The 57,044-nt window shown below is 59.5% G+C and carries 54 protein-coding genes and 2 tRNA genes (2 of these 56 only partly in view); 24 read left to right on the top strand and 32 right to left on the bottom strand.

Annotation, left to right across the window (positions count from 1 at the left end):
• On the bottom strand, positions 1-907 hold the 5' portion of the coding sequence (locus ACHZCU_RS18860) for a DUF1501 domain-containing protein (protein WP_319520074.1). It extends 263 nt beyond the left edge of the window; the window shows 907 of its 1,170 coding nt (coding positions 1-907); it begins with the start codon at positions 905-907; its stop codon lies beyond the left edge, outside the window.
• Positions 908-917: 10 nt separating this feature from the next.
• Positions 918-2,282, bottom strand: coding sequence for a DUF1800 domain-containing protein (locus ACHZCU_RS18865; protein ID WP_319520075.1), 1,365 nt, complete (start codon positions 2,280-2,282; stop codon positions 918-920).
• Between the two features lie 256 nt (positions 2,283-2,538).
• Between ACHZCU_RS18865 and uvrB the strand changes: the two genes are divergently transcribed.
• Together uvrB and ACHZCU_RS18875 are read left to right on the top strand one after the other, a co-directional pair.
• Positions 2,539-5,313 (top strand): excinuclease ABC subunit UvrB, encoded by a 2,775-nt coding sequence (gene uvrB, locus ACHZCU_RS18870; RefSeq protein ID WP_319520076.1) that lies wholly within the window; start codon positions 2,539-2,541, stop codon positions 5,311-5,313.
• A gap of 189 nt (positions 5,314-5,502) precedes the next feature.
• Positions 5,503-6,069: a 2OG-Fe(II) oxygenase gene (locus tag ACHZCU_RS18875; protein WP_394706138.1), complete on the top strand. Its 567-nt coding sequence runs from the start codon at positions 5,503-5,505 to the stop codon at positions 6,067-6,069.
• Here ACHZCU_RS18875 and ACHZCU_RS18880 read toward each other — a convergent pair whose 3' ends face one another.
• The 3 genes from ACHZCU_RS18880 to ACHZCU_RS18890 form a co-directional block, all read right to left on the bottom strand.
• A complete protein-coding gene (locus tag ACHZCU_RS18880) occupies positions 6,070-7,014 on the bottom strand; it encodes a mitochondrial fission ELM1 family protein (protein ID WP_319520078.1) in 945 nt (314 codons plus the stop codon). It lies immediately after the preceding gene.
• Between the two features lie 90 nt (positions 7,015-7,104).
• Complete coding sequence (locus tag ACHZCU_RS18885; protein WP_146132266.1) at positions 7,105-7,326, bottom strand: hypothetical protein; 222 nt, start codon at positions 7,324-7,326, stop codon at positions 7,105-7,107.
• A gap of 128 nt (positions 7,327-7,454) precedes the next feature.
• A complete protein-coding gene (locus ACHZCU_RS18890) occupies positions 7,455-7,784 on the bottom strand; it encodes a hypothetical protein (protein ID WP_319520079.1) in 330 nt (109 codons plus the stop codon).
• Positions 7,785-8,321: 537 nt separating this feature from the next.
• On the opposite strand from ACHZCU_RS18890, the gene ACHZCU_RS18895 reads away from it, so the two are divergent.
• Complete coding sequence (locus tag ACHZCU_RS18895) at positions 8,322-8,573, top strand: DUF4031 domain-containing protein (RefSeq protein ID WP_106306067.1); 252 nt, start codon at positions 8,322-8,324, stop codon at positions 8,571-8,573.
• Positions 8,574-8,585: 12 nt separating this feature from the next.
• Here ACHZCU_RS18895 and recJ read toward each other — a convergent pair whose 3' ends face one another.
• The 5 genes from recJ to ACHZCU_RS18920 all read right to left on the bottom strand — a co-directional run bounded on the left by recJ (position 8,586) and on the right by ACHZCU_RS18920 (position 13,926).
• Entirely contained in the window at positions 8,586-10,400 is a 1,815-nt protein-coding gene (gene recJ, locus ACHZCU_RS18900; RefSeq protein ID WP_319520080.1) for a single-stranded-DNA-specific exonuclease RecJ, read from the bottom strand.
• Positions 10,401-10,525: 125 nt separating this feature from the next.
• Complete coding sequence (locus ACHZCU_RS18905; RefSeq protein WP_319520081.1) at positions 10,526-10,702, bottom strand: hypothetical protein; 177 nt, start codon at positions 10,700-10,702, stop codon at positions 10,526-10,528.
• Positions 10,703-10,845: 143 nt separating this feature from the next.
• Positions 10,846-12,159 (bottom strand): homoserine dehydrogenase, encoded by a 1,314-nt coding sequence (locus ACHZCU_RS18910; protein WP_319520082.1) that lies wholly within the window; start codon positions 12,157-12,159, stop codon positions 10,846-10,848.
• A gap of 142 nt (positions 12,160-12,301) precedes the next feature.
• Positions 12,302-13,522 carry an LL-diaminopimelate aminotransferase gene (locus ACHZCU_RS18915; protein WP_319520083.1) on the bottom strand — a complete coding sequence of 407 codons (1,221 nt, stop codon included), beginning with the start codon at positions 13,520-13,522 and terminating at the stop codon, positions 12,302-12,304.
• Positions 13,523-13,728: 206 nt separating this feature from the next.
• Complete coding sequence (locus ACHZCU_RS18920) at positions 13,729-13,926, bottom strand: hypothetical protein (RefSeq protein ID WP_146132268.1); 198 nt, start codon at positions 13,924-13,926, stop codon at positions 13,729-13,731.
• A gap of 179 nt (positions 13,927-14,105) precedes the next feature.
• Here ACHZCU_RS18920 and sfsA point away from each other — a divergent pair, with 179 nt between their 5' ends.
• The 5 genes from sfsA to ACHZCU_RS18945 all read left to right on the top strand — a co-directional run bounded on the left by sfsA (position 14,106) and on the right by ACHZCU_RS18945 (position 19,017).
• A complete protein-coding gene (gene sfsA / locus ACHZCU_RS18925) occupies positions 14,106-14,810 on the top strand; it encodes a DNA/RNA nuclease SfsA (protein WP_319520084.1) in 705 nt (234 codons plus the stop codon).
• A 34-nt stretch (positions 14,811-14,844) separates the two neighbouring features.
• Complete coding sequence (map, locus tag ACHZCU_RS18930; protein ID WP_319520085.1) at positions 14,845-15,681, top strand: type I methionyl aminopeptidase; 837 nt, start codon at positions 14,845-14,847, stop codon at positions 15,679-15,681.
• Positions 15,682-15,691: 10 nt separating this feature from the next.
• Positions 15,692-16,513: a DNA repair protein RadC gene (gene radC / locus ACHZCU_RS18935; protein ID WP_319520086.1), complete on the top strand. Its 822-nt coding sequence runs from the start codon at positions 15,692-15,694 to the stop codon at positions 16,511-16,513.
• Between the two features lie 212 nt (positions 16,514-16,725).
• Positions 16,726-18,138, top strand: a complete 1,413-nt coding sequence (gene sthA, locus ACHZCU_RS18940) for a Si-specific NAD(P)(+) transhydrogenase (protein ID WP_106305494.1) — start codon at positions 16,726-16,728, stop codon at positions 18,136-18,138.
• The gene (locus ACHZCU_RS18945; protein WP_319520087.1) at positions 18,139-19,017 is read left to right on the top strand and encodes an aminoglycoside phosphotransferase family protein; all 879 of its coding nucleotides are present in this window, start codon (positions 18,139-18,141) and stop codon (positions 19,015-19,017) included. It abuts the gene before it with no gap.
• Positions 19,018-19,077: 60 nt separating this feature from the next.
• Here the strand turns inward: ACHZCU_RS18945 and tig are convergent, their stop codons facing one another.
• Both tig and ACHZCU_RS18955 read right to left on the bottom strand, forming a co-directional pair.
• Positions 19,078-20,667, bottom strand: a complete 1,590-nt coding sequence (gene tig, locus ACHZCU_RS18950) for a trigger factor (protein ID WP_106305500.1) — start codon at positions 20,665-20,667, stop codon at positions 19,078-19,080.
• 200 nt (positions 20,668-20,867) lie between these two features.
• Positions 20,868-20,943, bottom strand: a tRNA-Thr gene (locus ACHZCU_RS18955).
• Between the two features lie 173 nt (positions 20,944-21,116).
• On the opposite strand from ACHZCU_RS18955, the gene ACHZCU_RS18960 reads away from it, so the two are divergent.
• Positions 21,117-21,890, top strand: coding sequence for an NAD kinase (locus ACHZCU_RS18960; RefSeq protein WP_319520088.1), 774 nt, complete (start codon positions 21,117-21,119; stop codon positions 21,888-21,890).
• Here the strand turns inward: ACHZCU_RS18960 and ACHZCU_RS18965 are convergent.
• Positions 21,887-22,489 (bottom strand): NUDIX domain-containing protein, encoded by a 603-nt coding sequence (locus ACHZCU_RS18965; RefSeq protein WP_319520089.1) that lies wholly within the window; start codon positions 22,487-22,489, stop codon positions 21,887-21,889. The genes ACHZCU_RS18960 and ACHZCU_RS18965 overlap by 4 nt on opposite strands.
• A gap of 104 nt (positions 22,490-22,593) precedes the next feature.
• On the opposite strand from ACHZCU_RS18965, the gene ACHZCU_RS18970 reads away from it, so the two are divergent.
• Both ACHZCU_RS18970 and ACHZCU_RS18975 read left to right on the top strand, forming a co-directional pair.
• A complete protein-coding gene (locus ACHZCU_RS18970) occupies positions 22,594-23,457 on the top strand; it encodes a 23S rRNA (adenine(2030)-N(6))-methyltransferase RlmJ (protein WP_319520090.1) in 864 nt (287 codons plus the stop codon).
• 16 nt (positions 23,458-23,473) lie between these two features.
• Entirely contained in the window at positions 23,474-24,073 is a 600-nt protein-coding gene (locus ACHZCU_RS18975; RefSeq protein WP_319520091.1) for a glutathione S-transferase, read from the top strand.
• 88 nt (positions 24,074-24,161) lie between these two features.
• Here ACHZCU_RS18975 and ACHZCU_RS18980 read toward each other — a convergent pair whose 3' ends face one another.
• Positions 24,162-24,797: an outer membrane protein gene (locus ACHZCU_RS18980; RefSeq protein WP_319520092.1), complete on the bottom strand. Its 636-nt coding sequence runs from the start codon at positions 24,795-24,797 to the stop codon at positions 24,162-24,164.
• A 339-nt stretch (positions 24,798-25,136) separates the two neighbouring features.
• On the opposite strand from ACHZCU_RS18980, the gene ACHZCU_RS18985 reads away from it, so the two are divergent.
• The 6 genes from ACHZCU_RS18985 (at position 25,137) to ACHZCU_RS19010 (ending at position 30,205) form a co-directional block, all read left to right on the top strand.
• Positions 25,137-25,907 carry an SDR family oxidoreductase gene (locus tag ACHZCU_RS18985; protein WP_319520093.1) on the top strand — a complete coding sequence of 257 codons (771 nt, stop codon included), beginning with the start codon at positions 25,137-25,139 and terminating at the stop codon, positions 25,905-25,907.
• Positions 25,904-27,928 (top strand): excinuclease ABC subunit UvrC, encoded by a 2,025-nt coding sequence (uvrC, locus tag ACHZCU_RS18990; protein ID WP_319520094.1) that lies wholly within the window; start codon positions 25,904-25,906, stop codon positions 27,926-27,928. Before ACHZCU_RS18985 ends, uvrC begins: the two co-directional genes overlap by 4 nt.
• Positions 27,929-28,067: 139 nt before the next feature.
• Positions 28,068-28,664, top strand: coding sequence for a CDP-diacylglycerol--glycerol-3-phosphate 3-phosphatidyltransferase (gene pgsA / locus ACHZCU_RS18995; protein WP_106305523.1), 597 nt, complete (start codon positions 28,068-28,070; stop codon positions 28,662-28,664).
• Positions 28,661-28,915, top strand: a complete 255-nt coding sequence (gene moaD / locus ACHZCU_RS19000) for a molybdopterin converting factor subunit 1 (protein WP_319520095.1) — start codon at positions 28,661-28,663, stop codon at positions 28,913-28,915. The genes pgsA and moaD overlap by 4 nt, the downstream gene beginning before the upstream one ends.
• Before the next feature lie 4 nt (positions 28,916-28,919).
• On the top strand, positions 28,920-29,381 hold the full coding sequence (locus tag ACHZCU_RS19005) for a molybdenum cofactor biosynthesis protein MoaE (RefSeq protein ID WP_319520096.1): 462 nt from the start codon (positions 28,920-28,922) through the stop codon (positions 29,379-29,381).
• Positions 29,382-29,494: 113 nt separating this feature from the next.
• A complete protein-coding gene (locus tag ACHZCU_RS19010; RefSeq protein WP_106305532.1) occupies positions 29,495-30,205 on the top strand; it encodes a DJ-1/PfpI family protein in 711 nt (236 codons plus the stop codon).
• Positions 30,206-30,440: 235 nt separating this feature from the next.
• Here the strand turns inward: ACHZCU_RS19010 and ndk are convergent, their stop codons facing one another.
• Together ndk and ACHZCU_RS19020 are read right to left on the bottom strand one after the other, a co-directional pair.
• Positions 30,441-30,863 carry a nucleoside-diphosphate kinase gene (gene ndk, locus ACHZCU_RS19015; protein WP_024709581.1) on the bottom strand — a complete coding sequence of 141 codons (423 nt, stop codon included), beginning with the start codon at positions 30,861-30,863 and terminating at the stop codon, positions 30,441-30,443.
• 113 nt (positions 30,864-30,976) lie between these two features.
• Positions 30,977-31,645, bottom strand: coding sequence for a glutathione S-transferase family protein (locus tag ACHZCU_RS19020; RefSeq protein WP_319520097.1), 669 nt, complete (start codon positions 31,643-31,645; stop codon positions 30,977-30,979).
• 162 nt (positions 31,646-31,807) lie between these two features.
• On the opposite strand from ACHZCU_RS19020, the gene ACHZCU_RS19025 reads away from it, so the two are divergent.
• The 3 genes from ACHZCU_RS19025 to ACHZCU_RS19035 all read left to right on the top strand — a co-directional run bounded on the left by ACHZCU_RS19025 (position 31,808) and on the right by ACHZCU_RS19035 (position 33,422).
• The gene (locus ACHZCU_RS19025) at positions 31,808-32,377 is read left to right on the top strand and encodes a DJ-1/PfpI family protein (protein ID WP_319520098.1); all 570 of its coding nucleotides are present in this window, start codon (positions 31,808-31,810) and stop codon (positions 32,375-32,377) included.
• 78 nt (positions 32,378-32,455) lie between these two features.
• Entirely contained in the window at positions 32,456-32,809 is a 354-nt protein-coding gene (locus ACHZCU_RS19030) for a ribbon-helix-helix domain-containing protein (protein ID WP_319520099.1), read from the top strand.
• 100 nt (positions 32,810-32,909) lie between these two features.
• The gene (locus ACHZCU_RS19035; protein ID WP_319520100.1) at positions 32,910-33,422 is read left to right on the top strand and encodes a DinB family protein; all 513 of its coding nucleotides are present in this window, start codon (positions 32,910-32,912) and stop codon (positions 33,420-33,422) included.
• Between the two features lie 16 nt (positions 33,423-33,438).
• Here ACHZCU_RS19035 and ACHZCU_RS19040 read toward each other — a convergent pair whose 3' ends face one another.
• The gene (locus ACHZCU_RS19040) at positions 33,439-34,500 is read right to left on the bottom strand and encodes an MBL fold metallo-hydrolase (RefSeq protein WP_319520101.1); all 1,062 of its coding nucleotides are present in this window, start codon (positions 34,498-34,500) and stop codon (positions 33,439-33,441) included.
• 161 nt (positions 34,501-34,661) lie between these two features.
• Positions 34,662-35,414: an SDR family oxidoreductase gene (locus ACHZCU_RS19045; RefSeq protein ID WP_319520102.1), complete on the bottom strand. Its 753-nt coding sequence runs from the start codon at positions 35,412-35,414 to the stop codon at positions 34,662-34,664.
• A 249-nt stretch (positions 35,415-35,663) separates the two neighbouring features.
• Here ACHZCU_RS19045 and ACHZCU_RS19050 point away from each other — a divergent pair, with 249 nt between their 5' ends.
• Complete coding sequence (locus ACHZCU_RS19050; protein WP_319520103.1) at positions 35,664-37,550, top strand: ABC-F family ATP-binding cassette domain-containing protein; 1,887 nt, start codon at positions 35,664-35,666, stop codon at positions 37,548-37,550.
• 54 nt (positions 37,551-37,604) lie between these two features.
• Here ACHZCU_RS19050 and metF read toward each other — a convergent pair whose 3' ends face one another.
• From metF to pflB, 4 genes are all read right to left on the bottom strand, one after another.
• Entirely contained in the window at positions 37,605-38,525 is a 921-nt protein-coding gene (gene metF / locus ACHZCU_RS19055; protein ID WP_319520104.1) for a methylenetetrahydrofolate reductase [NAD(P)H], read from the bottom strand.
• A 3-nt stretch (positions 38,526-38,528) separates the two neighbouring features.
• Positions 38,529-39,533, bottom strand: a complete 1,005-nt coding sequence (locus ACHZCU_RS19060) for a metalloregulator ArsR/SmtB family transcription factor (RefSeq protein ID WP_319520105.1) — start codon at positions 39,531-39,533, stop codon at positions 38,529-38,531.
• A gap of 420 nt (positions 39,534-39,953) precedes the next feature.
• The gene (gene pflA / locus ACHZCU_RS19065) at positions 39,954-40,736 is read right to left on the bottom strand and encodes a pyruvate formate-lyase-activating protein (RefSeq protein ID WP_106305556.1); all 783 of its coding nucleotides are present in this window, start codon (positions 40,734-40,736) and stop codon (positions 39,954-39,956) included.
• A gap of 14 nt (positions 40,737-40,750) precedes the next feature.
• The gene (pflB, locus tag ACHZCU_RS19070; RefSeq protein ID WP_319520106.1) at positions 40,751-43,021 is read right to left on the bottom strand and encodes a formate C-acetyltransferase; all 2,271 of its coding nucleotides are present in this window, start codon (positions 43,019-43,021) and stop codon (positions 40,751-40,753) included.
• Between the two features lie 813 nt (positions 43,022-43,834).
• Between pflB and murB the strand changes: the two genes are divergently transcribed.
• On the top strand, positions 43,835-44,821 hold the full coding sequence (murB, locus tag ACHZCU_RS19075; protein WP_319520107.1) for a UDP-N-acetylmuramate dehydrogenase: 987 nt from the start codon (positions 43,835-43,837) through the stop codon (positions 44,819-44,821).
• Positions 44,822-45,078: 257 nt separating this feature from the next.
• The gene (locus ACHZCU_RS19080; RefSeq protein WP_319520108.1) at positions 45,079-48,378 is read left to right on the top strand and encodes a PAS domain-containing protein; all 3,300 of its coding nucleotides are present in this window, start codon (positions 45,079-45,081) and stop codon (positions 48,376-48,378) included.
• 230 nt (positions 48,379-48,608) lie between these two features.
• Here the strand turns inward: ACHZCU_RS19080 and ACHZCU_RS19085 are convergent, their stop codons facing one another.
• A complete protein-coding gene (locus ACHZCU_RS19085) occupies positions 48,609-49,910 on the bottom strand; it encodes a Gfo/Idh/MocA family oxidoreductase (RefSeq protein WP_319520109.1) in 1,302 nt (433 codons plus the stop codon).
• A gap of 468 nt (positions 49,911-50,378) precedes the next feature.
• On the opposite strand from ACHZCU_RS19085, the gene ACHZCU_RS19090 reads away from it, so the two are divergent.
• On the top strand, positions 50,379-51,110 hold the full coding sequence (locus tag ACHZCU_RS19090; protein ID WP_319520110.1) for a DUF4396 domain-containing protein: 732 nt from the start codon (positions 50,379-50,381) through the stop codon (positions 51,108-51,110).
• A gap of 181 nt (positions 51,111-51,291) precedes the next feature.
• Here the strand turns inward: ACHZCU_RS19090 and ACHZCU_RS19095 are convergent.
• The 9 genes from ACHZCU_RS19095 to ACHZCU_RS19135 all read right to left on the bottom strand — a co-directional run.
• Positions 51,292-51,365 (bottom strand) — tRNA-Cys (locus tag ACHZCU_RS19095).
• A gap of 908 nt (positions 51,366-52,273) precedes the next feature.
• A complete protein-coding gene (locus ACHZCU_RS19100; protein WP_319520111.1) occupies positions 52,274-52,729 on the bottom strand; it encodes a hypothetical protein in 456 nt (151 codons plus the stop codon).
• The gene (locus tag ACHZCU_RS19105; RefSeq protein WP_319517221.1) at positions 52,708-52,959 is read right to left on the bottom strand and encodes a hypothetical protein; all 252 of its coding nucleotides are present in this window, start codon (positions 52,957-52,959) and stop codon (positions 52,708-52,710) included. Before ACHZCU_RS19105 ends, ACHZCU_RS19100 begins: the two co-directional genes overlap by 22 nt.
• Before the next feature lie 23 nt (positions 52,960-52,982).
• The gene (locus tag ACHZCU_RS19110) at positions 52,983-53,273 is read right to left on the bottom strand and encodes a hypothetical protein (protein WP_319520112.1); all 291 of its coding nucleotides are present in this window, start codon (positions 53,271-53,273) and stop codon (positions 52,983-52,985) included.
• Entirely contained in the window at positions 53,197-53,652 is a 456-nt protein-coding gene (locus tag ACHZCU_RS19115) for a hypothetical protein (protein ID WP_319517223.1), read from the bottom strand. Before ACHZCU_RS19115 ends, ACHZCU_RS19110 begins: the two co-directional genes overlap by 77 nt.
• On the bottom strand, positions 53,649-53,924 hold the full coding sequence (locus ACHZCU_RS19120; RefSeq protein ID WP_319517224.1) for a hypothetical protein: 276 nt from the start codon (positions 53,922-53,924) through the stop codon (positions 53,649-53,651). The genes ACHZCU_RS19115 and ACHZCU_RS19120 overlap by 4 nt, the downstream gene beginning before the upstream one ends.
• Positions 53,924-54,145 (bottom strand): hypothetical protein, encoded by a 222-nt coding sequence (locus ACHZCU_RS19125; protein ID WP_319517225.1) that lies wholly within the window; start codon positions 54,143-54,145, stop codon positions 53,924-53,926. The genes ACHZCU_RS19120 and ACHZCU_RS19125 overlap by 1 nt, the downstream gene beginning before the upstream one ends.
• Before the next feature lie 35 nt (positions 54,146-54,180).
• Complete coding sequence (locus tag ACHZCU_RS19130) at positions 54,181-54,921, bottom strand: M15 family metallopeptidase (RefSeq protein WP_319517226.1); 741 nt, start codon at positions 54,919-54,921, stop codon at positions 54,181-54,183.
• Between the two features lie 76 nt (positions 54,922-54,997).
• Positions 54,998-57,044: the 3' portion of a hypothetical protein gene (locus tag ACHZCU_RS19135; protein ID WP_319517227.1), read on the bottom strand. It continues 590 nt past the right edge of the window; only the last 2,047 of its 2,637 coding nucleotides appear in the window; its start codon lies off the right edge, out of view; its stop codon occupies positions 54,998-55,000.

A 57,044-nucleotide genomic window follows, 5' to 3' on the forward strand; every position in this document is an offset into this window, starting at 1 on the left:
CGTTCTGCCGGGCGGTACGGCCGAATTCCGTCATCGCAAGAACCACCGTCTTGCGCCATGCCGCGGGTCCCATTTCGTTTTTCAGCGTCAGGATCGCCGATGAAAGACTACCGGCGGACCGCCTGAAGAGATCAGGCTGACCGGCATGCGTATCCCAGCCATTGATGGAGAAGGCGGCAACGCGATAATTTTCTTTCAGGAAACCACCGGCAAGCTTCGCCAGCCCTTCCGTGGAGGCGCCGAGTTTTTCGCCGCCGAAAATCGCGTCCGCGCTCATGTCGGCGCTGCGCGCCTGCTGAAAGGCGCGGGCGAAGTCTTCGTCCTGCCCGTAAAGCGACTCGAAAAACATGATGTCGTCGGCGGAAATCGGCACATTGGCCTTTGGTGACCACATTTCCGCATCGTTTTCGCCCTGCAGGATGAGGTCGGAATCCGATGCCACGTCGATGGCCCTCAAACGCCCCTGCCCCGAAAGCCCGATGGCCCGGTTAAGCCATCCGTCCTTTCCGGCGCGGCCGCTTCCGCCGGTCTCGAGTATATCCTGCCCATCGAAATGGCTGCGGGCATTGCGATAGGGCGTGGAAACCGCATGAACGAAGCTCAGCTCGCCGCTTTGCCAGAGCGGATAGAGATCGCCGGCGGCGGGATGCAGCCCGAAGCGACCGTCGAGATCGAGAAGCCCGCGATCCGGCGTCAGCGCAAGTTCCGGTCGCAGCGTCGCATAGGCCGGATCACCATAGGGCTGAACCAGATCGAGACCGTCCATCGCCCCGCGCAGGATGATGGCGACGAAACGGTTATCGCCATTGCCTTCGGCCAGCGCAAAGCTGGTCATCAGCGGCATCGCCGCAAGCGAGCAGGCCCCGCCAAGCAGGAACCGCCGCGTGGGATTGAACACAATCGACATGATGCAACTCCTAACGAAGGTTGAATTCCGGCGATGCCAGAACAAGCGTCATGGCAGCCGTCCGGTTGGGCGCCCGTTTCACCAGCGTTCCGGTGTTTTCGCTCAGCAATGGCCCAAGCGCTCGATTGGCGAAATCGACCGGCTCCTGGTCTTTCCGGAACTTGTTGATCAGGTTTCGCGATACGACAATGCGGCCCGCCAACTGGTTGCCGTTGACCCAGCTTGCGCGGTTGCTTTCAAAGCCTTCCGGACTTGGCGGGTCCCACACCGGCTGCCCCAGCGTCTTCAGCAGGTAGTTGACGGTTCCACCGAGCTTTTCGTCACTGACAATCGTCTCGCCATCGACATTCAGGGCGCGCAGGCAGGAGACGACGTAGTCGAAAGGCAGCTTGATGTTTCGCGGCGGCATGGTGAAGGCGGCGGGATCGGCCAGCATGGTCTCATAGACAGCCGAAAGATTGCCGCCTGTGCGGCGCCAGGTCTGCTCCATTGCGGAAACCAGTTCCGGCGAAGGATCCTCGGAGAAGAAATAGGTCGCGAGTTTTCGGCTGATATACCGCGCTGTTTCCGGCCGAACGGAAAGATCGTCGAGGAACCTATTGATGTCCGCGATATCGCTCCGGTCCTGCCCGTAAACCTTGCCAAGGACCGAAAACGTGCCCGGCTCGGCGCGTTTGCCATCGAAGATCGTCTCCGCGCCCGGACGGTCGATCGTCAGCCCCGTCATCAACAGGGAAGCCTGCCGCACATCGGTCTGCGTGTAGCCGGAGCCGGCCCCGAGCGTGTGCAGCTCCAGAAGCTCGCGGCCATGATTTTCGTTGAGACCGCGCTTGCCGGCCCGGGCCGAGTGCGGACCGACGGAAAGCCACTGGTCAAGATAGAAGATCATCGCGGGATGCAGGGTTGCCGCTTTCAGAAGCGTGCTGAAATCGGCCGCCAGATTGGAGCGTATCGCCTCCACCTCAAAGAGCGGCGTAAACTGGCGCATATCCTCGTTCTTGCGAAACGAGACCGAGAAATGGTCGGTCCAGAAGAAGGCAAGCCGTTCCTGAAACCCGTTCGGCGAAGCGACGGACTGGGCGATCCGCGCAATCGCGTCGCTGCGGAACCGTCGTTCGTTCTCCTGACGGACGGTTTTAAGCGCCGCGCGCAAATCGTCGCCTTCGAGATCCTTGCGCATGTCCCGTCGCTTCATGAATGTCGCGATTGCGCGCTGGCGGAGCTCCCCTGTCCCCTCAGGCGGGAACAGCAGCGCCTCGTCTTTCGCCGAGCGCAGTTGCTGCAAGACCCCTTCCGGGCCAGCGGGCGCGTCTTCGCCTGGACGAAGTCCATAGCCAAAACGCACCGCCGAGATAGCGGATTGTCTGGATGTCATCGTGTTTCACTGTATTGCGCGGTGGTCTATGCGGGACGCGGTCATCGGGCACATGAAAACAGACTTTCCACCAACCCGTCCTGCAGTTCGTATTAGAAAATACTTACATGAGAAATGTGGAAACAATACCGCAAGAATAGGTCCGTTTGAGGGCTCGTGGCCTGAATGGCGGATCGACCGGACGGCTGTTCCTTTTTTGTTCACTTTCTGCCCTCCCGCCCTTTTCTTTTATCCTGACTCGCTCCATATTCGCGGCATGGCCAGAACACCCAAGAAATCTTCCGAAAAACCCGGTTTTGAAGAGGCGCCGCAGGCGCCTTTTGAGGGCGAGCCCCAGAATGGTTCGATGAGCGACTGGCTGGCGAACCTCGAACGCGAGGCCGAAGCCGAAAGCGCGGATTCGCAGCGGAAACTTGCCTCGAGAGCCGGAAAGCACCGCAAGAAGGCATCCGAAAGCGGTGGGGACGCAACGGCGGGACGGACATCGCGCGGCGTATCGATCGGTGCGTCGACGGATCCGAAGACGCGCGCGGCCGCCGGCCTCAATCCGGTATCCGGCGTCGATGTCTCACTGGAAGATGCCAAAAACCTTGCCCCCGGCGCCGTCACGGCGACCGTTGATGCCCTGTCCAAACTGATCGAGAGCGGCAATCCGCTGTTCAAGAACGGCAAGATCTGGACGCCGCACCGGCCCGAACGCCCGGAAAAGTCCGAAGGCGGCATACCGATCCGCATGGAGACGGAATACAAGCCGTCGGGCGACCAGCCGACCGCGATCCGCGATCTTGTCAGCGGCCTCAATGACGGTGACCGCAGCCAGGTTCTGCTCGGCGTCACCGGCTCCGGCAAGACCTTCACCATGGCCAAGGTGATCGCGGAAACGCAGCGGCCCGCCGTCATTCTGGCCCCGAACAAGACGCTGGCCGCGCAGCTTTATTCCGAGTTCAAGAATTTCTTCCCCGACAACGCGGTCGAATATTTCGTTTCCTACTACGATTACTACCAGCCGGAAGCCTATGTGCCGCGCTCCGACACCTATATCGAGAAGGAATCCTCGATCAACGAGCAGATTGACCGGATGCGCCATGCCGCAACCCGGGCGATCCTCGAGCGCGACGACTGCATCATCATTGCCTCGGTCTCCTGCATCTACGGTATCGGCTCGGTCGAGACCTATACGGCGATGACCTTCCAGATGTCGGTCGGCGATACGCTCGACCAGCGCCAGCTGCTCGCTGATCTGGTGGCCCAGCAATACAAGCGTCGCGACATGGACTTTCAGCGTGGTTCGTTCCGCGTGCGCGGCGACACGATCGAAATCTTCCCGGCCCACCTTGAAGATGCCGCCTGGCGGATATCGATGTTCGGCGACGAGATCGACCAGATCACCGAATTCGATCCGCTGACCGGACAGAAGACCGGCGACCTGCAATCGGTGAAAATCTACGCCAATTCGCACTATGTCACCCCGCGCCCGACGCTGAATGCGGCGATAAAGTCGATCAAGGAAGAGTTAAAGGGACGCCTGCAAGAACTTGAAAAGGCCGGACGTCTTCTCGAGGCACAGCGCCTCGAACAGCGCACCCGCTTCGATATCGAGATGATGGAGGCGACGGGCTCCTGCCCCGGTATCGAGAATTATTCGCGCTACCTGACCGGACGCAGGCCCGGCGAACCGCCGCCGACGCTGTTTGAATACATTCCCGACAACGCACTGATCTTCATCGATGAGAGCCATGTCACGATTCCGCAGATCGGCGGCATGTATCGCGGCGACTTCCGGCGCAAGGCAACGCTGGCCGAATACGGCTTCCGCCTGCCCTCCTGCATGGACAACCGTCCGCTGCGCTTCGAGGAATGGGACGCGATGCGCCCGGATACGATTGCGGTTTCGGCCACCCCCGGCGGCTGGGAGATGGAGCAGGCCGGCGGCGTGTTCGCCGAGCAGGTGATCCGCCCGACCGGGCTGATCGATCCGCCGGTCGAAATCCGCCCGGCAAAAACCCAGGTCGACGATGTACTGTCGGAAATCCGCGACGTGGCGGCGAAGGGGTATCGCACGCTGGTGACGGTGCTCACCAAGCGCATGGCCGAGGATCTGACCGAATATCTGCACGAACAGGGCATCCGCGTGCGCTACATGCATTCCGATATCGACACGCTGGAACGTATCGAGATCATCCGCGACCTGCGGCTCGGCGCCTTCGACGTGCTGGTCGGCATCAACTTGTTGCGCGAGGGTCTCGATATTCCGGAATGTGGTTTCGTCGCCATTCTGGATGCCGACAAGGAGGGTTTCCTCCGCTCGGAAACATCGCTGATCCAGACCATCGGCCGTGCGGCCCGTAACGTCGATGGGCAGGTGATCCTCTATGCCGATCAGGTGACCGGGTCGATGCAGCGCGCCATGGACGAGACCAGCCGCCGCCGCGAAAAACAACTCGCCTATAACGAGGAACACGGCATCACGCCGGAATCGGTCAAGGCCCGGATCTCCGACATTCTCGACTCCGTTTACGAGAAGGATCATGTCCGCGCCGATATCGGCACCAAGGGCGGCAAGGGTTTCGCCCAGGATGGACACCTCGTCGGCAACAATCTGCAGGCCCATCTCGAGGCGCTCGAAAAGCAGATGCGCGATGCCGCCGCCGATCTCGACTTCGAGACCGCCGCCCGTGTGCGCGACGAGATCAAGCGTCTGAAAGCAGCCGAACTCGAAGGCATGGACGACAAGCTGGAAAAGGCCGAGTCGCGACAGGCCGAAACCGCCCCGCAACCGACCGACAAAAACACACCGTCCTATTTCGCGCCGCCGTCTCTGGACGACATGGGCCCCGGCACGGATACGGCCAAGCCGCTGTTCCGGAAGAACACGCTGGACGAGATGACTGTCGGGCGCACCGAAAAACCGCGTGGCGGCGATGCCAAGCCGGTCAAACGGGGCAAGATCGGCGCCGGCTCCTATGAGGAACCGGCCGAGCAGAAACAACGCGGCCGCCGCAAGGGAAAAACTGGCAAACCCGGAAAATAGATCCTTTCTATTATTACATTTTATAGTTGTATAGCGCGAAGTATACATTTATATTTTTCGCAAACTCAACGTAAAATGGCCTGTCAAATGACCAATGTTCACGATGAGCGCATTAGGAATTACTTAAAAAGTGCTTTCTTAAATGCACAGGAAGGCAATGAACCGTACCGGTACTGGCTGGCAAAAGACATGTTTCCGGGAACACTTCTTTCCGATTTGCAAAAACTTGATTTTCCGCGTCGCGAGCATGAAGGGCCATCGGGCACGCGGGAGGTTCACAACAAGAGCCGGCATTATTTCGATCGGGAAAACAGGGCAAAGTATGGCAGTTGCGCGGCGGTTGCGGCGGCCTTCCAGTCGCCTGACATCGCCGGCGTGATCCAGCGAACTTTCGCTACCAATATCGAGGGGGCGAACCTCAGGATCGAATACGCTCAGGACATGGATGGCTTCTGGCTGGAACCGCATACCGATATCGGCGTGAAGCTGTTTACCCTGCTGATCTACCTTTCCGACGGACCGGGACATGAAGAGCTCGGAACCGACATTTACGCCTCAAGAGATGAGCATGTCGGCCGCTCGCCTTTCGGCCCGAATCTGGCGATGGCCTTCGTGCCCGCCGACAATACCTGGCACGGATTTCAGCGCCGTCCGATCGAAGGCGTGCGCAAATCCCTGATCATCAACTATGTGGCTCCCGAGTGGCGGGCGCGCGAGCAACTCGCCTTCCCCGACGACCCGATCAGGATCGCCTGATTATCCGGGCTTCTGATCGCGCGCGGCAAGCCCGCGCAAAATCGCCTCTGCAATCGTCTGCGTGGCATCCACAGGCTGATAGTCGTAGGGCTCGAGCGGCCCGTCGAATGGCCGTGTCAGGCCGGTTTCCTCCAGTCGTTTCAGAAAGCCCGCCAGCTTCGGATTGAGGTGATGGGGCACAAGCGGAAACACCGGTTTGCCGGTGGACAAGGCTTCGCTGACCATATTGTGGGAATCGCCGGTCACGGCCAGCATGTCGCAAAAACCGAGCAGCGCGCGGTAGGGATTTTGGTCTTCCGGCGACCAAATCCAGTGCGGAAAGCCGGAAAGCCGCGCGCGCAGCGCCGTCATCACCGTCTCCGGGGTCCGTCGCGACTGCGTGACGATGATGCTGCCGACCGCGCTTCTGGCGTGGTCGATCTGCGCCAGAAAACGGTTCAGCGCGGCATCTTCATCGCGCGCACCGGCCACCGGATTGCCGATCAGAAATCCCAGCCTCGGGCCAGGCAGGCTTTCCCATTCCGCAGGCCGTTCGGCCACCGCAGCGGCGAGCGCTTCTTCGGTCAGCGGATGCGGGCCGGTATCGGTGACCAGCACATTGTCGGCGCGAAGCCGGTCATGGCGCGGCACCCAAATCAGATCGGCCGCCGCGGCGCCGATCCGCGGGTCTTTCAGAAACACGGTGAAGGTCTTGCCGCCGGACGCCTTCTTCACGGCCTTCAGGTAAGGCACCATGCGCCGTCCGCTGGCAATCGCAACATCGGGAAAAGGCGGCGCGATCGGGCTTCCGGGGTGTCCCGGCCTGTGTTTCAGGGGAACGGGCCCATGCGGCATCCACCATTCCCAGGGTTTCCCGGGCAGGATCACCTTTTCCTCGGGCTCCTCCCCGAGACGTAAAGCCACACCGAGACACTGCACCCGGTCGCCGATCTTCCCGTCCGTCAAAATCCAGATTCGCAAGACTAGCCCTTTGCCATCACGTCACACCGCACGCCGAAACGCTGTTATCGCTTGTGACGCCATCGGCCTAGACAGTCAACGGTGCGCGTTCTCCGATACCGACGGCATGGGCATATCGCCCGCCCCCTTCACATGAACACTTTCACAAGCGCTGAAAAGCGCAGCTGCCGTGTCGCTGTACCCCAGACGGATCGCAACCGATACGGCGGTTTCTATCAGATCCAGAAGATGTTTTTCATCCTCGTTTCCGAAAGCCTGATGTTCTTCAAAAACAATATTTGTAGCCATGGTCTGCATGATTCCCTCCGTGTGTTTGTCGCCTTGTGGTTTGTCGCACCCCGTTTCAGACAGTCAGCCTGCCCTGATATCCGGCCGGTCGCGAACTTTCCATCACTGCGCTTTCAAGCTGTCTGCCTCTGTCCACATCAGACGGGCCAGACAGCGCTATCATTTCCTTCTTGCCCATTCATCGCACCGGCCACTATCAGCGACAGCAATATCGGTAGATTGACCCGGTCCGGTATTTCGAATGACTGGAAAAACTTCATTGCCGCGTAGAATACGCCCGACCATCCGGCTGCTCCCCGGAGATCGGAAAACGATTGCGCGGCGCTTGCAACATTTCGGCCCAGCGCAGGCACATCAACCGACAAAGACCATATATCTTCACAAATCCGATCGGCGTTCCGCAGACCTGAACCTGCGCATTTACCGATACCGGAGAGGACTTTGTGTTGATTGTCAAAGCTGTGCAAGGCTCACTTCTCACAACTCGACCCAAAATTTCAGATTTCTTTATTATTGTTAAAGATCAAAATAACACTTCCACCGAAAGCTGTCCATGCTCACAAAGTTCAATCGGCATCAAAAGAATAGTGTGTTCAAGCAAGGTTTAATTAATATCACCCCTAGTAGATTAATAAATTACATTTACAACCTATTGTAAGTTTTGCGCCGTTTCAGTTCGTCGAACAAAACACCGCCACGACTGGTCAAGCCACTGAAAATCATGACGTTCCTGGCATACTCTGTATGTTTCTTAAGCGTTTGGAACGCTCATTGGCCATGTTGCTGGATAACAGGTTACACGATGCTAAACGTAAGCATGAACATACAAAACAGCGTCATACCTCCCCTGAGTAAACCCGACAGGATGCCAGGCGTCAGGTTCGGCATCACTCACGACAATCGGGAAACGAAACACGCTGCCTTGTCTGCGGCCGTCAGCTTGACAAATGCCCCGTTTCAAATATGACGACCCGCTCACATTGGAAATCAGCAACAATACAGTCATGGCAGTCTACGTCGATGATATGAAATGGCCCTTCAAGGGCATGGTGATGTGCCACATGCTGGCCGATACCAGTGCGGAACTTCACGCCATGGCCGACCTTCTGGGCATGGAACGCCGATGGGTCCAGTATCCGGGCACCGCGAAGGAACATTACGATATCCCGATGTCCCGGCGCGTGGTTGCCGTTGAAGCCGGTGCGGTCGAGGTCAGCTGGCGCTTCATGGTCGGGCTGATCCGCAGCCGGCGCTGACGGCGAGCGCCGTCAGGCAGGCTCGGCAGCGTCGATGATCCTCAGTTGCACCCGTCGCCGGCCCTGCCAGTAATCGCCGGACAGCGAGCCTGCGACATTGAGTCTGCGTCCACGCGAAGCAAGCAGCATTTCGCCAAGCGGCTTGTCGGCAGCGCGGAAGGCAATGCCATCGAGATGCGCGCCGTCCGCACTTTCCAGTGTCACCTTCACATGGCCGCCAGTGCCGATCACCCGGGCATCGCGAAGCTTGTGATCGGGAACGGCGAAGACAGGCTGCGGATGGCCCGAGCCATAGGGGCCGGCGGCCTCCAGCCGGTCAATCAGATCGAGCGTGGCGCCGGAGGCATTGAGCGCACCATCGATTTTCAGCACGGCATCGGCAGAAAGGGCTTCGACGGCATCGCGGGCGTGCTCTTCGAAAAAGGCGCGCAACGTCGAAAGCTTTTCGCGGCGCACGGTCAGCCCCGCGGCCATGGCGTGTCCACCGCCCTTGATCAATATCCCTTCTTCCACCGCAGCACGCACCATGCGCCCGAGATCGAAACCGGCAATCGAGCGGCCGGATCCGGTCCCCCTGCCATTGGCATCGAAGGCGATGGCAAAGGCCGGGCGCGCAAACCGGTCCTTCAGCCGCGAGGCCAGAAGCCCGACAATGCCCGGATGCCAGCCCTCGCGTGCCGTCACGATCACGCCGACGCCCTCGCCGGTCCCGAACTCGGTGATGGCGTCGGCTTCCGCCTCTTCCAGCATGGCAGCCTCGATCGCCTGCCGTTCGCGGTTCAGTTGATCCAGTCTTTCGGCAATTGCCTCGGCCTCCTCGGTATCGTCCACCGTCAAAAGCCGGCTGCCGAGCGCGGCATCGCCGATGCGCCCGCCGGCATTGATCCGCGGCCCGATCAGGAATCCGAAATGATAGGGGGTCACGGGGCCGGCGAGCCCGGCGCGCTTGAAAAGAGCCGAAAGACCGGGATTGGAAAGTGCGCGGGCCACGATCAGCCCCTTGACCACATAGGCCCGGTTCAGCCCTTTGAGCGGCACCACATCGCACACGGTGGCAAGCGCCACGATGTCCAGCCAAGACAGCAGGTCAATCCGCCCTGCCCGCATGTCGCCGGCCTGGCGCAGCGCGCGCAGTGTTGCGACAAGCACGAGGAACACAACGCCGGCAGCACACAAATACCCCTGACCGGAAAGATCGTCCTCCCTGTTGGGATTGACCAGCGCCGTGCATTCGGGAAGATCGACACCGACCTGATGGTGGTCGATGACCACCACATCGATCCCGCGTGAACGGGCAACCGCCAGGGATTCGTGGCTGGTCGAGCCGCAGTCCACCGTCACGATCAGCCCGGCGCCGCCGTCGATCAATGCGCCGATTGCCTGAGGATTGGGTCCGTAGCCTTCAAAAATACGGTCGGGAATATAGATTTCCGCGTCGATGTCGAGGGTGCGCAAAAACCGATAGAGCAGCGCCGAGGAGCAGGCGCCGTCAACATCGTAATCCCCGAATATCGCGACCTTCTCTCCATCCCTGACAGCCTGCAGCAGACGCGATGCGGCCTGTTCGCAATCGGTCAGTGTATGGGGGTCCGGCATCAGCTGCCGCAAGGACGGTTCGAGAAATTCTGCAGCCTCGTCGACGGATACGTCGCGACCGGCCAGAACCCGCGCAATCAGTTCGGAAATGCCATGGCTCTGCGCCATGGCAAGCGCGCGGTTTTCATTGGCCGCGCCCAGTCTCGGCACCCAGCGCAAAGCGCGCGCAGAATGCTCGACGCCGAGAAAGGCACGTTGCTTCACTTTCCGGCTGGCGGGATTTTCCGTCATCAGATCTCGCTTTACAAGGACATCTCCTCACCCCTGTTTAGCGTCAATCGGGCACCGATGTCATGATCTAAGTTTCGCCGCCCCGCCACACATCCCGCAAAGAGGCTCACCAGGACCGGTGCTCATCAAATCACCGTCACCAGCAGCAATGCCAAACCGGTCCAGAATGCCAATCCCAACAGCACAACCGTCGCGAGCCCCGGGCTTTTGCGACGAACACGCGGCGTCCGCTCGTCGGCATTCCTGCTGTCTGCACGATTGCCCGGCTCGCCATAAGCTCTGATGACACTGTCAATCTTCATCCCGCATCCCCTGATTGCCGACCGGGTCTCCGAACCTGTTGCGGAGACCGGCAAGACGTCTAGGGCGGTGCGACTGAACCCACCATGAACGGTTGCAATCAGGCCCGCGCGATCACACGAGCCTGCCGCAAAAATCCGTCGTATCAGGGCTTTTCGATGCGAATCACCTGCGGTTTGCCGACGATGTAACCGTCGCTTTCCATTGACGACACGGCATTGCGCACGGAAAGCTCGGTGGTTGCATGGGTGACCATGATGATGGTCTTTGTCGGGGCTTCGTCGCTGCCATTGGTCGAATGCTGGACAATCGATTCGAGTGAGATCTGGTTGTCGGCCATTCTGCGGGCAATCGCGGCAATCACGCCGATGCGGTCGGCCACACGCAGGCGGATGAAATAGCCGCCCTCATGGCTGCGCATGCGTGCACGCCTGTATGGTTCGAGCGACTTTGCCGGCCGCCCCAATGCAGCGACCGTCTGCGTACCCGGACGCGACTTGGCGATATCGGCAACATCGCCGAGCACGGCAGAGGCCGTGGCATCACCGCCGGCGCCGGGGCCAACCATCAGCAGATCACCGAGAATATCGGATTCGATGGCAACGGCATTGGTTACGCCATCGACCTGGGCGATGACGGTGTCATGCGGCACCATGGTCGGGTGCACCCGCTGTTCGATGCCGCCCTCGGTGCGCTGGGCAACGCCCAGCAACTTGATACGATAGCCGAGTTCGGAGGCCGCGCGGATATCCTCCTGAGTGATGTTGGAAATCCCCTCCAGATAGATATCGTCGCAGGAAATTTCGCAGCCAAAGGCGAGCGCGGTCATGATGGCAAGCTTGTGGGCCGTATCATTGCCTTCGATGTCGAAGGTCGGATCGGCCTCGGCATAACCCAGGCGCTGCGCTTCCTTCAGGCAATCCTCGAAGGAAAGCCCCTCCTTCTCCATCCGGGTCAGGATGTAGTTGCAGGTGCCGTTCATGATCCCGTAGACGCGCGAAATCGTATTGCCGGTCAGCGATTCGCGCATTGCCTTGATCACCGGAATACCGCCGGCGACGGCCGCCTCGAAATTCAGCAGCAGGCCCTTTTCCTCGGCCGCTGCCGCCAGTTCCACGCCGCTGTCGGCCAGAAGCGCCTTGTTGGCCGTTACCACATGAAGACCGCGCTCGAGTGCCGCCTCCACAGCCGCACGCGCCGCGCCTTCCGCACCGCCGATCAATTCGACCAGCACGTCGATATCGGCGGTTTTCGCCATTGTGACGGGATCGTCGAACCATGTGACGCCGGACAGGTCGAGCCCGCGATCCTTGTCGCGGTTGCGGGCCGAAACAGCCGTGATTTCGATGGCGCGCCCGCAGGAAACCGCAAGGCTCTCCTGCCGGTCGTGAATGATACGCACAAGCGAGGCACCGACGGTCCCGAGACCGGCGACGCCGATTTTCAAGGCATCTGCCATGGAGTATTCCTAGTGGCCCAGATTTCAACGTCGGGCGCGCAATTGCACGCCCGCGCCTCATTTAGATCGTTTCATCGCGAAATGAAACATCGGGCCGTGGAATTTTGGCGCGGCGCGCCACAGGCCCGCCCCGCCTTGCCCCTCAACGATGCGCGTTGAGGGCGACTATATTGTCGGGCATCACGGCATCGGAGGATGCGAGGAAGCGCTTGAGATTGCGCGCTGCCTGGCGGATGCGGTGCTCGTTCTCAACGAGCGCGATCCGGACATACTGGTCGCCATGCTCGCCAAACCCGATACCGGGCGCAACGGCGACATCGGCCTTTTCGACCAGCAGCTTGGAAAATTCGAGCGAACCCAGAGACTGGAAGGGCTCGGGAATTTTCGCCCAGGCAAACATCGTTGCCGCCGGCGGCGTGACATTCCAGCCGGCCTTGCCGAAGCTTTCGACCATCACGTCGCGACGCTTGTGATAGGTCGAGCGGACTTCCTCGATATCCGAGCCATCGCCATTAAGCGCCTGGGTCGCAGCCACCTGGATCGGCGTGAAGGCACCGTAATCGAGATAGGATTTCACCCGCGACAGCGCCGAAATCAGCCGCTCATTGCCGACGGCAAAACCGATACGCCAGCCGGGCATCGAGAAGGTCTTCGACATGGAGGTGAATTCGACGGCGACATCCTTGGCGCCCGGCACCTGCAGAACCGAGGGCGGCGGCGCATTGTCGAAATAAATCTCCGAATAGGCGAGATCGGACAGCACGATGATCTCGTGCTTGCGCGCAAAGGCGATCACCTCCTTGTAGAAATCAAGCGTTGCCACATGCGCCGTCGGGTTCGACGGATAATTGATCACCAGCGCCAGCGGCTTCGGGATCGAGTGCTTGACCGCGCGCTCCAGCGGCGGAAAGAAACTGTCATCGGGCTCGACCGACATCGAACGGATCACGCCGCCGGCCATCAGAAAGCCGAAGGCGTGGATCGGATAGGTCGGATTGGGGCACAGGATGACATCGCCCGGCGCGGTGATTGCCTGTGCCATGTTGGCAAAGCCCTCCTTGGAGCCGAGCGTCGCGACAACCTCGGTTTCGGGATTGAGCTTGACGCCGAAACGGCGCGCATAATAGCTGGCCTGGGCACGCCGCAGGCCCGGAATGCCCTTGGACGACGAATAGCGATGGGTGCGCGGGTCCTGCACAACCTCGCAAAGCTTGTCGACGATCGACTGCGGAGTGGGAAGATCGGGGTTGCCCATGCCAAGGTCGATGATATCGGCGCCCGCCGCTCGCGCGTTCGCCTTCAAACGGTTGACCTGTTCGAAAACGTATGGCGGCAGTCGCCTGACCTTGTGGAACTCTTCCATTTTCTTCCTCTTGGAATTTGTGAGCGGTATGATCCCCGTTACTTTCGCAGGATCAACGAAACGAGAGCACCAAAACACCCTCGAACGCAAGATTCATCTGCGCTTGCGTCAATTTTGAGGCAAAAAAGCTAATAGTCTGTTTCATCATTGCCACAAAACCGGCTGATCCGCCGTGCCGGGCGGCAGGAGCGGCCGGATGCGCCCCGCTACTGCCGGTTGGAAACCCCGGCCAGCCCGTTCATCTTTGCGCTCATCGTGGCAATGTCATCATCGCTCATCTGCTGATAGGCCGGGGTCGGCTGAGCACAGACATCGGGTTCACCGCAGGTGGTAGAGCAGGATGCAAGTCCCATCGTTGCAAAAGCGGCAAACATGATGGACAGAACGACGCGACACGCTTTCAAGACCTAAAACCCCCGTTGCTGTCCGGCGCATCGGCGCCGGAACCTCAGATATGGCCCGAAATCTGCCCGGTTTGGCCCGATTGCGCAAGCACCCTTCAGCCGTGTCTTCGTTATGCGCCTTTGCGGTCCTTTCCGTTTTGCCGGTTGCGCCGTTTCACAAAGCGCCTAAAACCGGAGCCATGAAATTCAACCCTCCCCTTCATCCCGCCCGCCTCGTCAAGCGCTACAAGCGCTTCCTGTTCGATGCCATCCTGGAAAACGGCACGCCGATCACCGGTTCATGCCCCAACACCGGCTCGATGCGCGGCCTGACAACACCCGGTTCGCGCATCTGGCTTTCCAGAAACGACGATGGCAAGCGCAAATATCCGTATCGCTTCGAGATGATCGAGGCCGAGGGAACGACCGTCGGCGTCAATACCGGCCTTCCCAACCGGATTGCCGAAGAAGCGATCCGGGCCGGACTGATTTCGGATTTCGCCGGCTATCCGGTCATCCGCCGTGAACAGAAATACGGCAGGCAAAGCCGTATCGACCTGCTTTTGAGCGATGACGGGCGACCCGACCTTTATGTCGAGGTCAAGAATGTCCACTTTATCCGCGAGCCGGGCCTTGCCGAGTTTCCCGATTCGGTTACCGCTCGCGGCGCCCGGCATCTGGAAGAACTTGCAGACATGGTGGCAGCGGGAAACCGCGCGGCCATGGTCTATGTCATCCAGCGCAATGATTGTGCGCGCTTTCGGATTGCAGGCGACCTCGACCCGGTCTACCAACAGGCATTCACGGCTGCACGGGCTGCCGGTGTTGAAGCCTATGCGATAAAATGCACAGTGACCTGTGACAGCATCACGCCAGATGCTACAGTACCGGTCGATGACAAGTAAGCGCCTCCGGCTGACGCGCAAACGGTGAAAACTCATGGTAACTTATGTTGATGCGGCCAGCGCGCCGCTGAAGAATGACGGATCGATACGCCTCTATGATGCGGAGGCGTTCGAAAGGATGCGGCAGATCTGCCAGATCACGGCGGCCTGCCTCGACGGCCTTGCCGATATCATCAAGCCCGGCGTCACCACCGAGGCGGTTGACCGGTTCGTGTTCGAATTCGGGCTGGATCACGGCGTCGTGCCGGCCACGCTCGGCTATCGCGGTTACAAATATTCAAGCTGCACCTCGATCAACCATGTCGTCTGCCATGGCATGCCCAATGCCAAACCGCTGAAGGAAGGCGATATCGTCAATGTCGACGTCACCTATGTGCTCGACGGCTGGCACGGCGATTCCAGCCGGATGTATCCGGTCGGTGAAATCAAGCGGGCGGCCGAAAGGCTTCTGGAAGTCACCTATGAATCGCTGCTGCGCGGCATTGCCGTGGTCAAACCCGGCGCGCGCACCGGCGCCATCGGCGAGGCAATCCAGACCTATGCCGAACGCGAACGCTGCTCGGTGGTGCGCGATTTCTGCGGCCATGGCGTCGGCCGGCTGTTCCACGATACCCCGAACATCCTCCATTATGGTCACGCCGGCGAGGGACCGGAGCTGAAGGAAGGCATGATCTTCACCATCGAGCCGATGCTCAACATCGGAAAACCGCATGTGAAGGTTCTCAACGACGGCTGGACGGCGGTCACCCGCGACCGCTCGCTTTCGGCGCAGTACGAACACTGCGTTGGTGTCACAAAGGATGGCTGCGAGGTCTTCACCCTGTCGCCGGGCGGCCATGACCGGCCCGGACTGCCGGACCTCAACGCCTGACGCACCGCCGATGACCAAGCCGCCCAGCAAAGATCACAGCGACAGGCCCCAACCCGGCGGCATGCGGGAAGACGGCGCGGACGAACGTGCCTTCTTCGCCGATCAGCCGCCGGAACAGCCGTTGCGCGGCAAGCGTCAGGGCGCCGCGGGCGAGAAGGACACACGCCATGTCCACGGCCACCGCGACCGTTTGCGTGCCCGCTTTCGCGAAAACGGCGCCAATGCGCTTGCCGATTATGAAATCCTCGAACTCCTGCTGTTCCGCCTGATCCCGCGCCGCGACACCAAGCCGGTCGCCAAGGCGCTGATCGACCGGTTCGGCTCGCTTGGCGGCGTATTCGGCGCCCCGCCCGAGCTTTTGCAGGAGGTTTCCGGCATCGGCGAAAGCGTGGCCTTCGACCTCAAGCTGATCTCCGCGCTTGCCCAGCGCAGCCTGAAGAACACGCTGAAGGAACGCCAGGTTCTGGGATCGTGGTCATCGGTGATCGATTACTGCAATGCCGCCATGGCGCATGAGACGCGCGAGCAGTTCCGCATCCTGTTTCTCGACAAGCGCAACAAGCTGATTGCCGACGAAATCCAGGGCATCGGCACGGTCGATCACACGCCGGTCTATCCGCGCGAGGTGGTCAAGCGCGCGCTTGAGCTTTCGGCAACCGCGATCATTCTCGTCCACAATCACCCGTCGGGCGATCCATCGCCGTCGCGGGCGGATATCGACATGACGCATATGATCATTTCCAGCGCCAAGCCGCTCGGCATCACCGTCCACGACCACATCATCATCGGCCGGGACGGCTATGTCAGTTTCAAGGGGCTGAAACTGATATGACAGCAGGATGGACATAGGGCACAGCTTGTGGCTGTATTTAGTGAAACCATCACATTGGACGTCTAGACATCGAAATCGCGCACGCAACCGAACAGTCAGCCGGGGACATCAAGGGGACGGTTTTCATGCAAGCGCAAAACCTCTAAGTGTGTGTCTATCGCGTTTGAGGATTTTCACATCCGGAATTTTAATAACCAAATCGGGGTAGTTTTATGGATTCTTACGATCTGGTCGTGATTGGCAGCGGTCCCGCCGGCCGTCGCGCCGCGGTTCAGGCCGCCAAGCTCGGCAAAACCGCACTGGTCATCGACAAGGGCACACAGGTGGGCGGGGTGTCCGTCCACACCGGCACCATCCCCTCCAAGACCCTGCGTGAAACCGTCCTCAACCTCACCGGCTGGCGCGAGCGCGGGTTTTACGGCCGTTCCTACCGGGTGAAGCACAAGATTACCGCCGACGATCTGCGCGCCCGGCTGATCAAGACGCTCGATTATGAAATCGATGTGCTCGAATGGCAGTTCGAACGCAACCGGGTCGATCAGGTGCGCGGCTTTGCCCATTTCGTCGATCCGCACACGATCGAGATCGAGAAGGACAGCGGCGAGATCCAGCGCGTTCACGCAGAGGCCGTGCTGGTCGCCGTCGGCACCCGCCCCTATCGTCCGCCGGATGTGCCCTTTGACGGGCAGACGGTGATGGACAGTGACGAACTGCTCAACATCAAGGAAATCCCGCGCTCGATGATCGTCGTCGGCGCCGGTGTGATCGGCATCGAATATGCCACGATCTTCTCCGCGCTCGATACCCAGGTGATCGTCGTCGAGCCGCGCGACAGCATGCTCGACTTCATCGACCGCGAAATCCGCGACAACTTCGCCGCCCAGCTGCGCGACCGCAATGTGAAACTGCTGTTTGGCGCAGGCGCCGACAAGGTGGAGAAAGCCTCCAACGGCAAGGCCCGCGTCACGCTTTCCAATGGCCGCGTGCTGATGGCCGAATCGGTGCTGTTTGCCGCCGGCCGCCAGGGCGCGACCGATACGCTGAACCTCGAAGCCGTAGGCCTGAAGGCCGACCATCGCGGCCGGCTGAAGGTCGATCCGATCACCTTCCAGACCGAAGTGCCGCACATCTATTCCGCCGGCGACGTGATCGGCTTCCCGGCACTGGCCTCCACCTCGATGGAACAGGGCCGCATCGCCGCCCGCCACGCTGTCGGCGCGGAAGCGCAGGAGCCGCCGCAATTCTTCCCCTACGGCATCTACGCCGTGCCGGAAATGTCGACCTGCGGCATGACGGAAGAGGAAATCCAGGAGCGCGGCATCCCTTACGAATGCGGTGTCGCCTTCTTCCGCGAAACCTCGCGCGGCCACATCATGGGCCTGCAGAACGGGTTGTTGAAGATGATCTTCTCGCTGAAGACCCATCGCCTGCTCGGCATCCATATCGTCGGCGAAGGCGCGACCGAGCTGATCCACATCGGTCAGGCCGTGCTGAACCTCAAGGGCACCGTCGAGTATTTCGTCGAAAACACGTTCAACTATCCGACACTTGCCGAAGCCTACAAGATCGCCGGCCTCGATGCCTCCAACCGGATGGCGATGCTGGAAAGCGCTGCCGACGATTAGATGGCCAGCAAAACGCCACCTGCCGGCCCTTCAACACCGGCAGGGGCGTCGTTCGATGCCGTTCTCGCCCGATGGCAGCTTGAGGCTGACGGTGAACCCATCCTGACGGCGACCGGTGCATTGCTTCCGGTGCGGCAGGCGGGCGTTGCCGCAATGCTGAAGCTGTTTTCCGACGACGAGGAAAAGACCGGCGCCGCCCTGCTCTCGTGGTGGGCCGGCGAAGGGGCGGCACGGGTGCTTGCCGCCGACGGTGGCGCAATTCTGATGGAGCGGGCCGAAGGCCGCCGGTCGTTGATGGAAATGAGCCGGAACGGCTGCGACGTCGAGGCCTGCGATATCCTGTGCGATGTCGCATCCGCACTTCACCGCAAGCGCCCTCACCAGCCACCTTCAACGCTGATACCGCTTGAAACACGCTTTGGCGCCCTTTTCGAAAACGCCCCGGCTTTCGGCGGCATCCTGCCGGCATGCGCCAGCCATGCACGCGCGCTTCTGGCCAGCGCGGACGATGACGCGAGGCCGCTGCACGGCGACCTTCACCACGCCAATGTGCTGGATTTCGAAGGTCGTGGTTTTCTCGCCATCGACCCCAAGGGCCTGTGGGGGGAGCGTGCCTTCGACTTTGCCAATATCTTCTGCAATCCGGATGGCGCAGACCCGGCGCTGCGCATAGCCCGCAACCCGACAGTCTTTGACCGACGCCTCATGCAGATCGCCAAACGGGCAGCCCTCGACCCGCACCGCCTGCTCGTCTGGATTGCCGCCTGGTGTGGCCTTTCGGCCGTATGGTTCATGCGCGACAACAACCGACTGTCAGAAATTCCACTCGAAATCGCCAACCACGCGCTTTCCCGGCTTCAAGCCCTGCCTCGGCGCTGAAACAAAAAAGCCGCCCGGCGACAAACCGGACGGCCCTGATATTCAATCAAGAAGAGGAAATTATTCCTCGGTCTTGTCCTCAGACTTTTCAGCAGCAGCCTTGGCGGGCGCCTTCTTCTTCGGAGCGGCCTTTTTCTTCGGAGCGGCCTTCTTGGCAGCAGGCTTTTCCGCAGCGGCTTCGCCGGCAGGCGCTTCCTCGGCGGCTTCCGCCTTGTCCTCGGCCTTGGCCTTGGCAGGCGCCTTTTTCTTCGGAGCAGCCTTCTTCTTCGGCGCTGACTTTTCCTCGGCCTTCTTGGTCGCTTCGGCAACCTCGTCGTCATCGTCGGCCATCAGCTCTTCCTTGGAGACGGTGACGTCCTTGACGTCGATGTTCTCCAGAAGGTGGTCGACAACCTTTTCCTCGAAGATCGGGGCGCGCAGCGAAGCGGCAGCACCGGGGGTCTCGCGGAAGAACTTGAGGATTTCCTGCTCCTGACCCGGATACTGGCGCATCTGGTCATAGAGAGCACGCTGCATTTCGTCTTCGCCAACCTCGACGCCGGCGTTTTCGCCGATTTCGGAGAGAACCAGGCCAAGACGGACGCGACGTTCGGCGAGCTTGCGGTATTCCGCACGCGCGTCTTCCTCGGTCGTTTCTTCATCCTCGAAGGTCTTGCCGCTGCGTTCCAGATCGGCATTGACCTGACGCCAGATGTTCTCGAACTCGGCATCGACAAGCGATTCAGGCGCTTCGAAGGAATACTGTTCATCGAGCTGGTCGAGGATCTGACGCTTGACCTTCTGGCGGGTGTACTGGTTGTACTGGCCCTCGATCTGCTCACGCACCAGCGTACGCAGACGTTCGGCCGATTCCAGACCCAGCTTTTCGGCCAGTTCGTCGTTGATTTCCAGTTCGCCGGCGCTTGCGACTTCCTTGACGGTCACATCGAAGACGGCGTCCTTGCCGGCAAGGTTTTCAGCCGGATACTCTGCCGGGAAAGTGACCTTGACCTGCTTTTCGTCGCCAGCCTTGGCGCCGATGAGCTGTTCTTCGAAACCGGGGATGAAACGGTCGGAACCGAGCACCAGCTGCGAATCAGTATCGGTACCGCCATCGAAAGCTTCGCCGTCGATCTTGCCGACGTAATCGATGGTGACGCGGTCGCCGTTTTCGGCCGCACCGTCCTTGGTCTCGTATTCACGGGCGTTCTCGGCAACGGCCTTGACCTGATCCTCGACTTCCTCGTCGTCGATCTCGACCACCGGACGCTCGACCTTGAGGCCGTCGGTCGGCTGCAGTTCGAACTTCGGCAGAATTTCGTAGGCGACGGTGAATTCGAAATCGATCTCGCCGTTCAGGACGCGATTTGCCTCGTCCTCATCCTCGGTCATATCGATCTTCGGCTGACCGGCAGCGCGTTCGCCGCGCTCGGTGATAACGGCCTGCGGCTTTTCCTGCAGCGTCTCGTTGATCAGCTCGGCCATGATCGACTTGCCGTACATCTTCTTCAGATGCGCGAGCGGCACCTTGCCGGGACGAAAGCCGTTGATCCGAACCTTGTCCTTGGCTTCCGCCAGACGCTCGTTCATCCGCGCTTTCAGATCGTCCGCAGGAACTGTGATCTTGATTTCGCGCTTCAGCCCTTCGGCGAGCGTTTCGGTTACCTGCATATCAATACCTTCATTTCATCTCGGCTTATCAAGCCGTTGGGTTTCATGCGCACAACAGACCGGCACGGCCGGGCGCGACTTCATGCAATATCCTCGGCATTTTGACAAGCTTTTCCGGGCTTCTCCAAAATGGCGCCAGGGCAGGCAACCGGAATAATGACGTTCTCAAAACGCCGGCAGCGACTACCCTGAAAGCGACTTGGTGCCCCCGGCAGGATTCGAACCCGCGACCCTCTGATTACAAATCAGATGCTCTACCAACTGAGCTACAAGGGCATTGGGCATGCCCACTAGCAGATTTGACCTCACTGTAAAACGAAAAAATCAACAATTTGACCGGTATTTTCGCGCTCACGCCCAAGAACCTTGCTGCACGGGGCTTGCAAAACACTGTCCGCTCGGGTGATCTGGCGCGGCGAAATACCCCTTCCTGCGAACGGAAATGCGTAATGCCCGAGAAAACGCCTTCACTGTGCTTCCTGTCTTCCGATGCCGACGATGCCAAAAAGGCAAAGGCCGATCTCATCGGGCGCTACGGCAATGTATCGCCCGAGGATGCCGATTTCATCGTTGCGCTGGGCGGCGACGGTTTCATGCTGCAAACGCTGCACGAAACCATGAATTCCGACATCCCGGTTTACGGCATGAACCGCGGCTCCGTCGGCTTTCTGATGAACGAATATTCGGTCGAAAACCTGCATGAGCGGCTTCAGGCCGCCGATATGAATGAGTTGCGGCCATTGCGCATGACCACCCGCAATGCCGACGGCACCTCCTCGATCGCGCTTGCCATCAACGAGGTCTCGATGCTGCGCCAGTCGCATCAGGCCGCCAAGCTGCAGGTCAGGGTCGATGACCGGGTCCGGCTGCCGGAACTGGCCTGCGACGGCATTCTGGTGGCAACGCCGGCCGGGTCCACGGCCTATAACCTCTCGGTGCACGGGCCGATCATTCCGCTGGAAGCGCCACTTCTGGCGATCACGCCGGTCAGCGCGTTTCGGCCGCGCCGCTGGCGGGGCGCGCTTTTGCCGAACCGGTCGGTTGTCGATATCGAGGTGCTGGAACCGGAAAAGCGCCTCGTCAACGCCTTTGCCGACCACACCGAGGTCAAGCACGTGCTGCACGTGCGCATCGAGCAGGATCCGGATGCCCGCGCCAAGGTGCTGTCGGACCCGAACCGCTCCTGGTCGGAGCGCATTCTGGCCGAGCAGTTTTCCGACTAGATGCCAAAGACACTACGATTAAGCGCTGCCCATTGCAGCATCACAACCGTCTTGGCGTCGGAGATTTCGCCGCTTTCCACCATGCCCATCGCTTCGCCAAAGGTGAGGAAAACGAGCTCGATATCCTCGTGTTCCTCATCAAGGCCGCCGCCGCTGTCGACACGCATCGCCGCGTCGACCACGGCGGCATAGCAGTGAACCTTTTCGGTCATCAGGCCGGGGGCGGAAATGATGGCGCGCAGCGGGATCAGCGTTTCGACGGCATATCCGGTCTCCTCGCGGGCTTCGCGGATGGCAGCCTGTTCCGGCGTTTCGCCGTCATCGATCAGGCCGGCGGCCGCCTCCAGAAAGAAACCGCTCCCCTCGCCCATGGCGTAAACAGGAACGCGGAACTGTCTGACAAGAACGAATTTTCTGCTGTCACGGTCGAACACGAGGACCGAAGACGCGGCCGGCCGCTCACAAACCTCCCATGAGCGTTCCACCGTCTTTCCGTCGCCGAAAGTGTAGGTAAATTTATAATCGACCAAACGGCTCCAGCCATCGTGAAGCGTCTGCTTTTCGGTAATGGCGACGCGGTCGTCCGGTTCCCTGTTCATGGAAAATCCCTTTTTGAAATATGGGCGCTCCGTTTCGGAGCCTGCTTGTAAAACATGCCCGAGACTCATAATAACTTCTCCGGCAAACACAATGCGGGGCCGCAATGAACTATCGCCACATCTACCATGCCGGAAATTTTGCGGATGTGCTGAAACATGCGGTATTTGCGCGGCTGATCACCTATTTCCAAAGAAAAGAGGCCGCCTTTCGCATTCTCGATACCCATGCCGGGACCGGCCAGTACGACCTTTCGAGCGAGGAAGCGCAAAAGACCGGCGAATGGCGCACCGGCATCGGCCGGCTTCTTGCTTCGGACATGCCCGACGATGTAGCAGCCCTGCTCGCGCCTTATCTGGACGCCGTACGGTCGCTGAACGAAACTTCAGATATCGTCACCTATCCCGGATCGCCGAAACTGGCCCGTATGCTGATGCGCAGGCAGGACCGGCTGTCGCTGATGGAACTGCACGAGGCCGACTTCGCAACGCTGCAGGCGCGTTTTGCCGGCGACCACCACGTGCGTACAACCAAGCTTGACGGCTGGCTGGCGCTGGCGGGCCATCTGCCGCCGAAGGAGCGGCGCGGTATCGTGCTGGTCGACCCGCCGTTTGAGAAGGACGGTGAGTTCGAGCGGCTGGCAGACGGCCTTTCCAAGGCCTATCGCCGCTTCGCCACCGGCACATATTGCCTCTGGTATCCGATCAAGAAAGGGGCGCCGACGGCCGCATTTCACGCCGCACTCAAGGATCTCGGTATTCCCAAAATTCTCTGCGCGGAGCTGTCGGTCAAGAGCGACCGCGACAATGACGGCCTGACCGGCTCCGGCCTCATCATCGTCAACCCGCCCTATACGCTGAAGACGGAGCTAGATACGCTGCTGCCGTTCCTCAGAACCTGTCTGGCCGAGGACCGTTTCGCAGGTCAGCGCAGTTTCTGGATTGCCAGAGAGGATCGTTCTCACAGCTGACAGGAGGATGCCGGCGATGAAACTGTTCTACGCAACCACCTCACCGTTTTCCGCAAAAGTGGTGATGGCGGCGCATCATGTCGGCGCCGATGTCGATATTGTGCCGGTGGATATAACGTCAGTTTCGGAAACGCTGCTGGCCGCCAATCCCCTTGGCAAGATTCCAACGCTTGTCACCGATGACGGCGTCACACTTTATGACAGCCGCACGATCATGCACTATCTCGACAGCCTTTCGGACGAAAACCGGCTTTATCCGAGAAATCTTGAAAAGCGAGCGACTGTCGCGCGCATGGAAGCGCTTTGCGACGGCATTTGCGACGCCCTCGTTCTGGTGGTCTATGAAAAGCGCTTCCGCACGCCTGAAACATGGCATCAGCCCTGGGTCGACCGGCAATGGGCGAAGGCCCGTCGCGGTCTTGACTATCTCGACGAAAACCTGCCGGCACCCGACAAACGGCTGAATGCCGGTCATTTCGCGCTTGCCAGTCTTCTTGGATATCTGATGCTGCGGTTTCCCGGTGAATGGGAGGAACATCGTGTGCGGCTGACCCGCTGGCCTGCGGCCTTCCAGAAAACCTTCCCGGCTTTCAGGACGCTGAAGCCGCATATCTGAAACGTTCGACGCTGTTCGCACCGCCCCCGAGAACAGAAAAACCCGCCGTGATGGCGGGTTTTTCCGAATTGCCTGCGAGCATCAGCGATCAGAAGTGAACGCCGAGGCCAACCTTGACGGTGTTTTCTTCAAAGCTGCGCTTGTATTTGCTGCCGTTCAGCTTGAAGTCCTGATCGCCATAATCGGTGTAGCGGTATTCAACGCGCGCCGAGATGTTCTCGGTGACCATGGCTTCAACACCGGCGCCGACAGTCCAGCCCCAACCCATCTGGGTGTCCTTGTCGCCAGCCTGCTTTGCTTCAAGCCTCGAACCGGCAAGACCGGCCGTTCCGTATACGAGAACCGGGTCCAGGGCGTAACCGAGACGGCCGCGCAGCGAACCGTTGAAACCCTGCTCCATCTTGATGCCGGGCGTGACGGTCTGGCTCTGGTTGGAGGTGGCGAGGTCGCCTTCAACACCGTAGACGATCGAACCGTTCTGCATGTTGTAGCCGCCGAACAGCGTTCCGCCCCAGCCGTCTGCATCGAAGTCACCTTCATCGAAAGTGCCCCAGTCCCAGTTGAGCGCGCCACCGACGTAAACACCGCTCCAGTCCAGAACAGGCGTCGGAGCCACATAGGTTGCCGGGCTCGGCTCATAAGGTTGAGCGACGATTGCATCGGCGGCCTGAGCCGCGCCGGCGCCCATCAGGACCGCTGCTGCAGCGGCCAGTGTCTTGTTCATGTTCCGCATCTTGTCTCTCCTTCAGTCGATACCGGCAGTCGAACGCTCACCAGGAACAGTCACCTTGCCGTATTCGCTTGAGAGATAAAATAAAATTAGGGATAAATGATTTCAATACTCTAAAAGTTAAGGTAAAATCGATGGTTAAAAATGTATTTATAAATCATAAAATGCAGATTATTATAATTAATAAGCCATTTACACACAATCTATATTTAATTTAAATTGCATCTCCCTTCGAAAAATCATCCAGAGCGACGAGCAACACCACCAAATTCCATTTGGCGCTGACCGGCCCGAAACGATATAAACTTCCGGCCGAAGCGAGGGAACATGACTATGCAGCAGAAAACGCCAGACCGAACCGTGCTTGTGACAGGCGGCGCAAAGAGACTTGGCCGCGCGATTGCCGAAGACCTGGCGAATTACGGCTTCAATGTGGCAATTCATGCCCACACCTCTCTTTCCGAGGCCCGGCTGCTGGCCACAGCATTGCGTGAAAAGGGCATCAGGGCCGAAGCCTTCTGCGCCAATCTCCTCGATTCTGCTGAGACCGAGGGCCTGATCGACGCGGTCAACGCCAGCATGGGACCGGTGCACCTGCTGATCAACAATGCCTCGCTTTTCCGCCCCGATAGCGCGGAGAGCTTCAATCAGGAGCAGTTCGACGCGCATTTTGCGCTGCATGTGAAGGCGCCGCTGATGCTGGCCGAGCGCTTTGCACGACAGCTGCCGGAAAGCGAACACGGGCTGATCGTCAACATGATCGACCAGCGGGTCTGGGCGCCGGTACCGAGTTTCTTCACATACGGGCTTTCCAAAAGCACCCTGTGGGCGGCAACCCAGACCATGGCGCAGGCTTTCGCCCCGCGCATCCGCGTCAATGCCATCGGACCGGGCCCGACGCTGAAAAACAGCCGGCAGAGCGATGCGGATTTTGAAAGCCAGGTCGCGGCTCTTATCTTAAGGAGAGGGCCGGAGCTTGGCGAATTCGGATCGACGATTCGCTACATCTTCGAAACGCCCTCGATCACGGGTCAGATGATTGCGCTCGATGGCGGGCAGCATCTGGCCTGGGAAACGCCGGATGTAACAGGTATCAACGAATGACACGACAGACGCCGTCCGATGGCGGCATCATCTACGACGAAAACGATAGCGACCTGCCGGAAGTGACGCCGACGGGCGCCACGCTCGAGGCCGGATCGATCATCTGGAACGATGCCGCTGCCGAAAAGCATGCGCTGAAGGGTGCGGCCCTGATCGGCGAATTCGTCAAGCATCTGCCCAACAGTCCCGGCGTCTACCGCATGTTCAATGCCAATGGCGACGTGCTTTATGTCGGCAAGGCCCGCTCGCTGAAAAAACGCGTGACCAATTATGCGCAGGGGCGCGGTCACTCCAACCGCATCACGCGGATGATTACCCAGACGGCGCATATGGAATTCGTCACGACCCGGACGGAAACCGAAGCGCTACTCCTGGAAGCCAACCTTATCAAAAGGTTGCGTCCGCGTTTTAATGTTTTGCTGCGGGACGACAAGTCCTTTCCTTATATCCTGATTACCGGCGATCACGAGGCGCCGGCGCTGTTCAAGCACCGCGGCGCGCGTGCCCGCAAGGGTGATTATTTCGGCCCGTTTGCCTCAGCTGGCGCGGTCGGCCGCACGATCAACGCCATGCAGCGTGCCTTCCTGATCCGCTCGTGCACCGACAGCGTCTATGAAAGCCGCACCCGGCCCTGTCTGCTCTACCAGATCAAGCGCTGTTCCGGCCCCTGCACCGGGGAGATTTCAAAGGAAGGCTACGGCGAACTGGTGAAGGAGGCGAAGGCCTTTCTTTCCGGCAAGAGCCGGCAGGTGCATGCCGAACTCGCCGAGGCGATGAATAAGGCCTCCGAAGAACTCGACTTCGAGCGCGCCGCGATTTACCGCGACCGGCTGTCTGCGCTCTCGCATGTGCTTGGCCATCAGGGCGTCAATCCGGCGGGGATCGAGGAGGCCGATGTCTTCGCCATCCACAATGAGGGCGGGCTTTGCTGCATTCAGGTGTTCTTCTACCGCACCGGGCAGAACTGGGGCAACCGCGCCTATTTCCCGAAGACCGATCCCTCGCTTTCGGCGGCGGAAATCCTCAATGCCTTTCTGGCCCAGTTCTACGACGACAAGCCGATCCCGCGCGCCATCTTCCTGTCGGAAGAGATCGAGGAGCAGGCGCTTCTGGAAATGGCGCTTGGCGAACGGGCGGGCCGCAAGGTGCATATCACCGTGCCCAAACGCGGCGAGAAGCGCGAGGCGGTCGATCACGTGCTGGCCAATGCCCGCGAGGCCCATGGCCGCAAGCTCGCCGAAACCGCGACCCAGTCCCGGCTGCTGGAAGGTTTTGCCGAAACCTTCGGCCTTGCCACACCGCCGCGGCGCATCGAGGTCTACGACAACTCCCACATCATGGGCACCAATGCCGTCGGCGGCATGGTCGTTGCCGGGCCGGAAGGCTTCGTGAAGGCGCAATATCGCAAGTTCAACATCAAGTCGACCGAGATTACGCCGGGCGACGATTTCGGCATGATGCGCGAAGTGATGACGCGGCGGTTCTCCCGTCTCGTCAAGGAACACGGCATTCCCGACCGCAGTCAGCCCGTCGAGATGGATGACGACGCCCCCTTCCCCGCCTGGCCGGATGTCATCCTGATCGATGGCGGCCAGGGACAGATGACGGCCGTGCGCGCCATTCTGGAAGAACTCGGCATCACGGATGCGGTGACGGCCATCGGCATCGCCAAGGGCGCCGACCGCGAGGCCGGGCGCGAGCGCTTCTTCATGGAGGGCAAACCCGACTTCTCGCTGCCGCCGCGCGATCCGGTGCTCTATTTCATCCAGCGGCTGCGTGACGAAGCCCACCGTTTTGCCATCGGCTCGCACCGGGCCCGGCGCAAGAAGGAAATGGTCAAGAACCCGCTCGACGAGATCGCCGGTATCGGGCCCGGCCGCAAGCGCGCGCTGCTGCAGCATTTCGGCTCGGCCAAGGCCGTGTCCCGCGCCGGCCTGTCCGATCTGAGCGCCGTCGAGGGGATTTCGGAGGCGATGGCACAGCAGATCTACAATCATTTCCATGACGGCGGCGCAAAATAGAGCCATCCCACCTCGTGAAACCCGTTATGACACAGGTTTCATCGCCGCCGGCATTGACCTTGACCGTGCAATGGAAGCAATTTGCGCCTACATAGAGCGGACTGCCGGTCCTGGCAGGCCGAGCACACGGAATGAAGCCATGGCATCAAAAGCGTACAACATCCCCAATCTCCTGACCTATGGCCGCATTCTTGCTGTCCCGTTGATCGTGTTGTGCTTCTTTCTGGAGGGCAAGCTTTCCAGTTCCGACACGGCGCGCTGGGCGGCGCTGACAATCTTCCTGATTGCCTCGATCACCGATTTCTTCGACGGTTATCTGGCGCGGGCCTGGAACCAGCAATCCAATATCGGCCGCATGCTGGACCCGATTGCCGACAAGCTTCTGGTCTCAACCTGTCTGTTGCTGCTGGCCGCCGATGTCGAGCGCACGATTGCCGGATGGTCGCTGTGGGCCGCCATCATCATCCTGTGCCGGGAGGTGCTGGTGTCAGGCCTCAGGGAATATCTGGCGGGGCTCAAGGTTTCCGTGCCGGTGACACGGATTGCCAAATGGAAGACGACGTTCCAGATGATCGCAATCGGCCTGCTGCTTGCCGGCCCTGCAGGCGATCAGGTCTTTCCCTACACGACACAATCCGGGATCGTGCTTTTGTGGATCGCGGCCATTTTGACGATGTATACCGGCTATGATTATTTCCGTGCCGGACTGAAACATGTGGTGGAGGCCGAGCGATGACCAAACTTGTCTATTTCGCATGGGTGCGCGAGCGAATCGGCGTGGCCGAGGAAGAGATTGCCCTGCCGGAAGACGTGAACGATGTCTCCGCACTGCTGGCCTTTCTGAAAGCCCGTGGCGAAGGGTATGAAATCGCGCTCCAGCAACCGGAGGTGATTCGCGTGGCGCTCGACCGGGTTCACGCTGAACATGACGCCCCGCTCGCCGGCACGCGCGAGATCGCCCTGTTTCCGCCGATGACGGGAGGCTGAGGCGATGTCCGTGTCTCCCGATGTCCGCATCCAGGCCGAAGACTTCGACATTGCCACTGAGCAGGCCACCCTTGGCAAAGGCCGTGCCGATATCGGCGCGATTGTCAGCTTCACCGGCTTGTGCCGCGACGAGAACGGACGCCTCGAAGCCCTTGAACTTGAACACTATCCCGGCATGGCTGAAAGCGAGATCAGCCGCATTGCACATGCGGCAATCGAACGCTTTGACCTTCTGGGCCTTACGGCAATTCACCGCTACGGCCGCATCAGCCCCGGCGAAAACATCGTTCTGGTGATTGCGGCAGCCTCTCACCGCAAGGCCGCATTCGAGGGCGCGTCCTTCGTCATGGATTTTCTGAAAACCGACGCTCCCTTCTGGAAAAAAGAGCACCTGAAGGGCGGCGGCGACAGCGGCTGGGTCGAAGCCCGCATAACGGATTTTTCCGCCCGCGGAGACTGGCAATAAAAAGGACATGATGCGCCCTTAAGTTTGCGCTTGCCGAATAATCTCGACGTCCTATTCTTAATCCGGTTTCTAATCGATTTGGCTTTGCGGCTCCAAGATTGAACGAGGAAAACATGCCTTCCAGTTCCGATTCCCTGACTGTCGGTTTCATCATGTATCCGGGTCTGACACAGCTTGACCTTTTCGGTCCTGCCGATGTGCTGAACCGGATGCCCGGAACCGAAATCAAGCTCCTGTGGAAGAATCTGGACCCGGTCATCGTCGATCGCGGTATGCGCATTCTGCCCAACACCACCTTCGGCCAATGCCAGAAGCTCGACATCATCTGCGTTCCCGGCGGTCCCGGCCAGATCGCGCTCATGGATGATGACGAGACGCTGAATTTCCTGCGCCGCATTGCCCCGGGCTGCAAGCTGGTCACGTCGGTCTGCACTGGCTCGCTGGTGCTGGGCGCGGCCGGCCTACTGCAAGGTTATCGCGCCACGTCGCACTGGTCGGCGATCGATCAGCTCGAACTGTTCGGCGCCACCCCCGTTGAAGAGCGCGTCGTTACGGACCGCAACCGCATTACCGGCGCCGGCGTGACCTCGGGTATCGATTTTGCGCTGCGTGTGGTCGAAAACCTGATGGACAAGACCGCCGCCCAGCAGATCCAGCTGCAGATGGAGTATGATCCCGAGCCGCCCTATCACTGCGGCACACCACGCACCGCGCCGCCGGAAATTCTCGACAGCGTGCGCGCCCGCCTCCACATGTTCCTGTCCAGCCGGCGCTCGGCAAGCGAACGCGCCGCCGAACGGCTGAATAGCAAGAAGTCTGCATGAAAAAGCCCGCCACAAGGGCGGGCTCAGACTGGTGACAAAGCTCGCCCCGCTCTCCTTCGTCACCCTCGGGCTTGACCCGAGGGTCTAAGCACGCATGAACGCGACAAGCGTATCGAGCAAAAAGTCAATCTAAACAATCCATTACGGACCGCCAACGCCACTCGTGCTGAGCGGTGGTTGGATCCTCGGGTCAAGCCCGAGGATGACGTCCGTAAAAAGGATAACAAAACCGGCTTCAGCCGACGATTTCGGTTTCGGAGAACCAGAAAGCGATTTCGCGTGCTGCGGTTTCCGGCGCGTCGGAGCCGTGAACCGAGTTTTCGCCCATGGACAGCGCGAAGGTCTTGCGGATCGTGCCTTCGTCGGCCTTTTCCGGGTTGGTCGCGCCCATGATTTCGCGGTTCTTCAGAACGGCGTTTTCGCCTTCGAGAACCTGGACAACGGTCGGGCCGGAGCACATGAACTCAACCAGTTCGCCAAAGAACGGGCGTTCCTTGTGCTCGGCATAAAAGGCTTCCGCATCGCGCTTGGCCATCCACACCCGCTTGGAGGCGACGACACGCAGGCCGTTTTCCTCGAAAACCTTGGTGATGGCGCCGGTCAGGTTGCGCTTGGTGGCATCGGGCTTGATCATCGAAAAAGTGCGTTCAATCGCCATATCATTCGTCCTCTGGCAAATTTCGTTAAGGGAAATTCGGCCGGTGTATAGAGGTCTTTGAAGCAAAATGGAAGCGTGTCCGGCGGGCGAATGCGCCGGATTTTCGGGAGATATCAGCCTTTTTCCGAAAATTCGAGGCAGCGCTCGAACCAGTTGGACACCGGATCATTCGGATCGAGCAGTCCGGTATTGCCGGTCAAGGCCGCCCACTGGAACGCACCGAAGACGATATAATCGGAGAAAAGCGGTTCACTTCCACCGATAAAAGGCTGAAATTTCAGCATATTACGCAAAGGTGTGCATTTTTCGGAAAACCCGGAAATCTCGGCTTCGCGACCTGTCGCCACCTCTTCCAGCGTCGCCCCCAGACGGGCCTCGCGGCTTTCGCGGAAATAGGCCTGATCCACCGGCGCCAGCATGTCGTGAATATGTTTTACGGCGATGCGAGTGACTGCCGGATGCAGCGTGGACTGCGACCACGCCTCGACAAAGCGCGCCATGGCAAGCCCGCCCTCGCCCTTGAACAGCGACGGACGATCGGGATAGGTCTGCTCCAGATAGATCGCGATCGCAAAACTGTCGGCGATCAGCTTGTCGCCGTCCTTCAGGATCGGCACGGTTTTCGAAAAGCCGTCCTCGAGCTTCGGAATCTCGGTAAAGCCCACGGGCTGTTCTTCGAATGCCAGCCCCTTGTGCTTCAGCGCCAGAATGACTTTCCAGCAATGCGGGGAAAAGCGCACCGAACTGTCGGCGCCGCAGAGCGAATAAAGAACGCGACTCATCGAATGTCTCCCTCTGTTAAACTTCAAGGTGTGCTGCACTGCGGAAAAATTCAAGGCAGCCCTCGACGTAAAAGCGCAGGCTGATCACTGTAGTATGTCCATAATACCAGCAGGGGAAACAGAGCTGCTAGATTTATCTCCTGTCATTTCGAGGAGGAAACAATGGCTCAGAAGACAATCCTGATGATAACCGGTGATTTTACCGAGGACTACGAGACCATGGTGCCGTTCCAGACCCTACTTGCCGTCGGCTACACGGTCGATGCGGTGTGCCCGGGCAAGAAGGCCGGCGACACGGTCCCGACCGCGATCCACGATTTCGAGGGTGACCAGACCTATTCGGAAAAGCCCGGCCACCGCTTTGCCCTGACGGCGGATTTCGATGCGGTCGATCCCGCTGCCTATGACGCTCTGGTGATCCCGGGCGGGCGGGCGCCGGAATATCTGCGGCTCGATGAGCAGGTGATTGCTCTGGTGAAGCATTTCTTCGCCGAAAACAAACCCGTGGCCGCAATCTGCCACGGTGCCCAGATCCTCGCCGCCGCCGATGTTTTGAAAGGACGGCACTGCTCTGCCTATCCGGCCTGCGCACCGGAAGTGAAGCTTTCCGGCGGCCGCTATGCCGATATCGCCGTCACCGAGGCGGTCACCGACGGCAATCTGGTCACCGCACCGGCATGGCCCGCCCACCCGGCATGGCTTTCGCAGTTCATGGCGCTGCTTGATGCGTGAACAAGCACATCCGCTTCGCCGCTACCGCTTCTACCGTCATCGAGCTATACTCGCCTCGGGGAGAAACGGGAGGAGACAATGTGCAGACTGTTTATCGCGGCTGATCCGGCATTGTGGGAAAGCACGACGCGCTCGATCCGCATCGACGGCATGGTGACAAGCATCAGGCTGGAGAATTTTTTCTGGACCGTGCTTGCCGAAATCGGCGGGCGCGACGGGCTTGCCACGACACAGCTGATCACAAAACTCTATCACGAGGCCAACGAGGCGGGCCATGACAGCGGCAATTTCACCTCGTTTCTCAGAGTGTGTTGCGGACGCTACCTGGCGCTTCAGCTTTCCGGCGAGCTGCCGGACGGACTGCCGATTGGGAAAATCGACGCCGGCGGCATTCTGGAACGCGAAAACCTCCGCCGGAAGGCCGTGGCATAAGGCAGATGAATATCCGCCATCGCAACAATTCATGAGGCAGACGCCGACGCCTGCCCTATGATTGCAGCTTGCGATTTCCGTTTTGCAAGGAGCCCCCCACATGCTGCAGCATTACCGCATGTTCGCCGCCTATAATGCCTGGGCCAATGGCCTGATCTATGACGAAGCCGCCGAACTTTCGGATGAACAGCGCAAACGCGACCTCGGGGCCTTCTTCCGTTCCATCCACGCCACGCTCAACCATGTGCTCTACGCCGACCGCGTGTGGATGACCCGGTTTTCCGGCAAGGCGACGGGACCGGTCAAGCTCGATACCATCCTGCATGATGATTTTGCCTCGCTGCGCCATGACCGGAGCATGGAGGACGAAAAGATCATCGCCCTGATCGACGGACTGGACCAGACCAGCCTGCAGGGAACATTTTCCTACCAGCGCGGCAATCCGCCCGAAAGCTACACAGACCGGCTGGCCACCACGCTTGCACATTTCTTCAACCACCAGACCCATCACCGCGGTCAGGTGCACGGCATGCTGACCATGCTCGGCCAACCGTCACTGTCGCTTGACCTGGTCTATTTCCTGCGCTCGGAAAACGGCCGGCAGTTCGCCTGAACCACCGGCCGGCGGTTCACGAATTCGACACGGCCGGCGGGAACAGGTCGTATTCGAACAGGTCGTGGCCGGCGATCACCTGACCGTTGAAGACCTTGCTGACATCTTTTGCGAAGTCATAGTCCGATCCGTCGGCCGGACCACCGGCATAATGGGTGAGGATCACGGTGGTGACACCGGCCTCGTTGGCCATTGCGCCCAGTTTGTCCGGGCTCAGATGCTCGGTTTCCATGTGTGCGGTCAGGTCTTTCAGGTTTTCCGCCGTGATATCCATGGAAGGCGGCTGTGCCGTTTGCGTGCCGTCGGCGGCGATATAGGGCAGACGGACCTCGCTGACGAGCACATCGGCGCCCTTGGCAAGCTTTGCCACGGCCTCGCTCGGGCCGGTATCGCCGGTAAAGACAATGTCGCCATAAGGCGTATCAACCCGATAGGAATAGGAAATGTCCGGCCCTGCGGGCCCTTCCGTCTTGTTGGCGAAATGGCTGTTTTCGACCGCGGTCAACTTGATGTTTTCATCCTGGTAGACAAGGCCGGGCTTGTCGATGTCATGACCGTCGAACATGCCCTTTGAAGACGTCATATGCGGCGTGTCGCCCTTGAATATCCGTTCCGATGTCTTGAGATAATCCAGACTGTCATCGACAAGCGCCTTGGTTTCGGGCGGGCCGTAAATCTGGACCGTTCCTTTCTTCTCGGCCAGTCCGCGCTCCAGCCATTCCTGCCCGATCAGCGACGGCAGGCTGGCATTGTGGTCAAGGTGATGATGGGTGATGAAGATATCGTCGATATTTTCAGCCGGAATGCCGGCCTTGGCGAGCTGGCGCGAAACACCGATGCCGGCATCGAACAGATAGTTCTTGCCATTGACCTGCAGCAGCGTCGCTATGCCGGAGCGATCCGGCAGCGCCACAGGACCACCGGCCGTGCCCAGAAGGATGATGCGTGCGGCTTGATCCTGTGCCGCCACGGGTGCTGCATCAGCGGCAAATGCCGGTTGGCCAAGCGCCAGCGGCACGGCCACAAGCGAAACGGCCAGACAGAGCGTCAGCCTTCGATATTCAACATTAGGTTTCACGATTACATCTCCTGCAATTTTTGCGCGGAGAATTGCCCTGATGCAGGAATTGGCTTTTTTGGCGGCAAGAATCTTTCATTTTGGAAAGGTTCGCCCGCCGCAGAGGCGTTCGCGATCCGCTCGCAAACGCCTCTGCAGGAGGACACAAACTTGATTTCGTCTCAGGCCTGATAGCCATCGACGCCCTTGAATGAGGAATATCCGTCATCGGCCATCACGGTCGAACCATTGATGGCACTCGCTTCGGGCAGCGACAAAAGATAGATGGCACCGGCTATTTCGGCAGGTTCGATAATCCTGCCCTTCATGTGCAGCTTGCTGCCGACCTCTTCGATCGTCTTATCGATCATCCCGGTCTTGACCCATCCGGGCGCAACCGACACCACTCTGACGCCATAGGGCGAAAGTTCGCGCGCCATGGCCTGTGTTACCATGCGCACGCCGCCCTTGCTGGCGTGGTAGCCGATGCTTTCGGTGTTCGCGATGACCCCGCAGATCGAGCCGACATTGATGATCACCCCGGATTTGTTGCTGACCATTTCCCTGCTGACATAATGCCCCATGTGGATGGTGCCCATCAGATTGATCTGAACCGTGTTCAGCGTGTCGGCGATATCGAGTTCGGTGAACGGCTCGCGCTTGCCGACAACGCCGGCAACATTCGCCATGACATCGACCCGGCCATAGGTTTCAACGGCAAAGCGCACGGCGTTTTCGCAGTCTTCAGGCTTTGCGATGTTGCATTCCACAAAGCGTGCGTCGCCGATTTCGTCCAGCGCCTTCATCGCCTTTTCGATGGTTTCCGGCTTGTCGATACCGGCAACGACGACCTTGTCTCCCTTCTGGACAAATTTTCTGGCGGTTTCAAAACCGATTCCGCTCGTACCGCCGGTTACAATAACGACCCTGTTCATTGGAAACTCCTTGATGCATTGCACGACGTGCCCGTTCGCCTTTCGGCTCGCGGTCGCCGATATGAAACACGCATAACGGAGAAAGCGGGCGACAATTTTGACCAAAATCAACCATGCAACACTTCCCTGGAGGCTGAGCCGGGGGCATGACCGTATCTGTCCCGCGCCGGCGGATTGCGGGGGCAGTGAAACCGGCATTTCCGCCAGACCGTCTTGCCAGACGGCATTCTTTCAGACAAAACCGCTGTCATGATTACCATCTCCGATCTTTCCGTCCGTGTCGCCGGACGCCTGCTCATCGAACACGCTTCCGTCTCCATTCCCGATGGCATGAAGGTGGGGCTTGTCGGCCGCAACGGCGCGGGCAAATCAACGCTGTTCAAGGTTCTCACCGGCGCGCTTTCCTCCGAGACCGGCACGGTATCGCTGCCCAAACAGGCCCGTATCGGCCAGGTGGCGCAGGAAGCGCCGGGCACGGAAGATCCGCTGATCGAGATCGTGCTGGCCGCCGACAAGGAGCGTGCGGCGCTGCTGGCGGAAGCGGAGACTGCGACAGACCCGCACCGCATTGCCGAAATCCAGACCCGGCTTGTCGATATCGACGCCCATTCGGCCGAGGCGCGTGCGGCCAGCATTCTCTCCGGCCTTGGCTTCGACGAAACCGCGCAGAGACGTCCGGCCTCGTCCTTTTCCGGTGGCTGGCGGATGCGTGTGGCGCTGGCCGCCGTGCTGTTTTCCGAGCCTGACCTGCTTCTGCTCGACGAGCCGACCAACTATCTCGACCTGGAAGGCACGCTGTGGCTGGAAGACTATATCCGCCGCTATCCCTACAGCGTCATCATCATTTCGCATGACCGCGACCTGCTGAACACGGCCGCCGGCGCGATAATCCATCTCGACCAGAAGAAGCTGACTTTCTATCGCGGCTCCTACGATCAGTTCGAGCGCCAGAAGGCGGAGGCCGATGAGCTGCAGATGAAGGCCCGGGCCAAGAACGAGGCCCACCGCAAGCATCTGCAAAGCTTCGTCGATCGCTTCAAGGCCAAGGCTTCCAAGGCCCGCCAGGCCCAAAGCCGCGTCAAGGCGCTGGAGAAGATGGGCACGGTCGCCGCCGTGATCGAGGATCACGTTCAGGGCTTTTCGTTTCCCGCGCCGGAAAAACAGCCCGCCTCGCCGATCATTGCAATCGAAAACGGGTCCGTCGGCTATGCCCCCGGCAAGCCGATCCTGACGGGCCTCAACCTCAGGATCGACAATGACGACCGGATCGCGCTTCTGGGCGCCAACGGCAACGGCAAGTCAACCTTTGCCAAGTTTATCTCGGGCCGGCTGACGCCCGAAAGCGGCGCGCTCAAGCTTGCCCCCCATCTTTCGACCGGTTTCTTCGCCCAGCACCAGATCGACGACCTGGTGCCCGATGAAAGCGCCGTTGCCCATGTACGCAAACGCATGCCCGATTCAACGGAACCGAAAGTGCGCGCCCGCGTGGCGCAGATGGGCCTTGCGACAGAGAAGATGGACACCCCTGCCCGCGATCTGTCCGGCGGCGAAAAGGCGCGGCTGCTGATGGGGCTTGCCGCCTTCCATGCGCCCAACCTGCTGATCCTCGACGAGCCCACCAACCACCTCGACATCGACAGCCGCAATGCGCTGGTGCAGGCGCTGAACGACTATCCCGGCGCGGTGATCCTGATTTCGCATGACCGACACCTGATCGAAGCCACCGTCGACCGGCTGTGGCTGGTGCATGACGGCACGGTAACGGCCTATGACGGCGATCTGGAAGACTATCGCGAGTTGATCGTCTCCGGCGGCAGGAAGGCCCAGAAGAGCGATGCAGCAAGCACCGCCGACACGCGCTCGAAATCCGAGCAGCGCCGGAGTGCTGCCGATCGCCGCGCGGCCTTTGCCCCGCTGAAGAAGGAAATCGACAAGGCGGAGAAGAAGACCGCGAAGATCGAACAGATCATCGCCAAGCTGGATTCCGACCTCGCCGATCCCAAGCTTTACGAGCGCTCCCCGGAAAAGGCCAAGGTGATGATCCAGGCGCGCGCCAATGCCGCCGCGGAACTTGCCAGGGTTGAAGAGGAATGGCTGACGCTCTCCGCCAGATATGAAGAAGGGATGGCGGACTGACCGCAGCCCGCCATTGATTTACGGACCGGCAGCCAGTTCCACGGGTTTTCTATATCACGCGCGCAGCCGCTCCGGCGCAGCACCGATCTGGGTATCATCGGGCATGATGCCAAGCCGATCGAGCACGGCAATCTGCAGCTTCGAGCGGTTCATCGTGTAGAAATGAAATTCGGAAAGGCCGCGCCGCTGCAGGTCGAGCACCTGCTCGGCCGCCAGATCGGCGGCGGCCTCGAACTGTCCCGGCAGATCATCGTCCAGTCCCTCAAAGCGGCTGTCGACAAAGGCCGGCACATTGGCGCCGCACCGGGCGGCAAAGTTTTTCAGCTGCTTGATGTTCTGGATCGGCATGATGCCGGGCACCACCGGGATCGTTATGCCTGCGCGGCGGACATCGTTGAGATAGTCTTCGAACACATCATTGTCGAAGAAGAACTGCGTCAGCGCACGATCAGCGCCATTGTCGGCCTTGGCCTTCAGCATGGCGATATCGCCGGTGCGGTCGGCGCTTTCCGGATGTTTTTCGGGATAGGCGGATACCGAAATATCGAAATCGCCGATCGTCTTCAGCGCGGAAACGAGAGCCGCGGCATTCGAATAGCCGCCGGGATGCGGACTGTAGGCGGTGCCGATGCCGCCCGGCGGATCGCCCCTCAGGGCCACGAAACGACGGATACCGGCATCGCGGAACCGGCGGATCACATCATCCACCTCCCCCGACGTTGCCTTGACCACGGTCAGGTGCGAAGCCGTTACCAGATCGGTCTCGTCAACCAGCCGTTTGACGGCCGCATAGGTCGGCGCCTGGCTGGTGGCGCCGGCGCCATAGGTTACCGACACGAATTCGGGACTATAGGCGGAGAGCGCCTGCACGGACCGCCACCAGCTGGCCTCGGCCTCGGGTTTCTTGGGCGGAAAAAACTCGAATGAAAAGCCGATCGCGCGATTATTCCCGCGCGCCTCGTTGTTGGCAGACATGATTCAGACACTCCTCACATGATATGTTTCGGCTTCCGATGCCATCAGGATACGACGGTCGCGGCCAAGCCAGACGGTAACCGTCAGGGACCGCTCCTCGGCGCCGGAAAACGGCAGATCGACAACCTTTTCGACGTCCAGTCCCGCAGCCGTCATCCAGTCCGACATCGCCTGATGGGAAAAACCGAGCCTGATATGGGCATGTTCGGCCCGCAGATATTCCAGACCGTGCGGCGCAAAGTCGATCACGACCAGCCGCCCGCCCGGCCGCATCACGCGCGCGGCTTCCGCAATCGCGCGTTCGGGATGTTCAAGAAAATGCAGGACCTGATGAATGATCACCAGATCGAAATCCTCGTTCTCCAGCGGCAGGTTCAAGATGTCGCCGAGCCGCACCGCTGCCTTCGTCACCCCTTCGGCATCGAGATTGGCGCGCGCCACCGCCAGCATGTCGCGGCTGGCATCGACGCCGACGGCGCGGCGGTAAAGGTCCTTCAGGAGCAGCAGCATCCGGCCCGTGCCGGTGCCCAGATCCAGAACGCTTTCCACAGGTTTGCGACCGATCAGCGCCACCAGACATTCTTCGATTTCCGATTCGGAAATATGCAGGCGGCGCATTTCGTCCCAGTCACCGGCATGCTCGGCAAAATAGGCGAGCGCCTTTTCGGAGCGCGCCTGTTTGACCGCGGCAAGGCGCGCTGCATCGCGGCTGAGCGCCGAATCGGTTTCCGCGGCGTTTTTCAAAAGCTCGCGACCAAGCCGTGCCGGTGCTCCCTCTTCCTTCAGGCGAAAATAGGCCCAGGCGCCTTCCTGATAGCGATCGATCAGGCCTGCCTCGCCCAGAAGCTTCAGATGGCGGGAGATGCGCGGCTGCGACTGGCCGAGGATATCGGTGAGGTCCGATACGGTCAGGTCGCCGGACGCAAGCAGCGCAATGAGCCTGAGGCGCGTGGGCTCCCCCACCGCTTTCAGGACATCGACCAGACCGTCCAGATCAAGCTTCGTCATTTGGCATCACCTTCATCAAGATATAAAGATATGTTTATATCGAAAAGAAGAACAGTGCAAGCCTCTGCGAAAACCCCGCGTCCTCAAAATTCTATCATAAAACCAAAAAGACCACCCGAAGGCGGCCTCAGACTGCTGACAAACCCGAAAACGTGCTGGGTGTTGCCTCCGTCAACCATCCCCACAGGTGTCATGCTCGGACGTGATCCGAGCATCCATTCTGCTCAACCCTTTGATAAGAAAGAGTTTGAAGAAAGCCTACATCGTGTGGCCCTGGATCCTCGGGTCAAGCCCGAGGATGACCCAGAGGGAGAGGCAGCATTGTCAAAAAAACAGAGACCGCCCGAAGGCGGCCTCAAACATCTGGGATTTGCGTAACCGTGACAAGGCGCGGGCGTAAACCTGCCCTCGCCCCGCCCATCAGGTCACGAGCATACCGCGCGCGCGAAAGATGTCGCGGGCGGCCTCGGTCTGGTCATTGGTCGGCGTCGGCGTGTCGCGCAGCGTATATTTGCGGCCAAGCGCATCCCATTTGGAAATTCCCATCTGGTGGAACGGCAGCACTTCGACACGCTCGACGATATCGCCAAGCGAGGCGACATAATCGGCCATCTTGTTCACATCGTCCGTATCATCCGTGAGACCCGGAACCAGAACATAACGCATCCACATCTTCTGCTTCAGCCGTTTCAGCCGCTGGGCAAAGTCCAGCGTCGGCTGAAGATACTGGGCGGTGATCGCGTGATATTTGTCCGGATCGATATGCTTGATATCGAGCATGACCAGATCGACATTGTCGAACCATTCATCCTCCACACCAGTATGAAGATAGCCCTGCGTGTCGAGCGCGACGTGAAGGCCCATCTCCTTCTTGATGTGGCTCATGACATTGCCGACAAAGCCGGCCTGCATCATGGGCTCGCCGCCGGAGAAGGTCACGCCGCCGGCGAATTTGAGGAAACCCGCATAGGGGCGGATTTCCTTGAGCATGTCGTCCACATCGACCCTGCGGCCGTTGTGAAGCTTCCAGGTATCCGGATTGTGACAATAGACACAGCGGAACTGGCAACCGGCCATGAAGAACACAAAGCGCATTCCCGGACCGTCGACGGCTGCGCCGGTTTCGACCGAATGGAGAAATCCGTGGTCGATGTCGATATGGACACCGGTTGGCTTGGTTGGGGCGGAAACGCGCTTATGCATTGTTCTTCTCTTCCTTACATTGCGGTGTGGAAGGTCCGGTTGATCACGTCAAGCTGCTGTTCTTTCGTCAGCTTGATGAAGTTGACCGCATAACCCGACACGCGGATCGTCAGCTGCGGATACTTCTCCGGATGGTCCATGGCGTCAAGCAGGGTCTCCTTGTTGAGGAGGTTGACGTTGACGTGGAAACCGCCGGCTGCCGTATAGCCGTCAAGGCAATTCGACAGGTTGGTAATCCGCTCTTCCTCGGTGTGGCCAAGGCTGCCCGGCGTTGCCGAAGCGGTCCAGCTGATACCGTCGAGGGCTGCGTCATAGGGCAGTTTGGCAAGCGATGCGCCTGCGGCCACAAAGCCCTTCTTGTCGCGACCGTTCATCGGGTTTGCACCGGGCGCGAAGGGTTCGCCACCACGGCGGCCATCCGGGGTATTACCGGTCTTCTTGCCGTAAACGACGTTCGACGTAATCGTCAGGATCGACTGGGTCGGCATCGAGTCACGATAGAAGTAAGGCTGAGCCTTGACCTTGTTCATGAACTCTTCGACCAGCCATGCGGCAATCGAGTCGACGCGGTCGTCATTGTTGCCGAATGCCGGGAATTCGCCGGTGATCTTGTAATCAACGGCCAGACCGGTTTCGTCACGAATGACTTCGACCTTGGCATATTTGATCGCCGACAGGGCATCCGCTGCGATCGACAGGCCGGCAATACCGCAAGCCATTGTGCGCAGGATATCACGGTCATGCAGCGCCATTTCAATGCGTTCATACGCATATTTGTCGTGCATGTAGTGAATCGCGTTCAGAGCCTTGACGTAGGTCTTGGCGAGCCAGTCCATGGCCTTGCCGAACTTTTCGACGACTTCGTCATATTCCAGAACATCGCCGGTGATCGGTTCCAGACCTTCGGCAACCTTCTTGCCCTTCAGCTTCTTCTCGTCAACACCGCCGTTGATCGCATAAAGCAGAGCCTTTGCGAGGTTGGCGCGCGCACCGAAGAACTGCATCTGCTTGCCGATCCGCATCGACGAGACGCAGCAGGCAATGCCATAGTCGTCGCCCCATTTCGGACGCATCAGTTCGTCGTTCTCGTACTGAATGGCGCAAGTGTCGGCCGAAACCTTGGCGCAGAAGTGCTTGAAGCCCTGCGGCAGGCTCGGGCTCCACAGAACCGTCAGGTTCGGTTCCGGCGCGGGGCCGAGATTGTAGAGCGTGTTGAGGAAACGGAAGCTGTTCTTCGAAACCAGCGTCCGGCCGTCTTCGCCCATGCCGCCGATTGCTTCGGTAACCCATACGGGATCGCCCGAGAACAGTTCGTCATATTCCGGCGTACGCAGGAAGCGGACGATACGCAGTTTCATGATCATGTCGTCGACCATTTCCTGTGCATCGTCTTCCGAGATGTAACCGGCATCGATATCGCGCTGGATATAGATGTCGAGGAAGGTCGAGACACGGCCGAGCGACATGGCAGCGCCGTTCTGCTCCTTCACGGCAGCCAGATAGCCGAAATAGACGGCCTGAACGGCTTCGCGGGCATTGCGGGCGGGCTTCGAAATATCGACGCCATATTTTTCGGCCATTTCGCGCAGCTCATCGAGTGCACGGAACTGTTCCGAAAGCTCTTCACGCAGACGCATATTGTTGTCGTTGAAGACAACATCGTCGAGTTCGTGGAATTCCTTCTGCTTTTCAGCGCGCAGGAAGTCCGTGCCGTAAAGGGCAACACGGCGATAGTCGCCGATGATGCGGCCACGGCCATAGGCATCCGGCAGACCGGTGATCACGCCCGACTTGCGGCAGGCCAGAATGTCCGGGCTGTAAACGTCGAACACGCCCTGGTTATGGCTCTTGCGATATTTGGTCCATACCTCATGGACGTTTTCGGGAACCTCGTAACCATAGGTCTTGAGGCTGCCTTCAACCATGCGCAGACCGCCATTCGGCATGATTGCGCGCTTCAGCGGCGCATCGGTCTGCAGGCCGACGATGATTTCGAGGTCCTTGTTGATGTAGCCGGCATCGTGAGCGGTGATGCTCGAGGGCTTGTCAGCCGAAACATCGAGGACGCCGCCCTTGTCACGTTCCTGCTGCAGAAGCGCGCTCAGTTCGTCCCAGAGCTGCTTGGTGCGCTCGGTGGCCGGTGCGAGGAAAGATGCATCGCCTTCGTAGGGCGTGTAGTTTTCCTGAATGAAATTGCGAACGTCGATTGCAGTGCGCCATGCACCTTCGCTGAACCCGCTCCACGGGTCGGCGTGTACGTTCGTGTGTTTGGCATACATATCCATGATTTCAGCCCTCGCCATTATAAGAGGAACATTTCTAGGGTTTCAGCGCCACGGCCGAGGAGGATATCCGGCTTGAAAGGGGCGCTGGGGTCGGGGAACGAACTTATCCGGCAAAATGTCGGTCAGAATTTTTCCGACTAAAACGGCCATTCTTGGGCAGGCAGTTACGGGACATCTCATTCCACCAATTCTAGCGAATTCTCATCGCTTACGATGGCTGACTTTGGCGCCTGGCGCTGGTCTTGGGCGTTAGCCTGCGAAAGATCGCGTCGAATGTTGACGCCAAACGTCAACGCTCTTCGTTTTGACGACCTCTATATGGTACCAAAGGTGTAGAAAGTCCACAAAAAATTGACATTTTTACTTATTTTTCAAGTACAAAAGCAGCATTACAATTGTAAACCGTCAATATAAACACAGGCACCATCGAGACGCATTGACATCAGTCAATCATCCGCCCGAAAGCATCGGAAACCACGATTTTCCAATCAAGGCGGATTGTGACGTCGCAGCGCTCACAACCCGAAAACATGATCTCATGGCCATTCTGCCCTCAGACGCTTGAATTCCGATTCAAAGGAATCAGATAGGACGGCTCCGGTCCAAGTCAAATATCCGGTTCATACCTCAAAAGATTGTCGCAAAGCGGTCGCAACATACCTGTAGCCCCCTCGAATCGGCGAGACGGGAATCAGAGTGCGAACCATCCCGGCAGCGCCTCGGCCATAACACGGATGCTTGCACCGGGGCGATCCGGTGTCTATTGACAGAAAACGCCTCTTACCCCTGCCAACGGAACGGACAGACTGCCTGATGGACTTCATTGCCGACTTCGACCTGACGCATGAAAATACGCTCGGCCTCAAGTCCGCTGCCCGGCTCGCCGCACACATCACCAATGTGGACGAACTGGAGGCCACGGTCGATGAGGCGGCGGCACGCGCAATGCCGCTCACGATCCTCGGCGGCGGCAGCAATGTCGTTCTCAGCGAATCTGTCGAAGGAATTGTCGGCCTGATGCGGATCGGCGGGCGGCAACGCACAGAGCAGTCGGCAACCGACAATATCATTACCGCCGGCGCGGGCGAAAACTGGCACGAATTCGTTGCCTGGACTGTCGCCAACGAGATGCCGGGGCTCGAGAACCTTGCCGGCATTCCCGGCACGGTCGGCGCGGCACCGGTACAGAACATCGGCGCCTACGGTGTCCAGCTGTCAGACTTCTTTCTTTCGCTCACAGCCTATGACACGCAAAACCGCAAGACCCTGACATTCGACCGGGAGGCCTGCGGCTTCGGCTATCGCAAAAGCCGGTTCAAGGCCGATCCGGGACGTTATATCATCCTCTCGGTAACGCTCGCCCTGCCCCGCCAATGGCAAGTGACAAACGCCTATGCCGGCCTTGAGAAATTTCAGGCCGACGCACGGCCGGACGAAGTCATGGCGCAGGTACTGGCCTTGCGGCAATCCAAGCTGCCCGACTGGCGCGTGCTCGGCAATGCCGGTTCGTTCTTCCACAATCCCGTTGTCAGCCTCGCCCATGCGCAAACCATTCCCGACGCACCGCGCTATCCACAGCCCGACGGCAGCGTGAAACTGTCCGCCGGCTGGCTGATCGAACAATGCGGGCTGAAGGGCGAGCGGCTCGGCCCGGTGGGAACATTTGAAAAGCACGCGCTGGTGCTGGTCAACCACGGTGGCGCGACACGTGCCGACGTTTCCCGGTTTTCTGCGCTCGTGCGCGAGCGCGTCAAAACCCGCTTCAGCGTGGATCTCGTGCAGGAACCGATCGAGATCTGACCGTCGCCCGCAGGTCAGGCCAAGTTTTTTAGCGTTTCACGATATATGCCTGAAACGTACAATTTATTGAAAAATATATGTTTTTATCAACCTGAACGTCACCGGATCGGAGGGCGAACACCCCTTGTCATAAATCCAATCGCCGCAACGGGTCGTTTCTGAGGGCAAACCGCCCTAGTATCAGTGGGATAATGACATGTCAGCGGTGCCTGAGGTCGATCGACCACGGCCGGGGCCCGCAAACCGGAGCAGGAACGATGCCCCACGGAGCAGGCGAGAGCGAAATCCACGACCGTCCCATCGCGGAACGACGCCGGCTTGAGCTGATCATCGAGGCAACGCAGTCTGGCACATGGGAATGGAACATCGGCACCGGAGAACTGCGGCTCAACCGCGAATGGGCGCATATCATCGGCTATGAGCCGGAAGACCTCGAACCGACAGACCTGCAGACCTGGCAGGACCGCATTCATCCGGATGATCTGGCCGGGCACGAGGAAAACCTCGCCATGCACCTGCGGGGCGAAACCGACAGCTATGATTACGAGGCCCGGCTGCGCCACAGATCGGGACACTGGATCTGGGTCGCCGCGCGCGGCCGCGTTCTGGCCTGGACGGACAGCGGCAGCCCGGAGTGGATGTTCGGAACGCTGCACGACATAACGAGCCGCAGGGAAGCGGAGGAAGAACTCAGAAAGAACAGGACATTTCTGGAGCGCACCGGTCGGATCGCCGGTATCGGCGGATGGGAGGTCGACCTCGTCAACGAGACGATATTCTGGTCGGACGAAACCTGCCGGATTCACGGCGTCAAGCCCGGCTACAACCCGACAATGGAAAAGGCGATCTCGTTTTACGCACCGCAGGCGCGCGCACAAATCGAGGAAGCCGTCGCCAGGGGCATATCGACGGGCACGCCCTGGGACGAACAACTGCCGTTGATACGCGCCGACGGCCGGCAAATCTGGGTTCGCGCCGCAGGCTCCGCCGAGTTCGACAGCGCGCAAAACCCGGTTCGGCTGGTCGGCGCGTTTCAGGATGTCACCGAGCAGACGCTTCAGCGCCTCGAACTCGAAAAACTCAACGAGCGAATGGTGATCGCCAGCGAAAACGGCAGTATCGGGGTATGGGACGCCAACCTTGTCACCGGCAAGACGCATTACTCCGACATCTGGTGTGCGCTCATCGGCTATCGCCCTGACGAGATATCCAGTGACGGCGATGAATGGCTGAAATTCCTTCATCCCGACGATGCCGAAAGAGCGCTGAATGCCGACGTCGCCCATATCCGCGGGGAGGCTCCTTATTTCGAGGAAGAGTTCCGCATGCGCCACAAGGACGGGCGCTGGATCTGGATTCTCGACCGGGGCCGGGTCGTTCAGCGGGATGAGAACAACAACCCGATACGCATGATCGGCACCCATACCGATATCACCGCCCGCAAACATGCCGAGGAAGAACGGGCGCTGATGAGCGAACGCATGGCGATTGCCACCGACAGCGGCGGGATCGGCATCTGGGAGCTGGAGATCGCCCGCAGGGTCGCCCACTGGGATGCCTGGATGTATCGCCTCTACGGCCTCGACGAGGCGGGGCGCGAAGACATCGGCGAAGTCTGGCACCGGGCCGTGTATCAGGAAGATCGCGCGCGGGTCGAAGCGGCGGTGCAGCATGCCATCGAAACCGGTGAGCATCTCGACGAGGAATACCGCGTTGTCCTGCCGGACGGTGGGCTCAGGCATCTGCATATCGCTGCCAATGTTGTCCACGACGACAACGGCACCCCGCAACGCATCGTCGGTGCGGCCTGGGATATCACCGCGCGCCGCCAGATGACCCTCGAACTTGCCGAGCAGCATGAGCTGATGCGGGTGACGCTCAACTCCATCGGTGACGCGGTGATCACCACCGATGCGCAAGGCAGGGTCCGCTGGCTCAATCCCGTTGCCCAGCGGATGACCGGCTGGACCGTCGAAGATGCCGAAGACCAGCCCTCGGACAGCGTCTTTTGTATCATCAATGAAGAAACCCGCGAAAAGGCACCGGACCCGATCGCTGCCTGCCTGGAACAGGAGCAGGTTGTGGGGCTGGCGGAAAACACGCTTCTGGTCGGGCGTCACAGCTTTGAATACAGCATCGAGGATTCGGCCGCCCCGATCCTCAGTGCCGACGGCGAAATTCTGGGCGCGGTTCTGGTGTTCCACGATGTCAGCGAGCAAAGACGCCTGTCGCGCGAAATGACCTATCGCGCCAGCCACGATCCGCTGACCGGCCTTCTCAACCGGTCGGAATTCGACCGTCGCTTGCAGCGGACCTTCGAGACGGTGCAGAAGGACGATACCCGCAATGTACTGCTTTATATCGATCTCGATCAGTTCAAGATCGTCAACGATACATGCGGCCATACCGTCGGCGATACCCTGCTCAAGAAGGTCAGCCAGCTGATGCAGGACTGCCTGCGCAAGCGCGATACGCTGGCCCGGCTCGGCGGTGACGAATTCGCCGTACTCCTCGAACATTGCAACCCGGAAGATGGCCTGCGGGTCGCGCAGAAGATCTGCGACCGCATGGCGGAATTCCGCTTCGTCCACGACAACAAGCACTTCAGGGTTGGCGCGAGTATCGGTCTGGTGCCGTTCAACCAGCATTCGACCAGCGTTTCAGCCATTCTGCAGGCGGCCGACACCTCATGCTATGTCGCCAAGGAAAGCGGGCGAAACCGCGTCCATGTCTGGGAAGAAAGCGACGAAAGCCTCAAGATCAGGTCGGGCGAAACCCGCTGGGCGTCCCGCATTGAACAGGCTTTGCAGCAGGGCTCCTTTGTGCTCTACGCCCAGTCGATCGCGCCGATCGGCGCCAACGAAACCGGACGGCATATCGAGCTTCTTCTGCGCATGATCGGAGAGGATGGTGAAGTCATCCTGCCCGGCAGTTTCCTGCCGGCGGCCGAACGTTTCAACCTCATGCCCCATATCGATCGCTGGGTCCTCGGCGAAGCGCTGAGGCAGGTTGCCGCCGCCCGGATGACAGACAGCGCCCACCGCATCTGCATCAACCTGTCCGGCCAGTCATTCGGCGACCGGAGCTTCCACAAGACCGCGCTCGACATGCTGGATGAGGCCGGCAGAGACGTCTGCCATTCCCTGTGTATCGAGATCACCGAGACCGCGATCATCACCAACATGGCCGAAGCGACGAGCTTCATCACCGAACTGCGCCTGAGAGGCATTTCGGTCGCGCTTGATGACTTCGGCGCCGGCTCTTCGTCCTTCGGTTACCTCAAATACTTTCCGCTCGACTATCTCAAGATCGATGGTCAGTTCGTCAGTGAATTGCTGAAGGATCCGCTCAACGAGGCGACGGTCAAATGTTTCGTCGAGGTCGCCCGGGTTCTGGGCCTTGAAACGATTGCCGAGTTTGTCGGCGATGAAGAAACCTGCGCGAAGCTGAAGACATTCGGCGTCGACTTCGCCCAGGGGTTCTACATTCATGAACCGGAACCGCTCGGCGACCTTCTCGGAAAGATCGCCGCAGGAGATGCCGATTCGGCCAGCTGACCCAAGGGGTCAGCCCAGACTGCTGACAAAGCTCGTCTTGCGTTTCTTTCGTCATACCGGCCTTGAGCCGGTATCCAGGGCCGCTTGCTGTGCGCTTCCAGAAAGAGTCTTTGCGCGCAAGGACTTGCGCTTACTAGATTCCGGCTCAGGGCCGGAATGACGGCGGGGTGTACAACTGTGATTACTTACAGGTTTTTCAACAAATTGAGCTGAACCAAGAGATCAGCCGGTCACCATTTCTTATGCGGCAGGTCGATCCCGTGCTCGGCGAGGAATTTTTCGATATGCACGGTTTCGCCGGTTTCAATCGACCGGTTGGCGGCGATCCCCGTGAGGATGGACCAGGCCCCGTCGATATGGGACGATGACCGCCCGTAGCGGTCTTCACCGCTCTCGGGATCAAAAAGATAACCGAGCATCACCGGGTCGGCGCCGCCGTGATCGCCCTCACCTTCCCAGACATCGAGATTTTGCGGTTGCTGGCCGGCCAGATGAAGCGTCGTGGTCATCGATTCCGAGCCTTCCGATTTGTCCCGCTTGCCGCCGAAGACGCCGTGAACCTCGACATGGCGGTGCGACAGCTCGCCCTTGGTGCCGTAAAACTTGACCTCAAGCCCCTCCCACGGGCTGTAGGCGCACAGCGTGTAATTGAGGCTGGCGCCCGTGCCATAGACGGCCTGCACCTGCATCGTGTCCTCGATGGTGATGTCATCATCGAAAACGCAGCGGTCGCGCAGATAGCCGTCATCGTCTTCCGCATCGAGATAGAGGGCGCGCAATGCCTGATCGGCTTCGAGGTCCAGCCGGAAATCGCAATTCCCGGCGCTCGGACAGCTGTAACAGCGCGGACCGCGTTGATGCAGACCGAGCTCCTCGGCTGTCTCGGCATTATAGAAGGAGCGGCTTCCGTGCGCCGTCACCGAGACTGGCGAAGACCCGAGCCACCAGTTGACGAGGTCGAAATGATGAGTCGATTTGTGGACCAGCAAACCGCCCGACTGGTTCTTGTAGCGATGCCAGCGGCGGAAATAATCGGCGCCATGAACGCGGTCGAGATACCAGCGAAAGCTGACGGCAGTCACATCGCCGATCACGCCCGACATCAGCAGATCCTTCAATTGAGTGCGCGCCGGCGTGTAACGGTAGTTGAAGGTGACGGTGACCTTGCGGCCGGTCTGCTTCTGGGCGTCGAGGATCGCCTTCAGCTTTTCCAGATCGATGGTCATCGGCTTTTCGGTCATCACATCGCAACCGGCCCGCATGGCATCGACGATATAGTCATGATGCAGGTAATCGGGCACGGTAACGATCACCGTGTCCGGCTTCTGCTCGTTCAGCATTTGCGGAAATTCCGCCGCGCGATAGGTCGCAATTCCGTTGCCGGTGACAGGCACGGCATTGGCCGAAAGCGCCAGCCGCTTTTCGTTGATGTCGCAAAGCCCGACCAAGGCGTTGCGGTCGGCATAGGTTTCGGCGACCGCGCTGCGAAACATCTTGTGCCGCGATCCCGTTCCAACGATGGCGTATTTCATGATCCTGCCCTTGTGCCCGGCAAACGCGTCCGCGCCGGCCTTTATGCTCCCGCCCCTTTCGGGGCCTCCCTCATCCGGTTTCGCAAGCAGCCCCGCCCAAGAAAAGCATCCCTTCGAACGCCGTCCGAAGCCAATGCCATCACTGATTCATGCAAAATCCCCGTAAGGTCAGCATGATCCGGGGGTGTCGGGAAAGTCGCGATACCGAGGTTTCGATACTGCCAGACTAGCAGATCAGAATCAATCTACAGGCATGCGTCACGCCGTCATTTTCGAGACAGGAGGCGGCAGACGAGACGCCTGCGCATCACGGACTTGCTGTTGACGTCAGTATCGAATGGACACAGCAGCAGTCCCGTCTGCCGTCCCCATGGAACAATTCAACCGCCGGATGACTTGGCCAAGAGACATGTTTTGAAAATCAGAACGCTTTCCCGTGCTGATTTCCGGAAGACAAGGAGATGAGACATGCCCGAATGGCTCCATTTGCTCGCCATCCTTTCGCTTCTCGCCAGCGCAATCGCCGCATTGATTATCGCTTTCGATATTTTCAGGAATCCGCAACATATGTGGATCATGAACGCGGTCTGGCCGCTGGTCGCGCTGTTCGGTTCTTTTGCGGCGTTATGGGCCTATTTTCGCTATGGCCGCCTGGCAACCCGCAAAGCCCATCACCAGGCGATGCACAATGACGAGAAACCGCCGAACATGACCGAAACGCCGTTTGCGGTGATGGTTGGCAAAGGGGCTGCCCATTGCGGCAGCGGTTGCGCACTCGGTGATCTCGTCGCGGAATGGCTGGCCTTTCTCGTACCGGCGGTTGCCGTCTGGTTCGGCTGGCAGACAATCTTTGCCGAAAAGATGTTTGCGGTATGGATCCTCGACTTCGTCTTTGCCTTTTCCTTCGGCGTCATCTTTCAGTATTTCACCATCAAACCGATGCGTGGCCTGTCGCCGTATCAGGGCCTCATCCAGGCCGTGAAGGCGGATTTTCTGTCTCTGACAGCCTGGCAGGTCGGAATGTACGGTTTCATGGCGTTCGCCCAGTTCTACCTCTTTCGCCACCTTCTCGGCATGAAACTGGAAGTGCCGACGGTCGAATTCTGGTTCATGATGCAAATCGCCATGTGGGCCGGCTTTGCAACATCCTATCCGGTGAACTGGTGGCTGATCGCCAAAGGCGTCAAGGAAAAGATGTAGACGGCGCTTTGACGAGAAGATGGACAACGCTCGCGCGATGAAAACGGAAGGGAAAAATCCCGGCTTCGGCCAAGACAGAACAGTTCTTTGCCACACCGATGGCGACCGGTTGGCATCCGACCGCCACACCTTCTAAAAAAGCCAAATGATTTCAGATGATTATCTGGCTGAAAAGCCGAAATGGAGGCCTCGGCCGGAATCGAACCGGCGTGCAAGGATTTGCAGTCCTCTGCGTAACCACTCCGCCACGAGGCCCCTAGCTCGCTGGAAAGCAAGCGTTGGCGGGCATTTAGCGGTTATCTTTCCTGTTTGCAACAGTTCTATTCTGAACGAAGTCCTTTTTTTATTCTGAACGCCTGTTTTCCGATTGTTCCCTTTGGAAAGGCGGCGAAGCCTGATTGCGGCATTGATGATTGTCGTTTTTCCGACCTGAAATCTCGGACATTCGTGGCCGTGTTGCGATTCGCAGCTTGACGACATTCCGCAATGGAACATAAATAGAACAACGGCGGCGAACTGAACAAAATATATGCGAGGTAAAATGCCGTCTGAACTCGACTATTCCACTGTGGGCGCCGCCCGCGAACACCTAGACTATTCCGCCACGTGCTGGCGATGCCAACGCCTTTCGGTGCCAGTGGATTTGAGCCATGTCCGCGCCGACAAGATCGTGACCAAGCTTAAACCCAAATGCAAATTCTGCGGCAAGCGTGGAGAGTGGACCGTTATCCCGAAATGCACACGGTCGATGCATCCGCGAGAGGGCGACAATAGCAACGGGTAGTGACCGACAAAAAAAAGCCGCCCCGATTTCCAGGAGCGGCCAATCACAACAGCGATAGTTGTTGCGGATATCTTGATTTCTTCTCGGGCGGCCCCGGCGGCGGGCGGCAACGTGAGCATCGACAGCCCGGGCCATTGTCCTGCAACCACGCCCTTGCCTCATCTATATCGATATCCATTCCCGTTTTGACCTTCATCACATGCCGAACCCAGTCTGGTTCTTTTCCACAATCATCTACCAAACTGACGGCGATCCAGAAATTCGAGGCCTTATAGGATACGCATTCCGACATCTTCGAACCTTACCGCTTCCGTAATATTTCCCTCTCCAGGGACCTGTCCGCCGCCGTATACTCTCGCATCACCAGAACGACCTATCGTTACCGATCCACGCGAAACGGGCCGATGGTCGTGCTCAGCAGTTTTCCGTCGCAGTCGTGCTGGATGGTCATCATGACATGCGATGGCGGGCGGCCTTGATCGTTCCACTGCCAGCGGCCGAATGAATACCAGCCGCGCGGCTTGCTGTTTTCCGGCGTGTCGTCGGCGAGATAGGCGAATCGGGTTTCAATCCAGGCATCGCCATCGGCGCGCACATAGCCGACCTCGCTGCCGGCGATCCGTGTGCACTTGCGCAGCTTATAGCCCTCGACATGGGCACTGACCCGCCCTTCCGTCACCTGCCAATCATCGGCGTGCATGAAGGCGACAACCGGCACGGCCTGGCGCCAGATCATCGACAGGACGGCAAACACCAGACCGGCCAGAGCGAACATGAAGACATGCCGCGCGAAATGCATCCAGATCCGGCGCGTCAAAGGTTGGCCCGCATCCATTCGAGAAATCCCGCCTTCCATGAAACCCACGCTCCTACGATGATCCCGAGCCATATCAGGAAGGTTTTCAGCGATCCTGCGAGCCACCCGATGGCCTCGATGCCGCGCATAGCCTTGGCAAGGGTTTTCAAGGCTTTTCGTTCTTCCGTCGTGAAGGGCGGGAACTCGCCTTCCTCATCAACTTTGGTCAGTTTTTCGAGCGCATTACGCTCTGCTTCCGTCATGGTCATGCCGCCGCCCCTGCGCACACATTTCAATTCGAAGGCCGGTCCCGCCGCCCTTCCTGCACCGCGATCACGTCAATCAGTGCCTGTTTTTCGGCCGCGCAGTTGCGGTATTGCGCCCGGTCGCGGATCAGGAACGAGACCGCGCCATAGACATCCGGCGGTTCGGCCGGCAGCGCTTCCAGGTCTTCACATGGCTCCAGAAGCGTATCCGGTGTTTTCGCCTGGTTGACGGTGGCCGGATCAATCGTTATCCGCCGCTCGGATGTCGTTCCACACGCCGCGAGAAATGCGGCCGGCGCCAGAAGAAGAAGCGCCACCAGGCGCTTTTGTGCATGTGCTGCCGCCATTGGCCTGCCTTTCCTGTTCCAGCGACATCTGCAGCGCGCTGATTGTCTGGGCCTGTTCGAGCGCCGTGCGCCGGCGGGCCTGGTCGTTCGCGTCAATGGCGTTATAAGCCGCCTGCTTGTCATCTTCCGCCGTCTGCAGCTGGTTGCGAAGCTCGAACTCTTCGGCCTCCCACGCGACGCGTTCCCGCCGCTCGCCCTCGGCAATGCCGCGCTTCCACACGCCGTTTATTTCACGGTTGATCCAGAAGACGGCAGCGCCGGCAATCAGCGCCACCAACAGGGTGGCGCCGACGAAGCGGCCGAGGCGGGTTTTCGTCAACCATGACCATATCGCGATAACCCAGCTCATGCGCCCTCACCTTCCGCCGCTTTGGGCTTGCCCGGCCGTGCGTTTTCCGGCGGTCCGCCCCAATGGGTTTTCTTGCCGATCCAGTCTAGGCCATAGGCGCCGGCAAAGATGGTCGGGATCGGGATGATCAGCATGCCGAGGATATATTTGCGCATGTCTTCCGTGCCGGTGAAAAAGCCCCACGAGGTCAGCGCCATGAACCACAGCATGAGGAAGGTTGCCGCCTCTCGCTTGAAGGTCTTTTCCGCTGCGGACTTGACGATTTCAGCCATCACCAGCCACCGATCAGACGCACAAGCCATGCGCCCAGCGCGAACAGGCCGTAAAGCGCCCACATGACGAAAAGCGAAAATAGCGCCGCGCGCGCACGGACCATCAGCCCGGCATAGCCATTGGCGCTCATGGGCGCGCGACGGGCGGCGGCGATGAACCAGATGACCACGGCCACGGAAAGCACGGCCGGGATCATCCAGAAGGCGAAAAGCGCGATCATGGCGTCACCTCGATTTTTCGGTTGAAGTGACGGTGCTAGATCCGCGCCGCCTGGACGTGCATCCAATCGAAGTCCCGCGCACGGCCAAGCGAAACCCAGCCCTCATCCTCCCAGATTTCCCACCAGCGGCGGGCGTCATCATGGGAAAGGCGAGCCTCCGGCGCGTGCGTGCGCAGCGCATTGCGCTGCGGGTCCCAATCGATGGCGATGCCATAGGCGTGCATTGACCAGCTGCTGCCGCCGCGCATGCGCCGCTTGGCATAGGAGCCCCCGCTCAGATCAAGCCCGAGGCGATGGCGGGCGTCGCTATCGAAGGTGCGGGACGCACGATCGAGGCAGCGCTCGGCGCTGTCGGCGACCTTTTCGTGCAGGCGCAGGCGAGTGATGCGCAGCGCGGGGTTCCATGCCGCGCGGCAATCCCAAGGCATGCGCACCATGACCAGCCTGTCCGGCACCTGCGTTTGCGGATCGCCGAATATTTTCGTGCAATCGCGCTGCAACGGCCACGGACCGCCGCGCGCGTCGGCGGCGCCCGGCCGGTCACGATCGGGAATGTCGTCACGATCGGCCGGCGACACGCGGCTGGAGGAAAGCCTGAGCGCCGCCACGGTCTCGACATCGGCCTTGCCGGATGGCGAAATGCCGCGCGCGCGCTGAAACGCCGTCAGCGCAGCCTTGGCCGTATCATCGAAAACGCCATCGATCGCGCCCGGCGTAAAGCCATGCGCCGTCAGCCGGCCCTCAAGCCAGAGGATGAATTTCTGTTCGTCTGTCATGGGATATAACTCCGCCGTCCGCCTCGAGTGGAGGCGGTGCGGTCATCAGATTGGAGGATTGGCCGAGCGATGTTCGTCAGGACGATAACATCTGGCCGGCGGACCTGCGCTTGCTGAAGTCAGCGTTTAGTTTTTGCTGCGTTGCCCTGAGAGCATCACGTAACGCCTCGACTTCGTCGAACAGCGCATCAATCTGCGCCTGATCATAGGTCGCAGCGGCGGATGTAGGAGTCGCAGCATCCACAACACTAACGTCTGGCTCGAATGCAGATCTCTTCCAGATTGACCACGCGTGGCTATCGTCGCCGTTCCCGATGTAAAAGCTTACCTCTGTGGCAGACGCGGCAAAGTCGCCTGGCGCGCCAGGCGACCCACTGTTATTGGGTGGTGAAACCATTCTGCCAAGCGCGCGCCACGAACCGCTGCCACCGCCAGAAGCTACGGCCATGCCAGTCTGTGTGCCGTAATTGATATGGGCAACTGTGCCCCGAATCTGGTTGATCGATCCACCAGCCAGGGCGTTTGCCTCCGCCAGTGTGATCTGGTCGTGCCATACAGCGCCAAATTTCACAATCGCATCGTCCGCTGGATTGTCGGCCGCGCTATCTTTGTATTCGATGACGTGCAAACCGTTGACGATACTTTCGGACCGGGAAAATCGACCATCCCACGTGCCGAAAGACATAGTGAGAGGCACAACATGGTTTTTATAATCACGCCCACCAGACCCCGTACCACCGGAACCTACCTGAAAGTATTCGTCGTTATTGCCCAGACTTTCATTGGTCAGAAACCGAACAGAGCGGGGTAGATAAAACCTACCGTCGTAGGGGGCGATCACTGAAAACTTATAGCCCAAACCACTAATGTCGGCGATCTGTGTATCAATACCAAGCCAACCAGCTTCGCGCGTGTAAGGAGCGCCACTTTGTCCGCCTTGACCGGGTAGGATACTACTGAAAAGCCGTGTCCATGGACCGTAAAACGCCGCCATCCCCTCCGGTCCGATGTGCACACCACCGTCTTCCCATTCATCCGGCAGGGCTTGGAAATAACCTAAGGCAGTCGTCGGGTCTCCATCGACTTCGAATTGATTTCGGATATCGATGAATGTGTATGGTTTGTTGAGAGCGCGGCGCTGAAGTGTGAAGGCCCGCCAGAGATTGGCCTGTTGGATGGAGCTGGCCTCATCCGCGCCACCATATGGGATAGGTGCTCCAGAAAAAACAACCTTGTCGCAGTTTGGTGCTGCGGCGTCGAGGATATCGAACAGAAGGGGTGCGGCGTCCTCGACGGTTTCAATCTGTTCACGCCCGTTGACTGTGATGATGTCCGGCGCAAGTCGCGCGACCAAGGCTTGTGTGTTGGCGCGGCTTTGTGCGAATTCAACCGCGTCATAGATGCCAAGCCCGCCTTCTGCCAGCCAGTTGTGATCATAAAGACGGTTACCTGTATCCGTTTCTTGCAGACGATAAAGGCCGTGCCCGTTGGTGGTCGCACAAGATTTCACGGTTCCGCCGGAAATCACTACTGTCAACTCGGCAGTGCGGGTGTTGTCCGTCTCGACTGCTTCGGCGAAGCCTATGGCTCCGACCGTACCAACAGACGTATCGTAAGGACCGCCAACGGACACACCGTCTCGGAAAAATTCGATAGTCCCGCCACCGGCCGTGACAATGTAGCAAAGCGTGAGCGTGTCGAAATCAAACGAAGCGCCGCCCTTCCGAACCGTCCACGAGCCGACATTCCAAACCGCCGTATTGCCGTTAAAAATCGCCGCGTAATCGTCGCTCGACGTGGACGCTATTGCCCCGACTTCAACAGCAGCCATTCCTCCTGTCGTTGACGCACGGGCAGGAACACCGTCGCCGCTGGCAGGATCGAGAGACTTGTTGTATATCTTCGAGGACAACCACGGCAGAAGGGCGTATCCAGGTTCGCCATTGATGCTGTCGATCAGTGACAGGTACGAAACCGATTGGCCGTAGGTTTTGGCCTGATGTGCGCTGATACATTCAATGATCTGTTTCGAGAGATAGGGCAGCATTTGCTGGCGGTCAGAAAGCCGCTGAGAGTTGAGCCAGACCGTAGGATCGCCGAAAGCTGAGCCGTCCCATTGATAA

Origin of the sequence: uncultured Martelella sp. (assembly GCF_963677965.2) — a bacterium.
Lineage (GTDB): Bacteria > Pseudomonadota > Alphaproteobacteria > Rhizobiales > Rhizobiaceae > Martelella > Martelella mangrovi.

Coding starts and splice junctions, on each gene's coding strand:
- ACHZCU_RS19025 (WP_319520098.1), top strand. CDS start 31,808: ATGGCTCAGAAGACAATCCTGATGATAACCGGTGATTTTACCGAGGAC.
- ACHZCU_RS18975 (WP_319520091.1), top strand. CDS start 23,474: ATGAAACTGTTCTACGCAACCACCTCACCGTTTTCCGCAAAAGTGGTG.
- sfsA (WP_319520084.1), top strand. CDS start 14,106: ATGAAATTCAACCCTCCCCTTCATCCCGCCCGCCTCGTCAAGCGCTAC.
- map (WP_319520085.1), top strand. CDS start 14,845: ATGGTAACTTATGTTGATGCGGCCAGCGCGCCGCTGAAGAATGACGGA.
- ACHZCU_RS19035 (WP_319520100.1), top strand. CDS start 32,910: ATGCTGCAGCATTACCGCATGTTCGCCGCCTATAATGCCTGGGCCAAT.
- ACHZCU_RS18915 (WP_319520083.1), bottom strand. CDS start 13,522: ATGGAAGAGTTCCACAAGGTCAGGCGACTGCCGCCATACGTTTTCGAA.
- ACHZCU_RS19090 (WP_319520110.1), top strand. CDS start 50,379: ATGCCCGAATGGCTCCATTTGCTCGCCATCCTTTCGCTTCTCGCCAGC.
- ACHZCU_RS19050 (WP_319520103.1), top strand. CDS start 35,664: ATGATTACCATCTCCGATCTTTCCGTCCGTGTCGCCGGACGCCTGCTC.
- ACHZCU_RS19080 (WP_319520108.1), top strand. CDS start 45,079: ATGCCCCACGGAGCAGGCGAGAGCGAAATCCACGACCGTCCCATCGCG.
- ACHZCU_RS19120 (WP_319517224.1), bottom strand. CDS start 53,924: ATGGCTGAAATCGTCAAGTCCGCAGCGGAAAAGACCTTCAAGCGAGAG.
- ACHZCU_RS19020 (WP_319520097.1), bottom strand. CDS start 31,645: ATGAGTCGCGTTCTTTATTCGCTCTGCGGCGCCGACAGTTCGGTGCGC.
- pflB (WP_319520106.1), bottom strand. CDS start 43,021: ATGGATATGTATGCCAAACACACGAACGTACACGCCGACCCGTGGAGC.
- recJ (WP_319520080.1), bottom strand. CDS start 10,400: ATGACGGAAAATCCCGCCAGCCGGAAAGTGAAGCAACGTGCCTTTCTC.
- radC (WP_319520086.1), top strand. CDS start 15,692: ATGACCAAGCCGCCCAGCAAAGATCACAGCGACAGGCCCCAACCCGGC.
- ACHZCU_RS18985 (WP_319520093.1), top strand. CDS start 25,137: ATGCAGCAGAAAACGCCAGACCGAACCGTGCTTGTGACAGGCGGCGCA.
- ACHZCU_RS18965 (WP_319520089.1), bottom strand. CDS start 22,489: ATGAACAGGGAACCGGACGACCGCGTCGCCATTACCGAAAAGCAGACG.
- ACHZCU_RS19060 (WP_319520105.1), bottom strand. CDS start 39,533: ATGACGAAGCTTGATCTGGACGGTCTGGTCGATGTCCTGAAAGCGGTG.
- ACHZCU_RS19130 (WP_319517226.1), bottom strand. CDS start 54,921: ATGACAGACGAACAGAAATTCATCCTCTGGCTTGAGGGCCGGCTGACG.
- ACHZCU_RS18910 (WP_319520082.1), bottom strand. CDS start 12,159: ATGGCAGATGCCTTGAAAATCGGCGTCGCCGGTCTCGGGACCGTCGGT.
- ACHZCU_RS18905 (WP_319520081.1), bottom strand. CDS start 10,702: ATGAAGATTGACAGTGTCATCAGAGCTTATGGCGAGCCGGGCAATCGT.
- ACHZCU_RS18945 (WP_319520087.1), top strand. CDS start 18,139: ATGGCCAGCAAAACGCCACCTGCCGGCCCTTCAACACCGGCAGGGGCG.
- ndk (WP_024709581.1), bottom strand. CDS start 30,863: ATGGCGATTGAACGCACTTTTTCGATGATCAAGCCCGATGCCACCAAG.
- ACHZCU_RS19105 (WP_319517221.1), bottom strand. CDS start 52,959: ATGACCATGACGGAAGCAGAGCGTAATGCGCTCGAAAAACTGACCAAA.
- pgsA (WP_106305523.1), top strand. CDS start 28,068: ATGGCATCAAAAGCGTACAACATCCCCAATCTCCTGACCTATGGCCGC.
- ACHZCU_RS18960 (WP_319520088.1), top strand. CDS start 21,117: ATGCCCGAGAAAACGCCTTCACTGTGCTTCCTGTCTTCCGATGCCGAC.
- ACHZCU_RS19010 (WP_106305532.1), top strand. CDS start 29,495: ATGCCTTCCAGTTCCGATTCCCTGACTGTCGGTTTCATCATGTATCCG.
- ACHZCU_RS19125 (WP_319517225.1), bottom strand. CDS start 54,145: ATGATCGCGCTTTTCGCCTTCTGGATGATCCCGGCCGTGCTTTCCGTG.
- sthA (WP_106305494.1), top strand. CDS start 16,726: ATGGATTCTTACGATCTGGTCGTGATTGGCAGCGGTCCCGCCGGCCGT.
- ACHZCU_RS19005 (WP_319520096.1), top strand. CDS start 28,920: ATGTCCGTGTCTCCCGATGTCCGCATCCAGGCCGAAGACTTCGACATT.
- ACHZCU_RS19045 (WP_319520102.1), bottom strand. CDS start 35,414: ATGAACAGGGTCGTTATTGTAACCGGCGGTACGAGCGGAATCGGTTTT.
- tig (WP_106305500.1), bottom strand. CDS start 20,667: ATGCAGGTAACCGAAACGCTCGCCGAAGGGCTGAAGCGCGAAATCAAG.
- ACHZCU_RS18980 (WP_319520092.1), bottom strand. CDS start 24,797: ATGAACAAGACACTGGCCGCTGCAGCAGCGGTCCTGATGGGCGCCGGC.
- ACHZCU_RS19030 (WP_319520099.1), top strand. CDS start 32,456: ATGTGCAGACTGTTTATCGCGGCTGATCCGGCATTGTGGGAAAGCACG.
- moaD (WP_319520095.1), top strand. CDS start 28,661: ATGACCAAACTTGTCTATTTCGCATGGGTGCGCGAGCGAATCGGCGTG.
- uvrC (WP_319520094.1), top strand. CDS start 25,904: ATGACACGACAGACGCCGTCCGATGGCGGCATCATCTACGACGAAAAC.
- metF (WP_319520104.1), bottom strand. CDS start 38,525: ATGTCTGCCAACAACGAGGCGCGCGGGAATAATCGCGCGATCGGCTTT.
- ACHZCU_RS18970 (WP_319520090.1), top strand. CDS start 22,594: ATGAACTATCGCCACATCTACCATGCCGGAAATTTTGCGGATGTGCTG.
- murB (WP_319520107.1), top strand. CDS start 43,835: ATGGACTTCATTGCCGACTTCGACCTGACGCATGAAAATACGCTCGGC.
- pflA (WP_106305556.1), bottom strand. CDS start 40,736: ATGCATAAGCGCGTTTCCGCCCCAACCAAGCCAACCGGTGTCCATATC.
- ACHZCU_RS19100 (WP_319520111.1), bottom strand. CDS start 52,729: ATGGATGCGGGCCAACCTTTGACGCGCCGGATCTGGATGCATTTCGCG.
- ACHZCU_RS19115 (WP_319517223.1), bottom strand. CDS start 53,652: ATGAGCTGGGTTATCGCGATATGGTCATGGTTGACGAAAACCCGCCTC.
- uvrB (WP_319520076.1), top strand. CDS start 2,539: ATGGCCAGAACACCCAAGAAATCTTCCGAAAAACCCGGTTTTGAAGAG.
- ACHZCU_RS18885 (WP_146132266.1), bottom strand. CDS start 7,326: ATGCAGACCATGGCTACAAATATTGTTTTTGAAGAACATCAGGCTTTC.
- ACHZCU_RS18895 (WP_106306067.1), top strand. CDS start 8,322: ATGGCAGTCTACGTCGATGATATGAAATGGCCCTTCAAGGGCATGGTG.
- ACHZCU_RS18865 (WP_319520075.1), bottom strand. CDS start 2,282: ATGACATCCAGACAATCCGCTATCTCGGCGGTGCGTTTTGGCTATGGA.
- ACHZCU_RS18875 (WP_394706138.1), top strand. CDS start 5,503: ATGTTTCCGGGAACACTTCTTTCCGATTTGCAAAAACTTGATTTTCCG.
- ACHZCU_RS19085 (WP_319520109.1), bottom strand. CDS start 49,910: ATGAAATACGCCATCGTTGGAACGGGATCGCGGCACAAGATGTTTCGC.